Raw genomic sequence first — 48,822 nt, forward strand, 5'->3', positions numbered from 1 at the left:
GCGCCATCGATTTCCACCGCTTCAATGATCTCCGCGTCCAGCCCCATGATGGCCGCAAAATAGACGATCGAACCGTAGCCCGTCGACTGCCATAAAAACGTAATGACGATAATGAACGGCCAAATACTCGGATTCGAATACGTTTTGAGCGGTTCTGAGCCAAGCGATTTCAGCACGCCGTTCAGCAAACCGAAATCATAGCTGAGGATGTTATAAGCGATCAGGCCAACGAGCACGAAGGAAATAAAAAACGGCAGGAACATAAGTGATTGCGCAAGCTTTTTAAACCATTTTTTACGCAGCTCGTTAAGCAGAATGGCGACGCCGATTTGCAGCGTGTTGCCGATGAGGATGAACGCCAGGTTGTAGGCAATCGTGTTAAAGGTCAGCTTCCATAAGGCCCCGGAGGTAACCAAGAAATGGAAGTTGTCAAAGCCGACGAACGGCGAGCCGAAGATTCCCGAGCCGTAGTTGTAATTAATGAAAGCAAGATACAGCCCCGGCATGGGGAGATAGGACATCACGATGAAAAATAAGATCGCTGGCAAGCACATCAGCAGCAAGGTGCGGAATTTCCACATTTTGCGAAATGTCGTGCGCTTATTCGCTAGGACCGGCGCCTGTTCAAGACTTCCGGATGTGACGGCAGTTCTCATGTTTGCATACGCTCCTCTCCATTAACTTGCGGATACCGGGATGAATCGCAGCGGCTCCAGCGACGCCTCCTCGTCCTTACTTACCGCTTCCAGCAGAATGACGAGGCGGCTCGCTTCCGGCTGGTTGTGAAACCATGCGCCAGGCAGGTAGAAGGAATTGTCGCTACCCCCGCGGAAGATCGGGCGGTTCGCGCCGCCTGGCAGCCACAGGCGCCCGACCAGATGACCGTTTAAGAAAACGGTCAGTTTCATGTTGGCGCCGACTGCGTACACGCGCCAGCCAAGTCCATCGTTGTCGTCCTGGAGTTCACCGTACAACCACGCGACGGCTCCCGGCTTCAGCTTCAGCGATTTGTGCGCCTCCGTCGGCTTAGCCGATGCTTGTGAGGCCAGGGCATGCTGGAGCAATCCTTCCTCCTGGCAGCCCGCCAAGCTCCAGGCACGGGCTGCGATGCCTTCGTACAAGGTTATATGCCCGCTTATCTGGCCGTACGTCTTATCCAAAAAGAAAGTGAGCTGCGCGGTTTCTCCTCTTTTTACATAGGGAGTCAAATCAACATAGGGGTTCAGCGGATTCACTTGGCCGAGCGGGTACCCGTTGACATAGACGTAGGCATACGTGAAATTGCCCGGTGCATGCAGCACCCACGAGTCCGCTTCCCCGGACAGCCTAACCTGCTTGCGATAGCAATGATGGGCAGGCTGATCGGCGGACAACCACCCGCCGGCGCTCACCAGCGGCCAAGCTTCGTCATCCAGTTCAGACAGAACATACGCCGCCTTCTCATCCCCGGCTTGCAGCTGCTTAAAGCGCCAGTTCTGCATCAGATTGATCTCATGCGTAACGCCTGTAAGGCCAGTAAGTCCTTTCAAGCTGTTCAAATGCAAAGCCGGCAAGTTCGTGTCATGAAAATTCGTATGCCCCCAAATTTCAACACGCGCTGTCAAATTGTACTCGTCTGCATCAGCATCCTCGAGCGGCAGATAGCAGCTCGCTCCCCCCGGCGCTATTGTACCTACGTAGGTGTCGCCGGCATATAAGGAGATCACATCACTGGCCTGATGCAAAAGGAAGCCTTGGCAGCGATTCGCCGTCAGTCCTGCCCATTGCGCCGTGTACCAGGCAAAACCGCGATATATTCCGTTTTTTTCCAAAAAATCGACTGCATCTCCGATCCGCTTCCCGCCTTTGCCAGCCATCGATAAGAGCGGATCCACATCGCTGAGCGCCCAGGAAATCTCTGGCTCGTGTGGCTCTGCCGCCTGCTGTGCATAAGATTCGATGTGGAGCTGACCGTCCGCATCGATGCTTTCTAACAGCAGCGCTCGATCACGGCTCATCCCGACGATCTCTATAACGTGATCAACGGCTATGTGCAGCCACGCCCTTGCTTCCTGCTCAGCCGCCTGAAACGTCAGCGTCACTTGGCCGCCGGTTCCCTCATGCTCCTGCATGGCACCGGGCTCCAGCCGGACGTCCTGCTCGAAGGACAGGCGGATTTCGCCTTCTCCGGCGGTATGAAAGACGAGCAGGGTCCGGCCATCGAGCTGCTGGACCTGCAGCAGTTCAGCCGTCGCATAATCGAGCATTCCGCCTCCGGGGATGCCCCATGTATGCAGCGGAACTTGCAGCGGGAGAATCGGACAATGTCCGGATACGGCGACAAGTTTGCTGTATGCCGGTATAGGCGCGTCAGCCTCGCTCGCGATATCCGCTTGCGCATCGTTCTCGTCGACATTGGCGAGAAACAGCAGCTCCCCGCCGTGTTTTAACGCCAGCCGATCAGGCCCAGCTCCCGATGCTGTCGGAACCGCTTCTGCCAAGGAGCAGCCATAGGTCTGAATCACCCGCTGCTGCAGCCTGCCCTCATAAGCTTCCTGGCGGATATGCCCCTCAGGCGAGATCATGCCGTGGAAGTCATAATCCGAAGTGAGGAAGGATAGCGGATTGCCCCAGTTGTTGGCAGCGTTCGTGAAACCGAAGTTCGTGCCGGACGCTTGCAAATACGGTCCCAGCAGCTTAGCGCCGGCGGACAGCAATCTGCGCAGCAGAAAATGCGAGCGGTTCGTCTCGGTGACGAGCAGCGGATACCCGCGCTCCGCCAACCTTGCCTGATAAGTACGAACCTTCTCCACAAACACCGGATCACGATCATTCGGATAAAAATTGCACGTCGGCACCACTTGTTCCACGAATCCGGAAGCCTCCAGCAAACCCCCTTGCCCTGCGCAGGCAATCAGCGGTACGGAAATCCCATGCTGAAGCGCCATATCCCGCAATGCCGAGATGTACCCGTGCGGGTCAGCGCAAGGATAGAAGTCCAGCTCATTTTCCAGCTGCACGGCAATGACCGATCCGCCCTGCCCCTCCTCATACTTGCGGATGATCGGCATGATTTGTGCATACCACCTGGCCACATGCTGCAAATAGGCGGGATCATTTTGCCGCAGCTGCACGTGCGCTTGTGCCAGCAAGTAAGCCGGCAGCGCGCCGCCGTCCCATTCCGAGCAGATGTACGGGCCCGGTCTGGCGATGACCCAGAGACCGGCTTCCGCTGCCTCCTGCAAAAACTGACCGACATCCTTCTCTCCCGTGAAATCCCAGACACCTTCCTCGCTCTCATGGTGGTTCCACGGGAAGTACACATCAATCGCGTTGTAGCCGAAGCGTTTTATTTTGTGCAAGCGGTCTTTCCAGGTGCCCCGGGGCAAGCGAAAATAAAATAAAGAAGCGCAAAGGACGATTTCCGATTTTCCATGTATGCGCAATGCTTCAGGCGACAGCCTGATCACCGCGTCTTGACTTGCAGATAATGGCACGAGTGACCCCCCTTAACTTCGTTCTGGTATGATGAAACCCGTTTCATTCGCAGGCGTGTTGCTCTTCCCCTGTTGCTAGTATAAAGCTTAGATAAAGCGCTTACATTCAAGGAAACTCCAAAATATATAACAAAACTTAGAGGTTTCGTGGCTCTCCGCAACACAAAAAAGCTATGAATTGTAGCCCAATTCATAGCTTTTTTCCTTCAATAATTCACAGATTTTGTTATACATTTCACAGAAGTGGGGAATGGGACAGCCTGCCTCAACGACCAAGCGCACTGCGAAAGTCCGTCACCGTTCGTCCCTCCAGCTCTTTGAACACTTTGCAAAAATAAGAGACTTCCTGAAACCCGGTTTTTTCGGCTACTTCATAAACTTTCATGGCGGAATCTTGAAGCAGCAGCTTCGCTCTGCGGATCCGGCAGCGATTGATATATTCGATAATGCGCATGCCTGTCTCTTGCTTAAATAAGTTGGATAAATAATTGCTGCTGAGATGCAGCACTTCCGCCATTCGTGCTACCGTAATATCTTCCGCATAATGTTCATCAATGTATCGCATCGCCGCCTGAATCTCTTTTCGCATGACAGCTTGATCACGCCCCGACTCTAACCCGCTTCGATAGAGGTCAAACAACACTTGTTTCACTTGATCCAACTGCGGCAACCCTTCCATCCACTGTACGAGCTGCTTATGGGCCAACTCCAACTGTGGCGAAGGCGTCTGACGCTCCAGCGCATAGGTCTTGACCAATAGAGCCGCCTCCAACAGCAATGGCTTCAGTTCTGCAAGCGGCGGCCTCCGCCCCATCAAGGCCAGAAAAAACTGCTCTAAGGCAGCCTCCCCTTCGGCCTGTACGCCGCTTTTCATGGCCGCATTTAGCGGGCCGAGCGGGACCGGCTCATTTGCATGTCCGGCCTCACGACGGTTTCTTCCAGAATATGTATATAAGCTTCCCGCTCCTTCATAAACCGACTGCTCCAGAGCTGCTTCCGCCTGTGAATATAGCGAAGACCAGTCCTTCAAGCTGCAGCCGATTGCGCTAATCCCCGCCGTTACCGTGCCTTTCATGCGGGAGACAAGCTGGGAAGCCAGTCTTCGCGTCTCCTCCATGCCCTTCCGCTCACTCTTGTCCGCCGGCAGCGCAGCGATGACGACCGTCCGCTGGTGCCGAATCGGGATAACCATCGTGCGCATCCCATCCGCGACTTCATCAGGCATGTTCTCGAACATTCCCTCGATGAGAATGACGGCCGTCGGGCCGGATAGGATGGGAAAATGAATCGCAGCTGCTTGATGATCCATCTCTTCGGCCGTGCTCATCTCGCCGAGCAGCAGCTTACGCCCCAGCAGCACCTGCATTTCCTGCCAATTGGCCTCCCGGATATGCGCTTGCTTCCGCTGCTGCCGATCCGCCATAATTTTATCTTTCATATGCAGCAAAAGCTCCTGTAAAGCGCCTGGTTCGAGATCATGCTTCAATAAATAATCTTCAGCCCCCAGCTTTAACGCTTCCTTCACAAAGCGGAAGTCATCATAGGAGCTGAGCGCTACGATTTTGATGCCTGCATCCTTTTGCTTAACCTGACGGATGAGTTCAATTCCGTTCATCTCCGGCATGGTGATATCGGTCACAATGAAATCCACTTGCTGCTGCTGCAAAATCTCAAGGGCATGTACGCCATTGAGCGCCTCGCTCACAATCGTGAATCCGTAATCTTCCCAACGAATAATGGAAGAAATCGCATAGCGATAGATGGCATTATCCTCTACGATCATCGCGTTCAACATGCTCATCTCTCCTTTGCCGGTGCATTCTATACGGAATGTGCACAATCGCTTTCGTGCCGGCGCCAAGGGCGCTCTCATAACGCAGCCCGTACTCGGTCCCATAATACAATCGAATGCGTTCATGGACGTTGTGAATGCCGATGCTGGTCACGCCTGGCACGGATTCTTTCCTCACTTCGCGATTTAACAGCTGATCCGCCTGCTGCTGCGTCATCCCTACCCCATTATCCTCGACAGTGAGGAACAGGCTCGTATCCGCCACCCTCGCTGTAACTCGGATGCGTCCGCTGCCCTTGGACATTTCGATGCCGTGCAATATCGCGTTCTCGACCAAAGGCTGCAGGATAAAATAAGGTACTTCGCATTGTCCTAGCTGCTCCTCCACCTCGTACGCCATTTGCAGCGCATCCCCGTACCCGATCTTCTGGATATACAAGTAGTTCTGGAGAAGCGTAATTTCCTGCTCCAGACTGTGGAATTCCCCCACACGGCGAACGGAGGATTTCAACAAGTCGATCACTGAAGTAATCATCCGCTCGATCTCCAGTTGTCCGTACATGCGGGCGTACCATTTGACCGTACCTAACGTGTTATATAAAAAATGCGGATTGATCTGGCTGAGCAGCGCCGTATACTCTGCTTGCTGTTTGGCGATCTGCTCCTTATACACCGTGTTGATGAGCTCATGAATGCGCGCCAGCATGAAATTAAAACGAACGGACAGGATGCCGATCTCATCCCTGCCGAGCGGTACAATGCGGACATCAAAGTTGCCGTCTTCGACTTTGCGCATCGTCTGCTCCAAAATTTTAATATTGCGCGTTGACGAATTGGACAGCTTCACGGCAATCCCCGTTGAAATTAGCACCGCCAAGAATGAAACCACGACGATGACCAGAACCAAAAGACGCGTATCCGATAGCAGCACGGACATCGGAATGAAGATCAACACCCGCCAGCCCAGATTGGCGGTGCGCTCCTGCACGAACAAGTAACTGCCTGACCCGGCATGCACCACCTTGGCCATCGAGGCATCGGCTTCTTGCAGCGTTTCGTTCACATTGTTCCGTATGAGCGAATCCGTATCCGGATCGCCGCCTGCCAGCCATTCGTTAAAAGGATTCAGAATCGCCACATTGTTCGGTTTCATGATCGAGCTGCCGCTCCCCAGCGACAGGAAATATTCCGCATCCATGCTGAAAATAATCGTGCCCAAGCTGCGGTCAATCTGGCTGATATCGGTAAAATCGCGCACCAGCAGCACCTCGTTGCGATTGCGAAAAGATGGCGACCAGCCCATATTCGCCCCATGATCGGCCAAATACTCCGCCCCGCTTCCGGTGATGCCGGCGACATCCTGCACATCCAGCGTATGGTCCAGCCCTTTTTTATTTTCCCACCAGTAGATCTGCCCTTTCTCGGTTCGAATCATAATGGCATTCATGTAAGGATTGCCGTTCCCGTACTGGGCCAGCAAAAACTCCATCCGGCTGCGGTATGCCGGGTAGTTGTCGCTCGTCACCGATTCTCCTTGCTCGGCCACAATTTCCCGAATGCTGCTGTCGCTAAGCACATAGACCGAAGAAGCAAACACTTCTTTCGCTCTGCTCTCAATATTATCCGAGATTTGATGAATCACCTGCATCGAAAGATCTCTTGTGTTGGCTTCGATAAATTTCGTAGAGGCATAGATCGCAGCGCCGCCTATGGCCGTGGAAATAAAGAGAATGAGTATCATATTGGACAAAAAGATTTTCGTGCGAAAACGCAAGTCCTTAATCCGATCGGGATGCCACCATCGTACAGCCACTCGCACACACTCCTTGCCAACGATCATTTGAAAGGTTTGCGAATTCGGTCAAAAGCTTGATCCAGCTCCTGAATGCACAGGTCTGGATTATGGTCATGATCCAGGACAAATTTCGTCAGGGCATTGACGAACGCTTTTTGCAAATCCAGATTGATGAAGTCGGTCGGCAGACTGGACCAATCGTAGGTGAAGCCAGACTGGATATACTTATCGTCAAGCTCCACGTACGTCGGATCAAAATCGGTCGGCAAGCCTTTGATGACGGACAGCGCCTTCTTGTCCTTTTGAAACACATCGCCCATCTCCTTCGATGCGAACAAAGCCAGCGTCTGCAAGGCGGCTTCCTTATGGGGTGACTTGGCGTTAACGACAATGCCCCCTGTCGATTTCAGGCCAAATTTGGCATCCTGCGGATCCTTCGAGTAAGGGAATGCGAACAAGCCGAGGTTACTTTGCGGATTTTTTGACTTCACCCCGTCGACGGTCCATGTGCCGTTAATGATCATGCCTGCCCGGCCATCGGCCAGCAGCACTTGCGCTTGGTTCCAATCTGTATCAAAAGGCTTCGCGTTGACATAGTTCAAGCGCTCGCCGAATCGCTGTAAAATAGATCTAAAATGAATGCTATCGTCGGCAAAAGATGCCCGGCCTGCTTCTACGTCAGAGATCCAGTTGCGCCCGGAGGCGTACTGGTTGGCTAGCAAATCAGCCGCTATGTCCCAGGTGATCGTCCAGCTGTCTTTGTAGCCGGCGGCAATGGGAATGATGCCTGCTTTTTGCAGCGCCTTGCAGTCAGCGATGAATTGCTCCCACGTTACCGGCGGATGGTCGATGCCTGCCTTGGCGAAAGCTTCTTTGTTGTAAATGACGCCCGCGCCATTCACATCAATCGGCAGCGCCCAAATGCGGCCGTCCGCTGATCGCACTCCGCTCATATAGCGCTCATCGATTTGCGCCAGAAAAGGCTGGCCGGTCAGATCCATCGCATACCCGCTGCGGATGAGATCCTGGGCGTATTCCAGGTTATCGATCATATACATGTCCGGCATGTTGTTGGAGACAGCTCTCGTGCGCAGCAAGCTCATGTAATTGCCGCCATCCACGCCCGTCAAATTGAATGTGACCGAAGGATGCGCTTTAGTGAACGATTGCGTGCCCCATTCCAGCCACTTGCGGGCGCCCTCTTCATCGAAATGATGCACCCAGGTGAGCACCTGCGTGTTCGGCTTTGTTTTGGCGATGTACGTCACCGGCTCGGGCTGGCATGCGCTTGCGAGCAGCGCGATCGCTACGCTCGCGAACCCTGCTGTGATCCAGCGTAATCGAAGCTTCATCGCTCCCCCCATTTCGTGACAGCGTTTACATTTAGTATAGCGAACAACCGCTGGAAAGGGAATGCACAAAAAGCCCCCGTGGGGTGCGGGGGCGCTGGCGCACTGCAGGTACGCAAGGCGGGGGCGCGCGAGGCGCCGGAGTGCGAGCGCACTGCAGGCGACGGGGCGCGGTGAAAAGGACTGTGTTGCGCGAGGGTAAGTTTCGGCTATTGGAGGATTCTTTAGGTAGATACCTACTTTTGCGGTTGATGGATAGTCATGTCGGGGAAGCTACTTTGGACATTGCTGGATAGTTGCGGCTGGGGGGAGCTGCTATGGAAGTTGTAGCATAGTTGCGGTGGTAGAGCTAATTTGGACGTTGCTGGTGGTTGTGGCAGGGGGGCTATGAAAGATTATCCTGTAATTTTAGCAAGAACATTCGTGAGCTGCTGCCTAAGCTGGGTCCTCATCCTACAAAAATGACATGATAATATAGCAAATTTCGCCGATCAGGCGACTTTAGCCAATTATCATGCTGAAAATGCAGGATAACTGCTGAATCCAGCTATTTTCACTAAAAATCCTGCCGCTCATCGCGATTCGAGGATTACCTTTTTGTAGATATCACAGAAACACTTCATTTGCTATCTACCCCCGCACACTGGGCCGAGCCCCAAGGGCAAGCGCCCCAAAGGTGCCCCCGCAAGGCGCTTCGCAGTGGGCGCACCTTCCCCAGCTCAACACTGCCTCGCCGCCACTGCGTATCGCGCCATCTCTTTCTCGCCACGCTGTATAGCCGCCCTCGGCGCACACTTGTCTCGCCACGCTGCGAGGCCACCCCCCGGCGCACCATCTCCCGCCGTCTCCACACCTCGCCGCCCCTCCCTGCACTATCGTGCTGTCTCGCTCATTAACCTGTCTATTCCGATCGCACTAATCATCATTCGTTCCTTTTGGTTGCCTAATAGCTGCTGAGACCAATCGACGAAGCCACCGTCACCGATCGTGAGACGTCCACTTGGAAGCTCTACAATTAAATGGAACTGCAGCCCTTTGTAGTAGTCATTATGCGCTCCCGCCTCGATCTGCTCCGTTAGCCCGACATTCGGCAGAGACTCCTGCAAATGCTCGCGCAGACGCTGCACGAGTCCTTCTGAATCCGTATACCCGCCATGGCGGATAAACTTTACCGTCATTCGCGCTTGAAACAGTGCTTGAAAGATCGCTTGATACACCCGCACATGTTCAACCAGCGTTCTTTTCTCAAAGCCGTACGAGCCCGTATCCCGGCCGGACGTAATCATGCAAAACAGCGAAAAATGGGGCAGCATCCCCGGCCCGCTGAACTGCTGAGCGCGCAAATGCCGATGCGTGGTGCACAGCCGGATGCTGTCTTCCCTATGCGGGCGCTGGCCGCATTTGATAAGATCGCAAGCATGCAGCGCCAGGGCGTTGGTGGCATCGGCGACAACTTCCGTCCCCCTGAGAGCGGACAGCACCTTATTCTGATCGACCGTGCCGACCACCGAACAAGAGCCAAGGGGCGCTACAGGCGCCAGCTGCACAGCTTGATAAGAAGAGGCTTCCGCAAGCTGCAGCATCTCAATCTCCAGCTGCTTCAAGGCAATGGGATGGATGGCAGCCGGCTTGACAAAACGATTGCAGGCATAGCTATTCAACAGCTCACCAGAGGTCATCGCCTGGGTCTTATTGCGAAACAACTCCAGCAATAACGTATTCAAATCCGAAGCTGACAGCTTCCGCTCCAATTGGTCCAGCAAATCGGGTGATAATTGCGCTAAAATGCGGTCCACCGCTTTTCTCTCTGTCATGAGAATCCCCCTCCCAGACTGACATTCATTTCCTCTTGAACCTTAGCTTTCAAAACCGGAAACCGGATCGACACGCTCGTCCCGCTGCCCAGCGGGTTATTCTCAATCTCGACGCGATAGCGATGGCCAAAAAATGCTTCGAACCGCTCCCTCACGTTCCGGATGCCATACCCGCCTGTATGCCCTTCCCGTGCCGCATTCCAGTTCGGCTTCAACCCCACACCGTCATCGGTGATGCTGATGACCACCTCACCGCCCGCTTCTCTCGCTTTGACGACGATGCTGCCTGTCAACCGCTCATTAAAGCCATGCATAATCGCATTTTCAATGAAAGGCTGGAGTGTCATTTTCGGTATAAACCAGTCGTTCAAATGCTCAGGCAAATCCATGCTGACCGTCAGCCCTTCCTCCCAACGCAATTGCTGAATTTGAATATAGCACTGCGCGTGAACGAATTCTTCGCGAATCGTAATGAGGCTTTCGCCATTGGACAGCCCGATTCGGAACATTTTGCCCATGAGCTCCAAAATTTGACTCAATTTATCATGTCCGGCCGATAAGGCCATCCAATTCAGCTGATCTAAGGTATTATACAAAAAATGCGGATTAATCATCGCCTGCAGCGCCTTTATCTCCGCTTTTTTCTGTTGTTTGTATTGATTTTCTAACGATGAATATAACGTTTTTATGCGATCCATTAACTTGCGATAGCCGGAAAATAACACGCCGAATTCATTCTGATAATCCTCCGGCAAATTCACTTTATTCATGTTGGCGCTATATCGCCCCATCTCATGAAGCAGCTGGCGGATCGGTGTAATGAACAAGTTGGAGAAATATAAAGTAAACAATAAAGCGATGACGATGGCCGAAGCGCCGACCAGGGATAGCACGACGGAAATATGCACGCTGCCCTGCGTGATTTGTCCCCAAGGCGTCAGCTGAATGAGCGTTGCGCTCGAATTATAATGCGTCGACCAGACCATCAGCGTGTTTTTTTGCGCGCCTCTCAGATCCTCATCGTTCGGGACGCCGACTTTCAAGTAACCGTTCTCTTCTTTAATGCTCGGCAAATAAGATTTGATCTTCGTATACAGCGAAGAATCGCCAATATACGTAATGATTCTGCCCCCGGAATCCAGCAAGATGCGGTTGGAGGCCGGCATTTCTCCACTCATCAGCTTTTGAATAGAAGACGCTTTCATATTGAGCACCAAGAAGCCCTGATACTTCCCGCTGTTCGAATAGATTTTGCGTGCGAAGCTGACCGCATCGATATTCCCTTGAACCGTTTGAATCGTATGTTCACCAATCCACGCAAAATCCGCATTATCCGCAAAACCATACCAGTCTTGTTGTTTCGCTTGATTCAGATCCATGAAGGAAACGAGACCTTGCGCACGCGATGGAATCGTATTGACGGTATAATAATCGATGGATTGAATAATCGGCGTTGAATAGGTAATATTGTTCAAAAATGTTGCCAATTCCTCGCGTCGCTGATAATCCAAATAAGAATCGCCGGTGGGATCCGGATTTTCCGTCGTCACATTATTCCTTGAGGCTGCAAGCGAGATTTGTTCGATCGCCCGCATTTGTATTTCAACTTTGTTATACAGCTCACTCAAATTCCCCTTTTGATAATAGGTGGTCAATCGCACCATTTCTTGCGTCGTCAGCGAATACGTCAACCAAATCACAATCGTCAATAAGACAAGCACGAAGCTGGTTAAACCGCCGAATAATAAATAATCGATCCGATAACGTTTAAACATATTTTTCATACGCGATACCGCCCTTATGCGAGAAGTTCAGCAGGAGTCATACCAAAATATTTTCGAAAGGTTGTGCTGAAATAAGGGATGTTATGGTACCCTACTTTATTCGCGACCTCGTAGATTTTATATTTTCTTTCCAAAATAAGGCTTTTAGCCGCTTCCATCTTCACACTGATAATATAGTTATTAATCGTCTCTCCGGTTGCATTTTTAAAAATTTGGCTCAAGTAGTTACGGGAAATATACACTTTATCTGCAAGCTCTGCGATCGTAATATCTTTCGCATAGTTATCATGAATGTACTGCTTGATGAAATCGATTGCCAGCTTATGTTTGAAACTCTCCTGCCATTGCTGGTTCATGCATACCCGGCGGATGATATCGATTAGCCAGGCTTCATACTGGTCATAGGTATAAATGCTACTCAGCTCATGCTCCATCGTATAGTCCTGAAAAATATCATTTAACCTAATTTCGTCATCCACGAAAGCAAAGCTGAAAATCGCCCAGAACTGCGTGCCGAGCAGGCTGAATTGCGGAGGAATCTCGCTCTCTTTGAGAGCAGCGATGTAATTGCCGATAATCTTCTCAGCATTTCGACCTTGCGTCGTTTTGACGTCGTCGACAATCTGCTGATAAAATTTAATCGGCTTGGGCATGCACTGCTTGGTGTACGTCAGCGACTTGTCCATATGGCCATATTCGAACACTCCAGTCGATTGAAAGACGCGAACTCCCGGCACTAAAGGCTGGAACGCTTCTTCCAAGGAATCGGAGAGGTGCGACCAATCGTTCGTAAATCGGCCGATGCCGATACGGATCGTAATTTCCAGATAGGTTTGCACACAATCGATGATTTTCCTGGCCATAGCTTTTATGGCATGAATATGCTCTTCGTACTGCGCCTGCTTCTCGTAATGAAGGATGAGCGCCGCATGGTACCCGTGCAATTCCACGTAATCGAAAGGCAGGTTCTCCGCCTGGAGAATTTCTTTAATGATATTCTTTATTGCAAAACGGAATAATAAGCGATCCGGCGTGCGGACATCCGATATTCTCGTCGTTCGCAAGATCTCAATGCCGAGCACGATATGGCTCCGATTATCGTCACTCGCGCACAAATTCGTCATCTCATTCCAGTTGCTCGCTGTTCCGGTTACGACCGTTTTCAGCTGCTCTTTGCGCACGAATGGCTCATATTCATCCAATTGGTCACGCAGTTTCTCCTGCTCGATCTTGGAATGATACTCATGTTCAATCTGTGCAATGGTGCGCTGGAGTACTTCCGTCATCGTATTCCTGGAAACCGGCTTCGATAAGTAATCCTCTACATTCAAACGCAACGCTTGACGCGCCACTTCAAAATCAGAAAAACCGCTATGAATCAAAATTTTCCCTTCAAAGTGCTCGTTGCGCAAAGCTTCAATCATTTTGATCCCACTCATCACTGGCATGTAAATGTCCGTAATTACAATATCCGGCTGCTTGTCCCGGATGAGCTCCAATCCGCGCTCTCCATTCAAACTTTCTCCTACCCATTCGGCCCCGATTTCTTCCCATGGAATCACTTGCTTCATCCCTTTGAGCACTTGACGGTCGTCGTCAATGATTGCAATCTTCCACATCTCGTTGCCTCCTAACTGATGGATCGTAATGTAAAAGCACCCCTTAATTATAACATCAGATTAACCTCTTCAGGGTATCTAAGTTAACTAAGGGGTGCCCATGTCAGCTTTAATGCTTAAGCTTTAGAAAAAGATTGCGAGAAATCGCTTGTTGCATCCTCTTTGACGGTTTTGACAAACTTGGAAGTTTGGATCAATTCCTTCAGCTTCAGCTCATACTCGTCCGCATCAAATGGAACATTCACCATTTGTTTGTTGAAGGAGGAAAGCATAATGCCATTGCCGATCGTAAGTCCCTTGATCCCTTCTGTACCTTCGGCAATCAGCTCGCCGCCGCCATTTTGCACCGCTGCAAAAAACTTCTCTGCAACGACTTTATGTCCTGTCGGAACTTTGGTATTAACTGGAATTTCCGTATACCAAGTTTCCACGTTGGCGAATCCTTCTTTTGTTTCGCGCAAATGCTTGAGCATCGATTTCCGGTTCTTATACAGAACCAGCTTATCATTCTCATAGACGAGCTTGCCGTGTTCACCGACAATCTCGAACCGATTCGTTCCCGGAGACTCCGCTGTTGTGACGATAAAATGGCCAATCATGCCGTTGTCATGCTCGAAGTAAGCGGTAACTTCGTCTTCCACTTCGATATTGTGATACTTGCCAATGTTGGCATGACCGCTGATGCGTGCGGGTACTCCGAACAGCCATTGGTACAGGTCGAGATTGTGCGGACATTGATTGGTAAGAATGCCGCCGCCTTCGCCGGCCCAAGTAGCGCGCCAGCCACCGCTGTCATAATAGGCTTGCGATCTGAACCAAGCTGTATTGATCCAAGTCACCCGGGTCAACTGGCCGAGATCTCCGCCGGACACAAGCTCTTTCAGCTTCTTATAAAATGGCAGCGTGCGCTCCTGGAACATCATGCCGAAGATGAGCTCTGGGTACTCGATCTTCGCCTCCTGATAGGCGTCGATCGATTTCTGCGCGTCATTGACGTGGACCGCAAGCGGTTTCTCGCACAGGACATGGATGCCCCGACGGAAAGCTTCGATCGTAATCGGTGTGTGATCGTAATGCGGAACCGCAATGATCACCGCATCAATTCCCGATTGGTCAAACAGTTCGATGTAATCGTAGTAGGCTTTGGTATTATATTGAGCAGCGAATTTATCCGCCTTCTCGCGTACAAGATCGCACACGCCGACCAGTTCCACGTTGCTTAATTCCTGAACATATTTGATGTGCGTGTTCGCCCCGATATTGCCGAGGCCAACGATCGCCACCTTCACTTTATCTGACATACTCATGGTTTCACTCACCTTCCGTTATTAGTTCCAAGCCATGTCTTCGGCTTCTAGCAGTGCCTTGAGCGCTTTCACCGCATGAACGAACTGTCCCGGGCCATCCTGCTCCGGCAAGTACTTCTGCAAATGCGGCTCGATCGAGAGAAATCCGGAGAATTCCGAGTCCTTCAAGTATTGGATGAACGGCCCGAACTCGCCGTCTCCGGCTCCAGCAGGAACGAAAATTTTCCGTTCACTGGAAGCGTCCTTCACATGCACATATTGCAGGAATGAAGCTAATTTCGGAAGCGCATGGGAAATCGGCTTCACGTCGTTCATCACAAAGTTGCCAGGGTCAAAAGCAAGGCGCAGCCGGCTGCTGTCACAAGAAGCAAGTACGTCCAGACAGCGGTCATCGATGTCGCCGTACACTTTGCTCTCATTTTCCAGCAGCAGCGTCACGTTGTAGCTCTCTGCCACTTCGACGAGCTGCTTCATGCGAGAAATGACTTCTTCGCGATATTTACCCGCTTCTTCGCCATCGGGAATGAAATAGGAGAAGATGCGAATGTAAGGTGCGTTCAAAAAGTTGGCGATTTCCCCAGCCCGCTTCACATTCGCCAGCTCTACGGCGAAGTCGTCGCGAATACCGTATTTGCCAATCGGCGAGCCGATCGAGGAGATTTTAAAACCGCGCGCGTCGAGTGCGCTTTTAACTTGCTGCAGCTCCTCATCAGTCAGCTTCAGCACGTTTTTCCCGTTTACACTGCGAAATTCGATATGCGAAATGCCTTCCGATGCCAGGACATCCATCTGCTGCTCTAAATCCGGAGAAATTTCATCTGCAAAGCCGGTAATCGTGATCACAGTCAAGCCCTCCTGCCTGTCGGGTTATTTTTCGTATTCAGCCGCTTTTTTCTTCAGCTCATCAAAACCTTGGTCAATCTTCATCTTGCCGAACATAATCGATTCAGTAATCGCCTTGTAATCTTTGGTATCGAAGTTGTTCCAGCCTTTAGCACCTGGGTTGAACTGCTGTGCGCCTTGGGAAGCCATGCTGATCATATCTGTCGTCAATTTGTCGGCAGCACTGAATTTAGGCTGCAATTGCGCCAAAATTTTGTTGGAAACCGGCACACCGCGTGTTGTACCCGAAATTTCGCCCGCTTCCGGACTGTTAATGAACCAATCGATGAACTTCTTCGCTTCTTCCTTGTTCTGTGAATCTTGGCTGACGCTGAAGAAGAACGTGGCTTTCAACCAGCTGCCGCCCTCTTTATCTTTCGGCATCGCATAGACGCCAATGCTGCCTGGCTTCAAGCTATCCCAAGAAGAAGCTTGCGCTGCGTGAGCCGCTTTGAAAATCACTTTGCCGGTCAGCATCAGATCCTGCTTCGGATCCAAGTCGACGTCGCTGACGGAGACATCAGCCGGAGGAATGATGCCTTCTTGACGGAATTGATCGGCCATTTTTTGCCATTCCAACCAAGTGTCTTTGTCAAAGTTGAACTTACCATCCGGTGTAACCGGGTATCCTTTACCTTTACTTAACTGGTAAGACGTATACATATCACGGTTTCTCGCAAAGTCGCCGATGACATAATGGTCCTTATCCAGCTTGGCTTTGATGTCTTTGGCGAGCTTGAAGAATCCGTCCCACGTGATGCCTTCCTTCGGCAATTGGATACCCAGCTTGTCCAACGAACCTTTGTCATAGATGAGTCCCCATGCATTGCCACCCAGCGGAACCGCTGTTTCCTTGCCTTTATATTTACCAGCTTCAACCAGATTCGGATCGATATCGCTTACATTAATACTGCTGAGATCTGCGAGTTGTCCTCTTGCATTCCAATCGGCAAGCCACGCAGCGTCCATCTGAATAACATCCGGCGCATTCTTTGCTGCTGCTTGTGTCGTCAGCTTATCGATATAGCCGTCAAAGCCTGAGTACTCCGGCTCAAAGGTAATGTTCGGGTGATTTTTCGTATACAGATCGAGGATTTTCAATGTCGCATCATGCCTTGGCTGAGAGCCCCACCACATAATGCGCAGCTTCACCGGTTTCGTGCTTGCAGGCGCCGCACTTGCTGCGCTGTTCGGGCTGCTTTTCTCAGCGGCTTTCGGTGTTGTATCCCCGGAACCGCATCCTACTAACGATAAACCGATTGCTGTTGTCAACATGGCAACTGTCAGTTTTTTTCTCATTGTAGCCATTTGTCATAACCCCTTCGTTAATTAGTAGTGTGAGTATTATTCAATCTTTAATCACTATAACGCTTGCCACCCAGCATGACTATGATAGTACCCTACGATTTGTTTCAAAATTCTCCTGAGAACCATCAGCCTTTGATCCCCGTTGTGGCGATCCCTTCGACGAAATATTTTTGCGCCAACGTAAAAATGATAACGGAAGGTACGACCGAGACGAGACCCATAGCGAGCAATTGCCCCCACTGCTGGGCGGATTGGGAGTCATTAAGCATTCTTAAGGCCAGACCTACCGTATACTTGTCAACGGAGTTGATATATAGCAGGTGACCGAAGAAGTCATCCCAATTCCAAAGGAAACAATAGATGATCACTGTCAGCAAGGCGGGTTTTGTGAGCGGCATGACGATGCGCCAGTAGATCCCGAACCAACTGCAGCCGTCCATCTTCGCTGATTCATCCAGTTCACGTGGAATCCCGCGAATGAATTGCACCAGCAGGAAGACGAAGAAGCTACCGCCTGCGCCTCCGGCGAGGGAATGCGGCACAATAAACGGCAAGTACGTATTCACCCAGCCGAGATGATGGAACAGCGAGTACTGCGGAATGATCGTCACTTGTCCTGGCAGCATCAGCGTCAGCATCAGAATTGAAAACCAGAAGTTGCGCAGCCGGAACTGCAGCCGGGCAAATCCGAAGGCGACCAGACTGCACGAGATGACCGTTGTGAAGAGAAGCCCGACGATCAGCTCGAAGTTATTGATGTAAAAGTCAGTGAACGTATGCCCCGGAATGGCGTTCCAGCCTTTGCTGAAATTGCTCCACATCGGATGCGCCGGGAACAGCCCGGGCAAGCTCAGCTCTTGATTCGATTTCAGAGAAGCGCCGACCCACCAAAGAACCGGATAAATCATCAGTACGCTGAGTACAATCAGAATGGCGTGAATCCCAATGCTTTTACGCTGGAATGTGCTCGGCATCACTTCTCCTCCTTTTCCGACTCGTAGAACACCCAGTATTTGGAAGTGACAAAAATAATCGAAGTGGACGCCGCAATAATGATCAGCATGATCCAGGCAAGGCTGGAGGCATATCCCATTTGCAGCTGACTAAAAGCTCTTTCATATAAGTATAGCGCATACACATAAGTCGAATTCATAGGCCCACCCTGCGTAATGATCATGGCTGGCGTGAACATCTGGAATGCGCCGATGATCCCCATAACGATGTTGAAGTAAATGGTTGGTGAAAGCATGGGCAGCGTAATGTTAAAAAACTGGCGAATCTTCCCTGCGCCGTCTACATTCGACGCTTCATACAAGTCTTGCGGAATCTGCTTAAGTCCGGCCAGGAAGATGACCATCGCCGAACCGAATTGCCACACAACGAGCAGCACCAATGTGCCCAGAGCGGTATTCGGATTGTTGATCCAGCCTGTCCCGTTAATACCGAACAGATCAAGCACTTGGTTGATGTAGCCTTCTTTGCCGAAAATATTTTTCCAAAGCAGCGAGACGGCGATGCTTCCGCCGATGAGGGACGGAAAGTAAATCGCTGTCCGGTATGCGGACATCCCACGAATACTTTTGGCGAGCAGCATGGCGATGAATAGCGCAGCGACCAGCCTTAAGGGCACTGAGCCTAACACATAAAGAAAAGTAACTTTGACGGATTGATAGAATCTGGTATCGACGGTGAAAATTTTCTCGTAATTTCGCAGCCCAACCCAGCTCGCCTCTTCAAGGAGCGAATAGTCAGTAAACGAATAATAAAGCGATTGCACCATCGGATAAAGCGTTAACAACAAGAATCCAATTAACCAAGGCGAAATAAATAAATGACCGGTAATAAAGGCATCCCAGCGCTTAAGCTTAGCCATGCGACGCTTGGATGTAGAGGTTGCAATCGTAGCTTCCATCCTGTTCACCTCGTTGTGTTTTTCATTCATTATAAAAACAAAAGTGAGCCATTACTATAATAGTAGGCTCCAATTTCTTTCAAATTCCTCAGAAAGTCGTGCAGTCCATATGACAAAACATCCGTACCAAACACTGCCTAGCTAAATTGAAAAATATAAAAAACCTCTATACGTTATCCGTCAACGAGCGAACACGAATAGCAGCCAAGCCAGTCCATTAAGCACTCCTACATATCCAAAACCATCAGCATTGGCTTGGCTCCACACTTACCGTGTCCATTGGGTTTACATTTTTTGAAGTTTCAAGAAATGCTTATAGCTGGAATGACCTGCATGCGTTACAATGAGAGGGAAATCCGACTTCAGCACGAGGGAACCAGGTGACACGATGAACGTTGAGAACAAGTTTCTGCGCAACAATATCCGAAATAACCTATGGAACGGGATTGCTTGGTCCATTGGCTTTAACTTCGTCACCCCCTTCATTGGCGTGCTGGCTGCGCAGCTCGGGGCGACCAATCGCGACTATGCGCTGCTGTCTTCCATACCGGCGCTGCTGACCATCCTCATCAATTTGCCGGCGACGATGGTCATCGCCCGATTCCGCCATCAAAAAAGGATCATTGCCGGAACCATTCTGCTTTGCCGCTTTTTCTACTTTCTATTGATTTTTGTCCCGTATATGCAAGTTTCTGCAATGACAGCACTTATCTTACTCGTTGGCTTGTACAACGCCACCAATTCCGTCATCGCCGTGGCTTGGCAAGCTATGATGGGCGAGATCATCCCGACCCGCCACCGGAACCGGGTGTTTGCCCAGCGCAACATTTGGACCGGGATCAGTGGTATGATCGTCGCTTTTATCGCAGGATATGGAATCGACCGACTTCCTTATCCTTACGGCTATCAGATCGCGTTTTCGATCGGTTTTGCTTTCGCTTTGCTTGAAACGTGGTATTTTATGCGACTGCGCATTCCGAGCGAGGAGACAGCGAGCGCCATTGGGAGGCAGAGCGAGGGGGCACTAGATTCGGAGATAGTGGCACAAGAAGCGGTTGAGAGCAGTGGATTTGAAAGCGTCTCCGAGAGCGGCAGTGACGAAGGACAACGAGAACTGTTCCAATACACTAGCGATGAAAATGCTGCTGGCAACTTGTTCGAGAGCCATGTCCGTGAAAGCGTTTTACGCCGTTGGGTCACCCGCTTTAAACTAGACCTCGGCCGCAGCTACTATTTGTTTTGCGTAAGCGCGATTATCTACATATTTGCCTGGCAAGCCGCTTGGCCGATCTATACCAAAGTGAAAGTCGATACGCTCCTGGCGACGAATACGATGATGAGCATCGACACGATTGTTGGCGCCATCGGCTCACTCTTCGGTTTTCAATTGTGGGCGCGGATCGCCGATCACAAAGGCACCGGGTGGACGGTTTTCGCCTCTGCACTCATGCTGGCGCTCACTCCCTATTTTTGGATCTACGCCCCCAATATGACGTGGGTGTATGTGTATGATTTGATCGGAGGCGTTGCCACCGCAGGCTTTCAGCAGTCCGCCTTCAACCGTCTCCTGGAACTTGTTCCCGAGGACGGGCGCCAGCGGGCGATTGCGATCTATACCACGCTTTCGCAGGTATCCGCTATCTTCGCACCTATCATCGGCATGATGATCTACACTGCCGTACCTTATGAGATGTGCATGTTCATCATGGGCACCGTTCGGGTCGTAGGCTCCCTGTGCTTCCTGCTGATTTTATCTTCCATGCTGATGAAAATGTCAAAGCCGAGACGGCGCACGCTGGGCCGCTAGAGCGGGAAGGCCGCTTGAAAGACGCCTCTCGAGTGCGCTGTAGCAGCGCTTGAGAGGCAAAGCCGCTTTGGAGGTGCCGTTCTAGCGCTGGGCCGCCAAGTCCGCTGAGCAACTAACTTTTGCAGCCTCTTTCTGTGGTATGTACAAGAGCAATTGAAACACTGCTAGCCTGTGAACATGTACCTGCAGCGCCGGCTGATTCGTTCTCCATCGTCGACTCGCTCACCGTCTATATGTCAAATAAAAAGGCGACCCTCTACGAAGGTCACCTGCTGCTGCCTTATTTTTCGCCCATCAGTTCCTTCGCTGTCTCCAGCTCCAGGAGGCGAAGCTTTCCGACGCGCCGCCGGAAATGTTCTTCCGTACTGAATTCTGCCTGCACAAAGGCACGTATCAAATCCTCTGCCAGCCACGGACCGATGATTTGTGCGCCGATGCACATGATGTTCACATCATCATGCTCCACGCATTGGTGCGCAGAGTGAATGTCGTGGCAGACCGCGGCGCGAATGCCGGGAATTTTGTTAGCGGCTATAGCCGCTCCAACGCCGGTGCCGCACACCATAATTCCCCGCTGGAAACCGCCCCGCCGGACGGCGTCGCACACTTTTCTCGCAACATCGGGAAAGTCTACCGGCTCTGTCGAGTAACAACCAAAATCGGTGACCTCCACACCCAGATCTTCAAAAACCAGCCGCAAAGCGACTTTCATTTCATACCCGCAGTGATCGCTGCCAATAGCAATTTTCATAGCGCTGCACCTCATCTTTCCCTCATTGTTTCTCTCAATTTAGCGTCGTTCGGCATTATCGATGGCGTTAAAACAACTTGCCACAGCTTGGTACAAGCCGTATCCGTCAAACAGTTATCACTCGTTATTTCCTGGGAAATTACGACAATAACTTTCATATTCCTTCTCATCTTCTCGCCGAAAATGATATTGAAATCTCCCACACGAGCGATCCCCTAGCCATTCAAATCAGCCAACATTAGCAGCATTCCCTCAGCGCAAACGCTTCCATTTGCTGGAGCCAGGAAACCGCTTTCCTCATCCCTAATAAATATGTTCAAACCCCTCCCGCCATTCACAAAAGTCTCGCCTCATCCGGCCAGCCCGAAAAAAAAGCCACCCCGCTCCGAATGAAGGGGATGGCTGAACCTCATTGTACATTTGCTTTTCGCTCAGTAACATAGCTAATGACTAGAAGCACGAAGCCGAGTGCGGTCAGCACTGCTCCGAGCCATGGCAAAGTTCCAAGCCCGATATGGGTAATCGTCCAACCGCCTAGGAAAGCGCCGCCTGCGTTGCCCAAATTCAATGCCGAGTGCGTGGACGTCGCCGCCAGCTCAGGCGCTTCTTTGGCTAAATTCATGATCCGCAGCTGCAAGCCAGGCAAAATGCCAAAAGCCGCCACGCCCCAAATGAAAACGGTAATCACCGCACCTGCCGGGACCTGGTCTGTGACAGCAAATACAGCCAAAATCAAGGCCAGTGCCGCAAAATTGCACAGCAGAGACGGCATTAGCTTCCAATCTGCCAGTTTTCCGCCGAGGATATTCCCAAGTGTAACACCGAAACCGAATAAAATTAAAATCCAGGTCACGCTGCTCTCCGAAAATCCGGTAATCTGGATCAAGATAGGCGCAATATAAGTAAATACGGCAAATAAACTACTGCACCCCAAAGCGCCAATCAGCAATACAAAAAGCAGTTTCGGCTGCGCCAGCGCCCGTACTTGCTGCACCAGACTGGTTGCGTTTTTTTGCTCGATGCGCGGAATTAATAAGATGATGCCTATAAGTGAAAAAATACCCATGATCACGACGGCTCCAAACGATGCGCGCCAGCCTAGGTGCTGGCCGATAAAGGTGCCCAGCGGTACACCGATAATATTGGCGATGGTCAGCCCCGCCATCATGACAGAAACCGCCCCAGCCCGCCGGTCGGGATGCACGAGATTCGCGGCTATCACCGAGCCGACGCCGAAAAACGTGCCGTGCGCCAGCGCCGTTATCAGACGCGCAATCATCACCGTGCTGTAATTAGGCGCGAAGACAGCCAGCAAATTGCCGAGAATAAAAATCAGCATCAGCAGGATAAGCAATCTTTTTTGCGGCAGACGATGCGTCAGCATCGCTAAGATCGGTGCGCCGAATGCGACGCCCAGCGCGTAGCTGGTAATTAATTGTCCGGCTTGAGAAATACTGACATGGAGATCTGTAGCCACATTTGGCAGGATGCCCATAATGACAAATTCGGTCATGCCGATGGCGAAGGCGCCGGCCGTTAGGGAAAACAGGGAAACCGGAAGCCGCTCTTTTGGAACAGCCCCCGCCTGCAAAACTTGCGTAGGATTCATGGTGATTTATTCCAACCTTTCTTTTATCGCCTCTGCGGTAAGCTCATACGACCGAAGCCGCGCCTGATGATCAAATATGGAAGAAGCGATGATCCATTCGTCGGCATTGGTTTGCTCCTGCAGTTGGCTGAGCCGCTCGCGCACGGTTTGCTTGCTGCCGATGATGGAGAAGCTTAGCTGCCTAAGCACGTACGCTTTCTCCTGCTCCGTCCACAGTTCATCCATGTTGTCGACAGGCGGATTCATCATCCCGGTGCGTCCGCGGATAATGTTCAGAAACTGCTGCTGTTGCGACGTCGCCAGCCGCTGCGCCTCGGCATCCGTGTCGGCGGCGATGATGTTGACGCCGATCATCACGTAAGGTGCAGCGAGCGCATCGGACGGGCGGAACTGCCCGCGGTACAGCTGCAGCGCAGGCAATAAATAGTCCGGAGCGAAATGGCTGGCAAAAGCGAACGGCAGCCCGAGCTGGCCGGCCAACTCCGCACTGAAACCGCTCGAGCCGAGCAGCCAGATCGGAATGTTCAATCCTTCGCCGGGAACAGCGCGCACTCCAGGCACGCCGGTACCCAGCTCAGGGCTGAAGTAGCCGCGCAGCTCGCTCAGCAGCTCGGGAAAATCATGGCCGTCCCGGCCCAAGCCGCGGCGCAGCGCCCGAGCGGTCAGCTGGTCGGAGCCCGGCGCGCGCCCCAAGCCGAGATCGATCCGGCCTGGGTACATCGACTCCAGCGTGCCGAACTGTTCGGCAATGACCAGCGGCGCATGGTTCGGCAGCATGATGCCGCCGGATCCGACGCGGATCTTCTTCGTGCCGCCGGCCACATAACCGATCACCACCGAGGTCGCCGAGCTGGCAATCCCGGGCATGTTGTGGTGCTCGGCCAGCCAGAAGCGGTGGTAGCCCCACTGCTCCGCATGCTGCGCCAAATCAAGCGAGCGGTGAAACGACTCCCTCGCCGTTCCGCCCACAATAATTGGCGCCAAATCTAGTATCGAAAGGGGGACTTCAGCGATCCCTTTCGTTGGTTTTTGTTGTTCCATAGCGTCGTTCTCCTCCTATCAAGCAGTTGAGCTGCTTTTTATATCTATCCGTCTATCATAGACTTATTTGCCGCAGTTACAAGTACTTACTTCAAGGTAAGTAGTATCGCCACCGCCAATCACCTACAGTCCGACTTTGCCGAATTGCACGGGAATTTCAAGCACTCACTCCCGCAATCGGACCCCAACACATTTCCGCCGCAAGCAGTCTCCTGCAAGTGGGTTATTTCGGACTATTGCTAGTATTCGCCTCTTCGCCAACCAGCATCAAAAAAAACAGCGGCCTAGCGCTGTGCCGATCCGCACAACGCATGCCGCTGGTTCTATTATTCTTCGAAAATTTTCGTCAGCAGTTCGCCCAGCTCTTTCAGAGCCTGTTCTTCCTGCTCGCCGTCCACTTCCAGCAAAACTTCCTCATTTTGCTGAATGCCCAGCGTCAGCATGCTGAGCGAGCTTTTGCCGTTTACTTTTTTGCCGCCCTTGGTCACATTGACCTTGCACGGAAAAGCGCTGGCTGCTTGAACGAACACCTTGGTCGGGCGCGCGTGGAAGCCGGATGGATTCAGTACTGTAAACGTTTGGGAAATCATATTACTCACTCCTTGTCTTTTCTTTAACGAATGTATGAATGCTCTCTTGGGTGCTCATCGACAAGATTTGATCCGTGTGTGCCGCCCATTCTTCGCGGGACAAGCCTTTTATTAAGGCGCGGGCTGGCAAAATCGAGCTGGCGCTCATGCTAAACTCATGCAGTCCCAGGCCGAGCAAAATCGGAATGGCGGTTTCATCGCCAGCCATTTCGCCGCACATGCCGACCCATTTGCCTTCTTGCTTGGCAGCTTGGATAACCATACGGATCAGGCGCAAAATCGATGGATGGCAAGGCTGATATAAATAAGCCACATTCTCATTCATGCGGTCCGCTGCCATCGTATATTGGATCAAATCATTCGTACCGATGCTGAAGAAGTCGACCTCTTTGGCCAGTGAATCAGCAGCCAGCGCAGCAGCCGGAATTTCGATCATAATGCCGACCTCAATCGTATCGGACACTTGAATGCCTTCTTGAACAAGCCTTTCCTTTTCTTCCTGAAAGAGAGCTTTTGCTTTGCGCAGCTCATCCGCCACGGCAATCATCGGAAACATAATTTTCAAATTGCCATACGCACTTGCACGGAGCAATGCTCGTAGTTGTGTACGGAACAATTCCGGGCGATCCAGACATAAGCGGACAGCACGCAGGCCGAGGAACGGATTGCTTTCCGCCGGGAGCTTCATGTAAGGCAGCTCCTTATCCCCGCCGATGTCGAGCGTACGGATGACGACCGGCTTATTGTTCATGCGCTCCAGCACGTGCTTATACACCTGGAACTGCTCTTCCTCGCTCGGCAGGGCACTGCGGCCCATGTAGAGGAACTCGGTGCGGAACAGCCCGATGCCTTCGGCTCCGTTCGCCAGCACCTTCTGCAAGTCTTCGACACTGCCGATATTGGCCGCCAGCTCGACATGGTGCCCGTCGCGGGATACCGTCGGCTGATCGATCAGCTTGCGCAGCTCGTTTCTGCGGGCGTCATACGCCGCTTTGCTGGCTTGGAACACTCCCAGCTCAGCATTCGACGGGTCGACGAGTACCAGACCTGAGACTGCATCCATGATGACCATCGTTCCCGTTTCAATGTCAGCAGCAGCCGCACCGGCGCCGACAATCGCCGGAATCTCCAGCGAGCGAGCCATAATCGCCGAATGGGAAGTACGGCTGCCGATTTCCGTAACGAAGCCGAGCACATAATCAAGGTTGAGCTGCGCGGTATCCGATGGCGTCAAATCTTCCGCGATCAGGATGCAAGGCTCATTAATGGCCGACACAGCCGCATAGGAGACGCCACGTAGCTTGCTCATCAAGCGGCCGGAGACATCGCGCACGTCAGCGGCGCGCTCGCGCAGCAGCTCATTGTCCATCGAGAGCAGCATGTCGATGAAACCGCCTGCCACTTCATGCAGCGCGTACTCTGCATTCGTGCTCTCATTTTCGATATTTTCAATAATCGCATCGATTAAGTCCGGATCTTCCAGCAACAGCAAATGAGCTTCGAAAATTTCCGCTTTCGCTGCACCCATTTTTTGTTCCGTCATCTCTCTAATCGCGTCCAGCTCTAGCTTCGCCGCTTCAACCGCTTGGCGAAAACGAGCCGTTTCTGCGGCGGCATTCTCTATTTTACCTGGCGTCGGCACGAAGGTATCGTGCTGCAGCCGATAGGCTTTGGCGATGGCGATCCCAGGTGAAGCCGCAATGCCAGTCATACGTTTTGTCATCATTTTAGACATTATCGCTCCTCTCCTTCCCTAAGCTTTACTCGCTTGCTTCAGCAGCTCATATTGCTTCATAACCGCTTCATGGATCGGATGATCCGCGCCGATAGTCGTATATTGGGTAATTGTTTGCGCAAGGCCATGGGCTTGCAAATCCGCTTGAATTTGCACAGCATCCGGGTCATCGCTCACATCGAACAGGAAGGCAGCCGCCATGCCGCCCGCCAAATGAGCAGGGAACATGCCGCGTTCATAAGACTGCATGGCAGGACGAACCAAGCGGTCATTGCTGGACAGCTTGCGGATTGGCGATCTGCCGACGCGCGTCACTTCATCTGTTAAATACGGGTTCACAAATCGGTTTAAAATTTTATGAATATAGTCCGCATGCTGCGACTTGTCGAACCCATACTTTAGATGAAGCAATGCGCCCGTCTCTTCCATCACGCGCTGCACTTCAGCAGCGATGTCCGCATTCGCCATCGCCTGTTGAATCGTCGCAAAGCCCTGAAGATACCCCAGATAAGCTGCGACGCAATGTCCGGTATTCACTGTAAAAAGCTTTCGCTCAATGTAAGGTTCCAGCTCGCGAACATAGTGGATACCTTCAATCCGGTGGAAGCCTGGGATCATTTGCGATTCATCGACGACCCACTCATAGAAAGGCTCCACGATTACCTCAAGCGGATCTTCGTTGTTCTGGATCGGTACGATCCGGTCGACGGCAGCGTTCGGGAAAGCGGCAAACGCCGCTAATTTTCCCTGCTGCTCCAAACTAAGCTGACTCTGCACGTGCTCCTTCAGCTGCGCGCTTCCGCCAATGGCGTTCTCGCAGGCGATGATATGCAGCGGAGCCGCGCCGCGCTCCATGCGCAGCTTCAGTCCTTCAGCAATGCCAGGGGCAATATGCTTCAGAATGTTGACGCCGACAGCGGTCGTCACAAGGTCTGCTTGCGCAACGGCTTCCGCGACATCCGCCAGCACTTTGCCGTTGATCGCCGTTACGTTCGTCACAGTAAAAGTTTCCTGGCCCTCGCTGGCCAGCTTCACGGTATAGGCTTTTTTGTCCTGCAGACGCTCAACCAAAAGATCGTTCACATCGGAGAACACCACTTCGTATCCTGCCTGGGACAAGACTAGGCCGATAAACCCTCTGCCAATATTTCCTGCGCCAAAATGGACCGCTCTCATGATTCCATCCCGCTTTCAAAAATAGTGACCATTTCTTCTGCTGACGAAGCTTTCATGATTTGTTCCATATTCTCATCTTCCGAGCAAATCATCGCCACGTTGGTCAAAATATCCAAGTGGTCGTTGCCCGCGGCTGCGATCCCGATTACGAGCACCGCCTTCTCACCGTCGCCGAAGTCTACGCCTTGGGGAATTTGCACGATCGCAAGTCCTGTCGAATGAATCAACGACTTGGAATCATTCGTGCCGTGCGGAATAGCAAGCCCGTTACCCATATAGGTGGAAAGCGTCGCTTCCCGCTCCAGCATTTTGTCAATATAAGCAGCAGATGCATGACCGGCATCGACCAGCAATTGCCCAGCCATCCGAATCGCCTCGGTTTTGTCTTTCGGTTGTGCGTTCAATTTCACTTTATTTACCGATAAAATACTCATAGCAGGTTCTCCTCTACCGATTTATTTAGGTTTATTTTTTATTCTCTAAAAATTCTTCAAGCTCTTGCGATAAATATTGCTTAATATCCGCTTCCGTTCCGCCTTCAAGCAGCTCAATCATTTCCGGAATGAGCAGATAGGAGCTTATTTCACTCAGCACTTCAAGGCTTTCCTTGGAAAGCTCTTTCGGCCCCAGCATCAGCAAAAGCTGTCGCACCCCGGATGGGGTGATTTGATCCAGCACCAAGTCCTGCTGTAAGCGGAATAGGGTCAATGATGGCCTGCTGACGAGCTCGCTTCGGATATGAAAGAGGGCAAGACTTGTGTCCGGGATCACTTGGCTGCTCTGCCTCTCCCTTTGCAGCAGCAGTGTAACAATCGGTTCGACATCTGCGATCACATGGCTTTGCTGGACATAGCTGCAAATTTCCATCAAGGTCGCTTGCAAGCTGTCGAACGAGTGCTTGATCGGATAAACGTTAAACTGGTCCAGAATCCGTACAATTTCGTCGACATAAGGCCTAACCCGATACGACCGCTCTGCCGCCGCATCACGCGGCAGCTCCTCGCGTTGTGAGCGCGCCGACCTATCCTTTTGGAGCGTTACGTTCTGGATAAAAAGCCGCAGACGCTCCGCCTCTTCCTTCGTCAGCAGCGGACTCAGCTTGATATATTGATCTTCCTCCAGCGGCAAATCCACGGTTGAAATAATCAAATCATACGTCGATTCCGGGATGCGCGCCGCTTCAAACCAGGAAGCGTTGCCGACGATGCTGATTTGCGGCAGCTCTTTCGTCAAGCGCACCGCCAGCATCTTCGAAGTCCCGAGCCCGCTGGTGCAGACGATAATCGCCCGCACATTGCGGCGGAACTGCTTTTGCCTCTCCAGCGAAGCGCCGAAATGCATCACGAGATACCCGACTTCCTCGTCAGGAATAGCCACATCGGTAATGGTTTCATTGACAGCTTCACGAATTCCTTCAAATAAAGCTTCATAATCTTTCTTAATCTGCGCGAGCAGTGGATTCCGAACGGTCGCCCCTGCCCGCAGCCGCTTGAGCGCGGATTCGAGATGGCTAAGCAAGCCGTCCCGCAGCGAGCGGTCGGCCGTGTAGTTCACACCGCTGCGCGCTTCCATATTCCGCACCAGCTTCCAGACAATTTCCATATAATTGAGCTTTTCTTGGGGAAGCAGTTGGTTCGGATGCGAGACATCGCCGGGCTCCAACAGCTGCGCGAGGTAAGCCACCTCTGCAGTGGAGAATTCCATGCCAATCGCGCTGGACAAGCAGCTGATCACATGCGCGAGCAGCTCGCTCTGGCGGATGGATTGCTTCTCCGCTTGCAGTTCGATGGCTCTGCCCTGCTGCACTCTGGAGACGGCGATGGATATATTGATCAGCAAATACGTATAATCGCTTTCTGATAAAGCGTGCAGCCCTTCATCTTCGGCTTGCCACAGCGCTTCTTCCACCTTGGCAAAGTAGGCCTTGCCGATCAGCTCCAGCAGCTTCCTCGTTACCGGCGAATGCACATGCTCCATTTTGCCGAAGAGATCGGATTCGTCCAGATAATTGCGGGCCAAGCGCGAAATCATTTTGCGCATGTTGGCTTCGGAGCCGCTTAGACCGACGCCGTAGCCGCGCCTGCGGATCAAAATCAGATCCGACTTCTGAATCGTGCTCTCCAGTTCATCGAGATCGTTCGTAATCGTCGGAACGGTTACGCTCAGATCGTGGGAGAGTGAAAACAGCTTCACCGGCTCGCTCTCTTGCAGCAACGTGCAAAGAATGAATAATTTGCGGTCCTGAGCGGAATATTCAACGGCCGAAGCGACCAGCAGAGTTTGTTTGAAAGCCTCCAGTTTGTCGGGTGCAGCCTGCAAGAGGATGCCTTTTCCCGATTTTTTTTGCAACGTCAATCCGGATCCTGCGATCGCGGTTTCCAGCTCAGAAAGCTCCCTGTGAACAGTTCTCGTGCTTACGTTAATTTCCGCAGCTATTTCTCCTGCTGTCACCTCATCGCTCCGGTTCAAGAGCAGATCTAGAATTTGACGGTGCCTATGAGAGAGTCTCATGTCCATGCACCTCTGACTTAAATGGACATAACGCCGGCAAGTTTGCCAGCGTTAGTTCAGATATATTAACTTAATCGTTTGACAAGGGCTTCATACTCTGGACTCTTCATGAAATTGTCGATCGAGATATGTTCCGCTTGCGGGGCTTGATTCCGTGCCCGGTCTGTCAAAGACTTGTGCGTCACAACGATATCGGCATCGCCTGGAATCTCGCTGATCGCCGTGTTGATGACCGTAACGCCAACACCGGCTTCTTTCATCTTCTTGCGGAGAATGGATGCGCCCATTGCGCTGGATCCCATACCCGCATCACAGGAGAACACAATTTTGTGCACATCGGATGCAGCTTTCTGACCTTCAACAAGTGCAGTTGCTGTTGCTGTTTCCGCTGCTGCAGTTGCCGTTGTTGCAGTTGCAGTCGCAGCTGCTGCAGTTGCCGCTGCTGCTGGCGTGTTGCCGGCTGCTTTCATTTGTTTCATTTTTGCCGTTGCTTCTTCGATATCTTCCTCTTCATCGGATTGCTTGCTTGTTTTGAGCAGCAGTGCTGCTACAAGGAAGGAAACGACCGCCCCGGAGATGACACCTGTGAAGATGGAAAGCATGCCGCCCTTAGGCGCCATTGCAATGTAAGCAAAAATACTACCAGGTGATGGCGGAGCCACCAGCCCTGCGTGGAACATCGAGAACGTGAATGTACCGGTTACGCCACCCGCCATTACAGCCAGAATCAAACGAGGATTCATCAGAATGTACGGGAAGTAAATTTCGTGAATACCGCCGAAGAAGTGAATGATCGCCGCACCTGGCGCAGACAATTTCGCGGATCCGCGTCCGACAAGCCAGTAAGCGAGCAAAATGCCAAGGCCCGGACCTGGATTCGACTCCAGCATGAACAGAATGGACTTACCGGTTTTGGATGCTTGCTCCAGTGCGATTGGGCTCAGTACGCCGTGGTTGATGGCGTTGTTCAAGAACAAAACTTTACCCGGTTCAATCAAGATGTTCGCCAGCGGCAGCAGACCTGCGTTAACAAGGAATTGAACGCCAGCGGCTAATGCTTTGCTCACGACTTGAACGGCAGGACCGACAACCGTGTAAGCGAGAAGCGCCAGAATGCCGCCGATGATACCGGATGAGAAGTTGTTGACCAGCATCTCAAAACCGGATTTGATTTTGCCTTCGATCGATCTATCGAATTGCTTCAAGACCCAGGCTGCGAACGGACCGACGATCATCGCGCCCATAAACATCGGGATGTCTGTCCCAATGACAACCCCCATCGTCGTCACTGCGCCGATTACACCGCCGCGTGTACCGTGGATCATCGTTCCGCCCGTATACCCGATCAGCAAAGGCAGCAGATACGTGATCATCGGACCTACAAGCTTCGCTAAGTATTCGTTCGGAATCCAGCCCGTCGGGATGAATAATGCGGTGATGAGCCCCCAAGCGATAAAAGCTCCGATATTCGGCATCACCATGCCGCTCAGGAAGCGTCCGAAACGCTGCACCCTGACTCTAGCACCACCAGCGGATGCTTGTTTTGTTGCTACTGTATCCATTAGGATAACCCCCCATGAAGGAATCATGATTTGAATATGTTATTATCGTAAAGCAAAAGCGCTTACACGTTCAATCAAATCAAAATGTCATTCCGTCATGATTCTGTTGACATTATTTTTGTTTGTAGCGGCTGATCTTACTCATAAAATAAAAAAGCCGGAGATAGCTCCGGCTGAAGTCAAATTAGTTGGTTGTTTGGAAAGACTTGATCGTGTCCTTTATTTGTTTTTGCAAGAAGTCCGTTTGGAGTGCTTTCGGATAATTGACCATGAACAGGTAATGGCTATCTCCCTTTTGGAAGATGCACAATGTCGTTACAAAGTTTTTATACGCCCACTCTTTCCAAATCGCTTGAACCCCGTTGACAGATTCCGTCCGGCTGGCAGTCTCTTTGAAATCCGTGCCGCCGTAATCGTTACGTAATTTTTCTTGCAGCTGATCGGCAACTTCTTGGGGCGTTAAGCCAGATTGATCCGCATCATTGACAAGAAGAAGGAAATGCCCCATCCCGAACGCGTACTCCAGATCACCGTTTTTGCTTTTGGAGGCATTCAGCTTCCAATAATCAGGGATCGTAATGGTGTAGTTGTAATTCTTATTTTTTACTTCGCTTGTCTTTGAGCGGTCAAGGTTTTCCGAACTGTCTTTGATCGTCCCGATCGAAGAGGAAGGCTTGCCGATTTTTACGGATTGCAAAGTGGATTGAATGAAGTTATCGGATAGATCATCCTTATTGCTGTAATCGATAACAAGATAATATTTATAAGCGTCTTTGATAATATGCACATTCTCCGTTGCATCCCAAATGCGGTTGTCAAATGTATTCGACGTCCGTGTCACAATCGCTTGGTTCCCATCAACAACGATATTTCGCGCCGAATCCATTTTACTATACGCGGAAGCGTATACCTGCGTATAATTGTTGGCGTCGCGGTCCGACCATTTCTGCAGCGTATCGCTCTCCGATTTGGAAGTCACTTTGTAGCTGATGCTTGTTTTTTTCTTTGGATCTGTAAACTGAATCATTCCGCTGTCGCTGCCGGATTTCGACCACTCGGCTGGGATTTTGAGCGTAATCCCATACGTTTCGTCGGTATATGTGCGTAAACCGCCCTTGACCGTTGAAAGGTCTTTTAACGTTTTATCACTTGAATCAAAAGACAATTGAAAGCTGTTTAAAAGATCCTGATAAGCATTGTGCTTCGCGGTAACTTTGTCATTCTCTTCCTTTTCAATCGTGAAAATAACAATATACACCTTATCACCGCTTTGATAAGCGCGATACTCATAAAGCGCATTATCGTACTTGGATTTAAGCAGCGCGTAAGGGCGCGTACCGCCGGAAACATATTTTTTTTCTAAAATCGATTCATCATCCGTTTGATCCACCAGCAAATCCAGCAAAGCATCCTCGGACATATTCTCGGTCATATCCGACTTCACCGATACGGTAATACGGTACTCGCCATTGGCATCATCGAAGGCTACACGATCCTCTTTAAAGCTCTGATAATCCTTAACCAGACCCGTCGGATATTTCAAGGACCAGCCATAATAGCTATTGCCGATATGCGTCTTGCCTAAATCCGAATCGATGCCTTCCAGAGCCGTGCCCGCTGCGCGCGTGCTGGAAATCGAAATCGTAGAAGTCGCTTCATCGAACTGTACGTTGGCTCCGAATTTCTCCGAAATGAAACGGAGCGGAACCATCGTCGTACCGTTTTTCAACTCAGGCGCAACCTCAATCTGTTCGTCTTTCCCATTGACTGTAGCTGTCGTACTGCCGATTTTCAAAGAAATCGCAGTGCCGTTGTAGGTAAGGCCGACCGTCTGCGTTTCCGAAGCCCAGCTTAAGGCCGCGCCGAACGCCGAAGTAATGACTCGCAATGGAACGAGTGTCACCCCATTGTTCGCATAAGGTGTTTCAACGGTAATCGATTGATCGTTAATAGTAATGTGATCTTCACCAAGCTTCAATTGGATATGAACCGATTGAGCTTGTGTTGACGAATCCGCCAATGCGCTGAGCGGTTGCATCGTGATTAGTACAAATGTTAATAAAATGAGGTAGGTATGGCGTAGTTTAATCATGAGTCACCTTCCGCGTCTATTGGGTTTGAGTAGCATCGAGCAATGTAATCTCTTTTTGGACAATGTCCCCGTTGGATTGCAGGGTCAGCGTAACGTTGTCTCCAGGAACGAATTGTTTCAAAAGCTCATTCAAATCAACGAGCGTTTTCACATTGGAATTGTTGACGGAATACAGGACATCGCCTTCTTGAATGCCGGCAGCAGCAGCGGACGTATTCGGATCCACGCGCGAAACTTTCAGCGGCTCATCCGTTGGCAGCCCGACGACAGCGGCCCAGCTTTCCTCCACCTCCAGGCCAAGCGCTGGACGTTTGACTTTGCCATACTTCAAAAACTGGTTCAATATGTACTGTACCGTGTCTGAAGGAATGGCGAATCCGAGTCCATCGACACCTGTCGCCGACAGCTTCAATGAGTTGATGCCAATCACCTCGCCTTGCAAATTCACCAATGCGCCGCCGCTGTTGCCCGGATTAATGGCCGCATCGGTTTGGAGCAAGCGATATGTGGCGTGCAGGGAACGGTCCGTCCCGCTAATTACGCCATAAGTGACCGAATTGCGAAGGGCAAAAGACATTGGCGTACCGATCGCGACAACAGGCTCACCGACCTCAACATCGCTGCTTGAGGCAAAAGCAGCTGCGGTTAAGTTGGTGGCATTAATGCGCACGAGCGCCAAATCGCTCTCTTCGTCCAAATTTATCGTCGTTCCCGCGTTTTGCTTGCCGTCCGAGGTCACTACGATAATCTGCTTCATGTCTTCGACCACATGCGCATTCGTTATAATGAGCCCGTCGGATTGAACGACAATTCCTGTGCCATGCGCCAGATTGAAGCGGTTATCCGCGGAAGCTTGGTTACTGCTCGTCGGCTTGCCAATAATCCCCACGATGGATGGAGAAACTTTCTTCACCACGTCTGTTACACGAGATCCTGTCGTATAGGTATAATCGTTCAGATCAGCCCGGTACGCTCCGGTGCCTCCTAACGTTTTGACAACATCGGAAGCCTTCACATAAACCTCACCGTCCAGCTCTTTCGTCTGCCAATGAGAGACACTCGCCGTGTCCCCGCCGATCGAGGCTTGGTCTGCGAACACTTGCCCGTTCCCCGCAAAAAGCGCAAATGTCAGTATGGTGGATACTACATAACGAATGTTTAATTTCAAGTAACTCTCTCCCTCTCTAGTTTATGGTAATTATCCCCATCCCTATTATACATAAATATGGTAGAGAAGGTAGAAGGAATATCTTAAAGTGGATGTATATGGAAAAAGAGCTGGCGGGTGGAAACCGCTTAGCTCTTTTGGAGTTGCGCAGGCGTATCATCGCCTTTAATGCGGCATTCCCGCTTTAAAGGTGCCCGCTACTGGGCTGATCAGCGTACCGCCTTCACCCGGTACGCCAAGACAGCCGCAGAGGCGCAGCCGACCAGCAAAATGGCAAACAGGATTCGCAGCCCCATACCGTGATCGGCTGCGGCCTGAACACTGACATTCATCCGCCCGAGCAGCAAGGCGCAGAGGCCGATGCCGGCGATCTGTCCGAGGTAGCGCACCATCGCCAGCAAGCTGCCGGCCAAGCTCGCCTGGCTTCCGGGCACAGCGCCCATGATCTCGGCGTTGTTGGTGGCGTGGAACAGGCCGTTCCCGATGCCGAACACCGCCAGCTGCACCGCGATGATCATCGCGGTTACTTGCGGGGCGCATAGGATGAACAGCATCGAGACGGCGCACAGCGCCGCTCCGCCAATAATCGGCAGCGCACCGCCATATTTGTCGCGGAACCAGCCGGAGAACGGAGCGATAAGGCCCACCAGCAGCGGCTGGATCATGAGAAAGCCGCCAGAAGCGACGACCGTGAGGCTAAGCGGGCCCTGCATATAGAAGGTTAACGCGATCAACGACGCGGTCAGCGCCATATTGATAAAGAACGAGCTGAGATTGCCCGACCAGACCGGCCTTAAGCGGATCAGCGCCCGGTCGAGAATGCCGTTCTGGATACGCCTTTCATACAACCAGAACACGACCAGCAAAGCGAGGCCGCCAAGCATTGCAGCCCAAGTAGCCAGCGGCATACCGGCAGCAGCAGCAGGGTCAGCAGCGCCCCCTGTGTCTCCAGAGTCCCCATAGCCGCCAGACGCGAGCATGAGCAAAACCGTCCCTGCAGCCAAAAGCGCTGAGCCTAGAAGATCCAATGACCCCCGGTGCGCTTGAGCGCTTGACCGAGGAAAATATTTCAAACCGAGGCCGAAAGCAGCAAGCCCGATCGGCACATTAATCCAAAACAGCCATGGCCAGCCTGCCCACTCCAGGACGAAGCCGCCGATCGCCGGCCCCATCAGCGTGCCGAGGGAGATGACAACGGCATTAAGCCCGAGCGCTCTGCCCCGCTCATGGTCGGGAAACGCTTGGCGCACCATCGCTTGGCTGTTCGCCATGATCATCGCCGCCCCCAAGCCCTGCACGCAGCGCGAAATGATCATCATCGCGATCCCGTGCGACAGCGCGACGCACAATGAGCCAAGCGCGAACACGATGAAGCCTGCGCTATAGATGTGGCTGCGCTTCCAGCGGTCGGAGAGCTTTCCCAAAAAAGGCAGCAAAGCTGCCATCGTAAGCAAATAGCTGGAAGCGAGCCATTGGATTTGCGCCAAAGGCTTGGCGAATTCCCCGGCCAAAGTCGGCAGACAGACGTTGACAATGCCGACATCGAGCGTGGACATGAACGTCCCGAGGTTGACGATGAGAAGCACCATCCAGCGATAGTTCACCTTGGGATTCACATGCTGGGTCGTACGCATCACGCTGGTCATGGAGCGACGCTCACCCCGCTCTTGTAAACAGCGGCGATGCGCAGACTTGACTCCGCCTGCTGCACAAGCAGCAGATCCGCCGGAGCTCCGACCGTAAGCCCTGCCCCTACGGGTAGACCCATGCGGAGCGCCGGCCGTACGGAAGCCATGTCCCACGCTTCCCCTAGGCTGCACAGCCCATGGCTCACGAGGTGATGCACGCCGCTGACCAGCATCTTCACCGAGCCGGCCAGCAGGTGCGGCTGATCTGCCATATGCAGTCGCCCTTGCGGTGTCAGCACCACATTGCCGCCGATATGCGACTCATATGTGCCAGCCGGCATGCCGCTGAAGTGGACGGCGTCGCTGACCAGCAGCGCCTGCTCGCCTTTGACCTTCATGGCGACCTTCAAGACGGCATCGGGCAGATGGAAGCCGTCGGCGATGAGACAAGTCCACAGCGAATCTGCGGCAAGCTGCTCCCATAAATAGTTCGGATGCCGCGGAAGCACCGCGTGGGCGCCATTGCCAAAATGCGTGGACATCGCCGCGCCGGCCGCCACAGCACGCCGGATTTGCTCCGGTGAAGCGGCGGTATGTCCGATGGACACGAGCACGCCGGAATCCGTGCACCGGCGGATGAAATCTTCCGCTTCCGGCCATTCCGGAGAAACGGTGACGATCTTAATGCGCCCGCCTGCAGCCTCCTGCCAGCGCTGGAACTTGGAGAAGTCCGGCGCGCACACATGCAGCCGCGAATGAGCGCCCCGCGCACCGTCTTCCGCAGAAATAAACGGTCCCTCCAAATGAATACCGGCCACCGCTCTACCTGTGGCGGGGTCCTCTGCGCATTCCCTCGCAATCGTTCCAACCGCTTCCGTGATCGCTATCTCACTATTGGTAATAACAGTTGGAAAATAACTGGTAACCCCTTCCTTCCATAAGGCCCGCGTTACCGAAGCCGTCGTTTGCGGAGCAATGGGGAGTGTATTAAAGTCCATTCCTGCATAGCCGTTGATCTGCAAATCGACGAACCCCGGCCCCACCCATGGAAGCTGCTCGATCTCCAGCGCATCCGAATGCCCGTCTACTTCAAACTCATCCACACTTGCAATCCGCCCTTCCCGAATGGTGATGCGCACCGGGGCGCCGCTAACGTAATGGCGGCCTTGCACCTGTATTTCGATTTGTTCGATTCCCACGCCGATCAGGCTCCTCTCCAGGTTCTAAAAATAAACCCAGCGCAACATCGCGCTGGGCCGATCATCTTTATTTCTTGGTTGATTGAGCGCGGTCATAGGCTGACTTGTACACGCCGACAACTTTATCAACGCCAACTTTTTTCAACTCGTCCACGTAGTTGTTCCACTCGCCCAAATCACGTTGTCCAGTAATAAACTTGGCAAGCGCTTGGTCGCGCGTTTTTTGCAGCGTCTGTCCAACGGTCGACACGACCTCCAGCTCTTGCTGCGTCATCGCCGGACGAGGCTGCTGCTCACTGTCATAGTTGACCGCTTGCTTGTAAGCATCCTGCAGCTCTGGAGATGACAACGATAAGTGCGCGTCATAGTCGAACCAAGTGTACGTACCGTCTGTGGAAAGCCCGGTCTTCTTGCGCATATCGGACACATCGGCGTAGTTGCCGATGAATTTCTTTTTGCCATTTTCTTCGCTGTAGGTTTCGCCTTGCTTGCCCCAGCTCACCAGATCAAGCCCTTCCTTCGTATAGAAGAAATCCATGTAGTGCATGATGTCCTTAATATTTTTGGAAGTCGAAGTGACCATAATGCCATTTTCCAGGAATTGGGTGTAGGCATTTTTTTGCGGACCTCCCGGCCAGCCTGCCGGCGTCGGCATAAACAGCAAGTTGTACGACGGGTTTTGCTTGCGCATCGGCAAGTTATAGAAATCTACACGGCTAATGTAGTCGGCTGTCACAAACGAACGGTCCGTCGACATCAGATCCTGCCATTGTTTCGTATCGATCGTCAAGAAATCCGGCGGGATCAAGCCCTCTTTATAAAATTTATTCAAATACGTGATCATCTTCTTGAAATTTTCTTCAATCGGTCCATAGCGCCATTCTTTTTTATCAAAGTCAAAGTATACGTCGTTCGTGCCGTCATCACTGCCCGTTCCAAAAGCGGGAGCAAAGTTGCGCAGGTAGATCAGCCCTTGCCGCCAAGCCAGCGGATAGCTGTCCGGATAAACCTGCTTCAACGCTTTCAACGCGGTATACAGCTCATCCCAGTTCGCTGGCGCCTTCAGCCCGTTTTTCTTAAACACATCCTCGCGGTACATCCAGTTCATCCGGTTTGTCTCACCGATCCCGTGGTTGGGGAACACGTACATTTTGCCGTCGGCAGACATGGCATTCTGCGTATCCGTCGGGAATTGCTCCATCCATTTTTTCAAATTCGGCATTTCATTCAAGTAATCAAGAATGTTGACAAGCGCGCCCTGCTGCCCGAACTTATCGGCTGTTTTTTTGCTTTGGGTATAAAGCATATCCGGCATATTGCCTGAAGCGACGGTCAAGTTCAAGGCGTTATCCAGCTGCGCGTCCGGCGGAACCTGAACGTTCAAGGTCACCCCTGTTTTCTCCTTCACGTATTTCCAGACCGGCCAATCTTTGTTGTACGGCCAACTTGCGTTGGAGTAATCAAGAAAGGTGAACGTATGCTCTTTAATTGGAGCTGCGGAAGCTTTATCGGCAGGTGCGGCTGAGCCGCTTGCAGGCGCGGGGCTATTCCCTGATTGGCTGGAGCAGCCTGAAACTACAGCTACGGTGAGCACTGCGGTGAGCGCCCAATTGAAAGTCTTTTTCATAGCGATCAAACTCCCTTTTCACTGGTTTAATGGACTAGCCTTTCACTGATCCGATTAAAGCGCCCTTGACAAAATATTTTTGCAAGAACGGATACACCAAAAGAATAGGTACCGTAGAAACGATGATGGTGGCGTATTTGAGCGGCTCATCGAGCACTTGGTTGTCACCCACGTTGCTGCCGCCGTTCAAGACCATTTGCGATGCCATGACAATGTTGCGCAGCACCACTTGCAGGGGGTACAGCTGGTCATTACGCAAATATAGCAGCGCCGAATAGAAGTTGTTCCAAATACCGACGGCGTAGAAAAGACCGATTGTGGCCAGTGAGGCGGCCGATAGCGGCAGAACGATGCGGGCAAATATGCCAATTTCCGTAAGCCCGTCCAATTTCCCTGATTCTTCAAGTTCCTTGGGGAGTCCTAAAAAGAACGTCCGCATAATAATCAAGTTCCACGTGCTGATTGCAGAAGGGATAATCATGGACCAGAACGAGTCAACAAGTCCCAGACTCTTCACGACCAGGAAGGTGGGAATCATCCCGCCATTGAAAAACATCGTGAACACAATCATCAGCGTCAGCGGTTTGTGGAACATCATCTCTTTTTTCGATAAGGCATAAGCGCCAGCAGCTGTAATGAGCAGGGACAGAGGAGCACCGATCACGACATACAAGATCGTGTTGCGGTACGAAGTCCAAATGCGATCATCATGCAGCACGACGGAATAGGCATTGACATTCAGACCTTTGGGCAGCAAGCTGATTTCGTTCTTGATGACGTACACATCACTGCTGAGCGACACCGAGATCATATACAGGAACGGATAGAGGGTGGCGACAGCGACGCACAGCAGGAATAATCCGATAAGCAGACGGGATAACGACCATTTACGCTTCAACTGGCATCCTCCTTTACCATAAACTCGTTTCGCTGACCTTACGTCCGGCATAGTTAGCCGCAAAAATAAAGATCAAGCTGACAACGCCAGTGAATAAATCAACTGCGGTACCGTAACTGTAATTGCCCAGTGTAAGCCCCATCCGATAGACAAACGTGCTGAAAATATCACCGGCATCATACGTAGCCGGGTTCATCAATAGAAACACTTTCTCGAATCCGATGTCGATAATGTGGCCGATATTCAAAATCAGCATAATGACCATCGCCGGCATAATACCCGGAATTGTCACGTTCCAGAGCTGCTTCCAACGGGTTGCGCCGTCGATCGCTGCCGCCTCATACAGCTGCGGATCAATGGCAGTGAGCGCCGCCAAGAAAATGATCGAGCCCCAGCCAGCATGCTGCCAAATGTCAGCTAGCACATAAATCGGCCGAAACCATTCAGGCTGCACGAGCAGATTCACCGGCTGCCAGCCAAGCAGCTTGACGAAGTGGGCTACGATTCCAGTCGTCGGCGACAAGAACATGACGACCATCCCGATGACGACAACGTTGGAAATAAAATGCGGCACATAGCTGACCGTTTGGACAAAACGTTTGAAGAACAAGTTCTTGACTTCGTTGAGGCAGAGCGCAAGGATGACGGGGACCGGGAAGCCGAATATGACAGTGGATACGCCGAGCAGGAACGTATTGCGGAACAGTTTAAGAAAATCCGGACTTTCGAAAAACATCTTGTAATATTTGAGGCCGACCCATGGACTGGCCCACACGCCTTTGAACAAGTTGTAATCCTTGAACGAAATGACCAAGCCGAACATCGGCAAATATTTGAACAGCACGTAATAGATGAAGCATGGCAGGAATAAAATCAGCAAATATTTGCTGCGATTCAGGCGCTTCAAGAAGAGCGAACGCTTATTGGTCGGCGCGCTTATTGGCAGCGCATCAGTTTTTACTTCAATGGCAGCATTAACCGGTTCCATGCGCATCCCCTCTTTCTTCTGGCACCTCCCCATAGGAGTCCGTATCGACATACAACGTACAGGATGGATGACTGCGCAGAATAGTGGCAGGGCACGCCGTCGACACGCCGTCGCTTAGTGTCCTGCGCACCGCTTCATGCTTAGTTGGTCCCGGCACCATGCAGAACAGGTGCTTGCCGGAGAGCAGCGCCGGAATTGTCAGGGTTAGCGCATGCGTTGGAACGTCCTTGAACCGGGGAAAACAGCCGTCATGCACTTGCTGTCTGCGGCAGGCGTCATCGAGCTCTACCGGTTTCACCCAAGCCTGGTCTTGAAAATCGGCAACAGGCGGATCATTAAACGCGATGTGCCCGTTCTCGCCGATGCCGAGGCATACGATATCGATCGGTTTGGCCCGCAGCAGCGCCTCATAGCGAGCGCATTCGGCGGCAATGTCGTTCGTGCTGTCGATCCGATGAACGGCGGCGAACGGCACCTGGCTGAACAACCGCTCCGTCAGGAAGCTGCCGAACGATTGGGGTGCGTCTGCCGCAAGCCCGATGTATTCATCCATGTGAAGGGCGGTAATGCGCTGCCAGTCGATCCCTTCCTCGCGAATCAGCGTCTCGAGGAATTCGTTCTGCGAAGGCGCCGCAGCGAACACCATCACGAGTGCCTCTTGTTCGCCCTGCAGCTTCCTGATGGCCGCCGCCGCTTGCGCAGCAGCTGCTGCGCCCAGCGACCGGCGGTCAGAATACACTTGCACGTTCAATAGTTCCACAGTTTGCGTTAAAATCGGTTGCGTTTGCAGCTTCATTGTCTTTTCCCCTTCCTCGGTTCAAATCCTTTAGGCTAAGCGCCAACTTCCGCAAGCAAATCCAGCAAGCTGCGCACGCACTGCTCGGAAGCTTCTTTACCGCCGTCCGAGAACGAAGCTCCCATCGGGCGTTTCAATTGCTCTTCGGTCAATACGCTATGCAGCCGATAATGCGTCTCTACGACGAGGTAACCGTCATAACCGGTACGCAGCAGCCGGCGGAAAAGCCCTCTGTAATCGACGAGCCCGCTACCGATCGCCACCGCCTCAATACCGGAGTCCGTCTTGACGGCGTCTTTCAAATGAATATGGCGAATCCGCTCCTGCAGGTAATCATAACCATCCGGATAGGGAGTCTCGCCATCAGGGTCCCACAGATCGTTGCCGGGATCGTAGAGCGCCTTCACCGCAGGCGACGCGACCTCGTCAATGAGGCGCGCGACTTTGCGGGCGTTGCTGGCGTAGACGCTCGGATCGAACTCCAGCACGAACGTCAGCCCCGCCTGTTCGAAGATCGGCGCGATCCGCTGAAGCTGCCGGACAATGCCCGGCAGCTCTGCCTCAAACGGCGCCCGCGCCCAGAAGCTGAACCCGCGAATCAGCTTTGTATTCAAGCGCTGTGCTATGGCGATATATCGCTGGGCCAGCGCGATATGGCTCTCCAGCTCGGCTTCCTGATCGAGTTCGCATTTGAAGATCGGCGCGGACAAGCCGCATAATTCAAGTCCGCTGTCTGCGATCAGCGAGCGGATCTCCTCGATCTCCGCATCTTCCATTTGATGGAGCAGTTTATTATTTACAGAGCGAAGCTCCAGTGCTTGCAGCCCGAACTGCTGGGCAAAAGCGATGGCCTCGCGCAAATCTTGCGACACCTCATCGGTGATTATCCCTAAGCGAAACCGGCTCATAGCTGCACCGGCAATCCCGTTTCCCGGCTCTCATTGGCAGCCTCCAGGAAGCGAATGATTTCCAGCGTCTCGCCTGCGTCAATGTCAGGTACGCCCGTTGTAAACATCCGCATCACTTGTTCCAGCAGGCTGGCATAATACGGTTTGGCCACAGATGCCGTGTTGACGAACTGCGTGCTTTTCTCGCGATGGACGAGTCCCCCGAACGTCTTATTCCCCCGGCGGTTGCCGCGAATCGTGCCGACACGGCCATCCGCCCATACCCCGACGACTTGATCGTGATCGGCGTTCGTCGTCGTCTGCACATATTGGCAGCCCGTGCCCATCGTGCGGAACAGCATTTCCGCCGTATGGATGCCGTACCAATAAAAGCCCGGCTGGGTCGGCTGAATCTCAAGCGGCCCATAGTAGTCAGCGCCGATGACAGCGCCGTGATCTTTATCCTGCAGAGCTGCAGTCAGCGCATCCGCATAGCGCAGCGCCGAGCAGCTCATCATCGGGAAGCCGTACTCCCGGCTCAGCGCTGCCATGGCTCGAGCGTCCTCGGAGCACACCGCAAACGGCTTGTCGACAAACACCGGCTTGCGCAAAGAGGCGATTGCTTGCAGCTGCTGCAAATGCACACGGCCATCCACCGACAGCAGCAGCACCGCATCGCTGCGCTCGGCCACTTCAGCCGGGGCGTCCACGATGCTCACGCCATAATTGTCTTCCAGGTCCTGGCGAAAGCCAGGCAGTCGCGACCAACTGAGCTCAAAATCCGGCGAGCCTCCAGGATAGGCAGCGACAATGCGCCCTCCCGGCACGTGATATTGCTGTGTAGGGTCATTTAACAGCTTTGCAAAAGCTGAAACATGCGAAGTATCCAGCCCAATTATGCCAATTTTTAACGTAGGTTCCACCACGAGCACATCCTTCCGTTAATTCAAATGTATTTCTTTGCCTGTCCGCGCCGATTCGTAAATCGCCAGAATCAGGTCGACCGATTTTCTTGCTTCTTCACCGTTCACCAACGGCTCCCTGTTTTCCTTCACGGCTTTCAAAATGTCATCTACAAAAATGTAATGACCGTCCGATGACATGTCCTCAGGCTTCGTTCCACTCATCGTCGATAGGGCACCTACCTCTGGCGCCCCTTCATCGGAACCTAGCATTTTCCATTGTTTGATGCCGCTGTCCGCCACAATGATGGTGCCCTTCTCGCCGTGCAGCTCGAAACGCGTCTCCTGATTCGGGTACACCGAGGTTGTGCCCTGAATCACGCCGTAGGCGCCGTTCTTGTACTTCAGCACTGCGACAGCCGTATCCTCGACTTCGATGTCGCGCAGCAGCGGGGCCGCATAAGCGAACACCGAAGCGACGCCGCCCATCAAATATTGGATCACATCAACGCCGTGAACGCCTTGATTCATGAGCGCCCCGCCGCCGTCCCACTGCCAAGTACCGCGCCAGCCGGCGCTCTTGTAATATTCCGGGCTGCGGTAATATTTCAGATAAGCATCGCCAAGCACCAGCTTGCCGAGCTTATTGTCGCCGATGGCTTGGCGTGCAGCTATAACCGACGGCATGACGCGCCGCTGAAAGACGCAGCCGAGCTTTACGTTATTGGCGCGGACGGCAGCGATCATCTGTGACATTTTGTCGGAAGTAATATCCAGCGGTTTCTCGCAAAGAATATGCTTGCCCGCCTGCGCTGCGGCGATCGTCACTTCGGCGTGCATGCCGCTCGGCACACAGACGGACACGACATCGACATCATCGCGCTTTAGCATTTCCTTGTAATCGGCGTATACGTGCGGAATCCCATATTCATCTGCCATAGATTGCGCTTTATCCTGGATGACGTCCGAGATCGCAACAAGCTCTGCTTCTGGATGATGAGCGATGGCTCTGGCGTGAAAAGGCGAGATGACGCCTGCGCCAACGATGGCAAAACGGATTTTTGACATTTGATCACCTCATAGCGTTATTGGTTTACACAGTCTGTTCCTTCCCGGTTAAATGGGAGGTGTAAATTCCTTCCAGGACTTCGTTGATCGTCCGCGCATAAGCCCCGGAACACTCCAAAGGCCTCGCCCCTTCGATCGCATCGGCGAGATCCTCCAGCTGCAGCACGTACGGATCCGCAGCCTGTGGGAGCGGCACCTGGCGGTAACTGCCGTTATCGCTGATCCAGAGCCCCTTCCCTGTCATGAGCTTCAGCATGCCGTCCGTAAAGATCAGGTGCGTCTCGTTCACAGGCACGCCCTTATAGCCGGATTGCACGATCGTCGCCGGAATGCCGGCTTCTGTCGTGGCGTAAATGCTACCGCTTCCTTCGACATCTCCCCGGTCCGCGTAATAGGTCAGCTGGGCCCGGACCGAACGGATGCGGCTGTCCAGCAGCCACTGGATTTTGTCCACAGAATGCGCGCCCAGATTCGTGATGATGCCGCCGCCGGCCTTCGCTTTGGACAGAAACCAATCCGGCCGCGACTCCACAAAATAATGCTGATGCCGCACATCACTAATCATGACCAGCTTGCCCAGGTCACCGCGATGCAAAATTTCCTTCGCCATCCGGTTCTCCGCAAAATAATGCTGCGTTAACCCGATCATCAGCTGTACCTCTTGCTTCGCTGCCGCTGCAATCATCTCGTCGCATTCGGCGACGGTGAGCGCCATCGGCTTTTCCATCAACATGTGGCAGCCCGCTTCTGCGCAATCCAGCGCAGCCTGCTTATGAAGAAAGTGTGGCAGGGCCACGATCGCCACATCCGCTTGTTCCCACTGCAGCATCGTTCTGTAATCGGTATACGCTTTCAATCCATATCGCTCCGCTACCTCATGCGCTCTGTCTTGCTGCACATCAGCGACAGCGACGGCTTGCAGGCGGTTTATTTGTGCAATGGCCTGCAAATGGGCATCCACGATTTTGCCTGCCCCTATGACGACTACCCGCAGCATCGTTCGTTCTCCCCCCTATTTGGTTAGCGTTGGTTGCCATGCCCTGATTGTATGCGGATCAGCGCTCGCTGCCTATCCCCGCTATTTCATCTGGCTACCCTTATTTCGAAAATCCATAAAACAGTGAAGAATCCGAAAAAAAGATGATTGCCAGCTGGAAGCCACTGCATTTCCAAAGCCGGCGATCTCAGTTATAATTTATTTGTAAACACGGATCGGCTAATTGAAGGAAGGAGGCGACCTCGTTCATGATGCTCTCTAATTTCAAGCTCCGAGTAACTGCGAATTCCTTGTTCATCCGGTTGTTCGCCAGCTTTCTTATCGTTGTCGTTATCCTCGTTTCCTTTAATTTCTTCTCCTTGACCTTCTCCAAGAACAAAGTCCGGGACGAAGTCATTAACTACAACACCTTAAATTTGAGATCGACAACGGACAATTATGAGAAAGAATTCGAGCTGATCAAGAACCAACTGCTCAATTTTTATTTCAATGAGAACGTGCAGCTCTTGTATTTCGGCGGGAGCTCCATCAACTATGACATTGCTGCCAAGACCATGCAGGACATCCGCCAAATCACAGTAAACCCCCTGCTTTTTTTGGATAACTTAATCCTTTATTACAAAAAGCCCTCGCTTGTGCTGGACAAAAACTCTATGACCACAGACAGCACGTTTTTCAAAAAATTTTACTCTAGCAAAGACTATCCGCTTGCCTTCTGGCAGTCACAATTCCAAAATCAGACGAATTTTCGCGTTTATGCACCATCCGATTTTTACGATATTCCATTCGCTAATGATTACAATTCTTTAGGTCAAGCTTTTCCAGTCGTTGTTAAAAACAGTTGGTCCCAGGATTTTTATATGGCTGCTTTTCTCGATATGCGTAAAATGTTTCAAGCATACCACTTGTCGATCAATGACAATTTCTTCATTCTGGACGCGGACGGCAAGCAATTGTTCACCTCCTCTACGGACGCCAATCTCGGCGCGCCCCCGGCCTACGACTCAGCTAAAGCGTATACTAAGAAAGATAATTACTATTACTTTTACCGCAAAGGGTCTGTTTCCGGGCTGATTTATGTGAACGTCGTACCCGACGCCTTCATTGCCTCTCAAGTCAAATTGAATGTCTCACTCGTTTCGCTGCTCATTATTTCCTTGGGCATCAGTATCGTCGCCTCTCTGCTCTTCAGCTTCGGCTTCCATCAACCGATTCGGCGCATGGTCGCTTCCTTTAAGCAAGCCAATTCGTCGGTTCCGATTCACAGCGGCATTCGCGAGTTCAACCAGCTCGGCAGCCAGATCAACCGCATCCACGAGGATTTGAACCGTAAAAATTCGCAGCTGCAAAGCTTCGCCTATATAAGCAGTGTCAAAAAAATACGCAGCAATCTGGAGATGGATTTCGTCGACAGGCCTTATGTGATCGTTCTTTTTGAATTAACGTACATGAAACGCGGTGAAGACTATAAGCGAATTGAGCAAAATTGGTCCTATTATATGAGGCAATTCATTGAGCTCGAATTCAAAAAACATTATCCTGAATCCCTGACATTTCAGATTGAATCCAGCCGAATTCTCAGCGTCTCCTTCATGGAGGAAAGCGATCATTCCGCTTTGAAGCAATTGTTATGTCAAATGAAGCACATTTTCGACTTTGATAAGGAAGAGGTCTACGTCACGATGGTGATCAGCCCCTTCTACACGAGTGCAGCGCAAATGACTGAAGCTTACGACGAAGCGCTCAAACTAAGCAAAAAGCGCCGTCTCAATAACGAGACGCAAATTATCGATTGCATGGATGCGCCGGAGCCAGGGCCGGTATCGATCTTCCTCCCGCCGCAGCAGGAACAGGAGTTCACTGTCAATTTGCAGGCCGGTAATGAAGTCGAGACGCTCCAGATCGTGAACCGCTTCCTCGCCCAGCTGCACAAAAAAGCGGCGACTTCGCTGCAGTTCTACCATTTCGCCGATGAAATCATTCATAAGACGCTGAAAATATTAACGGCCATCCAGGCGGATTTCAGCCATTTGGGGGAGCAGACCGCACTTCGCGAGCAGATCTTCGACTGTCACACGTATGAACAGCTCGCCGCCTACCTGGAGAAGTTTCTGACCGCAGCGGTGGAGCTGATTCATCAGAAAAAGGATGAGCGCGATCCGATCACGGACTTTGTTTTCAATCATTTGGAAAATAATTACAGCGGCGATATTACTTTGGAACTCGTTGCCGATAAGCTCAATATTTCGAGCGGCTATTTATCGACGTATTTCAAAGATAAGACCGGCGTCAACTTCATCGACTACTTGAACGATCTGCGGATCCGCAAAGCCAAAGAGATGCTGCTCGAACCAGGCTCGCTGATCCAGGACGTCGCCCGCAAGGCGGGGTACCAAAACATGAACTCATTCAATCGCATGTTCAAAAAGTTTTCCGGCATTACGCCGAGCGAGTTCCGGAAGCAGGCGCTGCCTTAGGCGGCGAGGCTTGGGTGTCTTAGTCACTGCAGAGCGGAAAATCTGCTCTGCAAGCCGCTTGGGCGGGCGGCTCCTCCGCTGTAGTCCGGAAAATCCGGACTACAGCATGCTCGTCTCGACGGCCAGCGCTCTCTAGTCCGGTTTTGCCCAGCTGCAGCAGGCCCTGGCGGGGCTGCGCCGCGAATCCGCGCCGCTAAGCCGGCAAAATCGGACTGCAGCGCGGTTTGGTCGCGCCTCCTCCGCTGTAGTCCGGAAAAACCGGACTACAGCATGCT

The 48,822-nt window shown here is 52.1% G+C and carries 37 protein-coding genes (1 of these 37 running past the window's edge); 2 read left to right on the top strand and 35 right to left on the bottom strand.

The window, feature by feature from the left end:
• The 14 genes from O9139_RS32960 to O9139_RS33025 all read right to left on the bottom strand — a co-directional run.
• A protein-coding gene (locus O9139_RS32960; RefSeq protein ID WP_377523835.1) for an ABC transporter permease crosses the window boundary here: on the bottom strand, nucleotides 1-656 show its 5' portion. The gene continues 316 nt to the left of window position 1, outside the view; 656 of the gene's 972 nt are visible here — the first part of the coding sequence; its start codon is at nucleotides 654-656; its stop codon lies beyond the left edge, outside the window.
• A gap of 21 nt (nucleotides 657-677) precedes the next feature.
• A complete protein-coding gene (locus O9139_RS32965) occupies nucleotides 678-3,476 on the bottom strand; it encodes a beta-galactosidase (RefSeq protein WP_270885978.1) in 2,799 nt (932 codons plus the stop codon).
• Nucleotides 3,477-3,741: 265 nt separating this feature from the next.
• Nucleotides 3,742-5,271, bottom strand: coding sequence for a response regulator transcription factor (locus O9139_RS32970; protein WP_270885979.1), 1,530 nt, complete (start codon nucleotides 5,269-5,271; stop codon nucleotides 3,742-3,744).
• Nucleotides 5,243-7,081, bottom strand: coding sequence for a sensor histidine kinase (locus O9139_RS32975; RefSeq protein WP_270885980.1), 1,839 nt, complete (start codon nucleotides 7,079-7,081; stop codon nucleotides 5,243-5,245). The genes O9139_RS32970 and O9139_RS32975 overlap by 29 nt, the downstream gene beginning before the upstream one ends.
• Nucleotides 7,082-7,104: 23 nt before the next feature.
• Entirely contained in the window at nucleotides 7,105-8,415 is a 1,311-nt protein-coding gene (locus O9139_RS32980) for an ABC transporter substrate-binding protein (protein WP_270885981.1), read from the bottom strand.
• A 616-nt stretch (nucleotides 8,416-9,031) separates the two neighbouring features.
• Nucleotides 9,032-9,265 carry a hypothetical protein gene (locus O9139_RS32985; RefSeq protein ID WP_270885982.1) on the bottom strand — a complete coding sequence of 78 codons (234 nt, stop codon included), beginning with the start codon at nucleotides 9,263-9,265 and terminating at the stop codon, nucleotides 9,032-9,034.
• Between the two features lie 19 nt (nucleotides 9,266-9,284).
• Nucleotides 9,285-10,226 (bottom strand): hypothetical protein, encoded by a 942-nt coding sequence (locus O9139_RS32990; protein ID WP_270885983.1) that lies wholly within the window; start codon nucleotides 10,224-10,226, stop codon nucleotides 9,285-9,287.
• On the bottom strand, nucleotides 10,223-12,010 hold the full coding sequence (locus O9139_RS32995) for a cache domain-containing sensor histidine kinase (RefSeq protein WP_270885984.1): 1,788 nt from the start codon (nucleotides 12,008-12,010) through the stop codon (nucleotides 10,223-10,225). Before O9139_RS32995 ends, O9139_RS32990 begins: the two co-directional genes overlap by 4 nt.
• A gap of 14 nt (nucleotides 12,011-12,024) precedes the next feature.
• Nucleotides 12,025-13,629: a response regulator gene (locus O9139_RS33000; protein WP_270885985.1), complete on the bottom strand. Its 1,605-nt coding sequence runs from the start codon at nucleotides 13,627-13,629 to the stop codon at nucleotides 12,025-12,027.
• A gap of 116 nt (nucleotides 13,630-13,745) precedes the next feature.
• Nucleotides 13,746-14,936, bottom strand: a complete 1,191-nt coding sequence (locus O9139_RS33005) for a Gfo/Idh/MocA family protein (RefSeq protein ID WP_270885986.1) — start codon at nucleotides 14,934-14,936, stop codon at nucleotides 13,746-13,748.
• A 21-nt stretch (nucleotides 14,937-14,957) separates the two neighbouring features.
• The gene (locus O9139_RS33010; RefSeq protein WP_270885987.1) at nucleotides 14,958-15,779 is read right to left on the bottom strand and encodes a sugar phosphate isomerase/epimerase family protein; all 822 of its coding nucleotides are present in this window, start codon (nucleotides 15,777-15,779) and stop codon (nucleotides 14,958-14,960) included.
• A 24-nt stretch (nucleotides 15,780-15,803) separates the two neighbouring features.
• Complete coding sequence (locus O9139_RS33015; RefSeq protein ID WP_270885988.1) at nucleotides 15,804-17,126, bottom strand: ABC transporter substrate-binding protein; 1,323 nt, start codon at nucleotides 17,124-17,126, stop codon at nucleotides 15,804-15,806.
• Nucleotides 17,127-17,251: 125 nt separating this feature from the next.
• Entirely contained in the window at nucleotides 17,252-18,100 is an 849-nt protein-coding gene (locus O9139_RS33020; RefSeq protein WP_270885989.1) for a carbohydrate ABC transporter permease, read from the bottom strand.
• Nucleotides 18,100-19,038 carry a carbohydrate ABC transporter permease gene (locus tag O9139_RS33025; protein ID WP_270885990.1) on the bottom strand — a complete coding sequence of 313 codons (939 nt, stop codon included), beginning with the start codon at nucleotides 19,036-19,038 and terminating at the stop codon, nucleotides 18,100-18,102. Before O9139_RS33025 ends, O9139_RS33020 begins: the two co-directional genes overlap by 1 nt.
• A gap of 388 nt (nucleotides 19,039-19,426) precedes the next feature.
• Here O9139_RS33025 and O9139_RS33030 point away from each other — a divergent pair, with 388 nt between their 5' ends.
• On the top strand, nucleotides 19,427-20,845 hold the full coding sequence (locus tag O9139_RS33030) for an MFS transporter (protein WP_270885991.1): 1,419 nt from the start codon (nucleotides 19,427-19,429) through the stop codon (nucleotides 20,843-20,845).
• Between the two features lie 280 nt (nucleotides 20,846-21,125).
• Here the strand turns inward: O9139_RS33030 and O9139_RS33035 are convergent, their stop codons facing one another.
• The 21 genes from O9139_RS33035 to O9139_RS33135 all read right to left on the bottom strand — a co-directional run bounded on the left by O9139_RS33035 (nucleotide 21,126) and on the right by O9139_RS33135 (nucleotide 46,070).
• The gene (locus tag O9139_RS33035; protein WP_270885992.1) at nucleotides 21,126-21,596 is read right to left on the bottom strand and encodes an RpiB/LacA/LacB family sugar-phosphate isomerase; all 471 of its coding nucleotides are present in this window, start codon (nucleotides 21,594-21,596) and stop codon (nucleotides 21,126-21,128) included.
• Nucleotides 21,597-22,005: 409 nt separating this feature from the next.
• On the bottom strand, nucleotides 22,006-23,205 hold the full coding sequence (locus tag O9139_RS33040) for an MFS transporter (RefSeq protein ID WP_270885993.1): 1,200 nt from the start codon (nucleotides 23,203-23,205) through the stop codon (nucleotides 22,006-22,008).
• Between the two features lie 6 nt (nucleotides 23,206-23,211).
• Nucleotides 23,212-24,246 carry an LLM class flavin-dependent oxidoreductase gene (locus O9139_RS33045; RefSeq protein WP_270885994.1) on the bottom strand — a complete coding sequence of 345 codons (1,035 nt, stop codon included), beginning with the start codon at nucleotides 24,244-24,246 and terminating at the stop codon, nucleotides 23,212-23,214.
• 326 nt (nucleotides 24,247-24,572) lie between these two features.
• Nucleotides 24,573-24,836 (bottom strand): HPr family phosphocarrier protein, encoded by a 264-nt coding sequence (locus tag O9139_RS33050; protein ID WP_270885995.1) that lies wholly within the window; start codon nucleotides 24,834-24,836, stop codon nucleotides 24,573-24,575.
• A gap of 1 nt (nucleotide 24,837) precedes the next feature.
• Entirely contained in the window at nucleotides 24,838-26,559 is a 1,722-nt protein-coding gene (gene ptsP, locus O9139_RS33055) for a phosphoenolpyruvate--protein phosphotransferase (RefSeq protein WP_270886028.1), read from the bottom strand.
• A 30-nt stretch (nucleotides 26,560-26,589) separates the two neighbouring features.
• On the bottom strand, nucleotides 26,590-27,747 hold the full coding sequence (locus O9139_RS33060; RefSeq protein WP_270885996.1) for a mannitol-1-phosphate 5-dehydrogenase: 1,158 nt from the start codon (nucleotides 27,745-27,747) through the stop codon (nucleotides 26,590-26,592).
• Nucleotides 27,744-28,181 carry a PTS sugar transporter subunit IIA gene (locus O9139_RS33065; protein ID WP_270885997.1) on the bottom strand — a complete coding sequence of 146 codons (438 nt, stop codon included), beginning with the start codon at nucleotides 28,179-28,181 and terminating at the stop codon, nucleotides 27,744-27,746. The genes O9139_RS33060 and O9139_RS33065 overlap by 4 nt, the downstream gene beginning before the upstream one ends.
• A gap of 31 nt (nucleotides 28,182-28,212) precedes the next feature.
• The gene (locus O9139_RS33070; protein WP_270885998.1) at nucleotides 28,213-30,258 is read right to left on the bottom strand and encodes a BglG family transcription antiterminator; all 2,046 of its coding nucleotides are present in this window, start codon (nucleotides 30,256-30,258) and stop codon (nucleotides 28,213-28,215) included.
• A 65-nt stretch (nucleotides 30,259-30,323) separates the two neighbouring features.
• Nucleotides 30,324-31,820, bottom strand: a complete 1,497-nt coding sequence (locus O9139_RS33075; protein ID WP_270885999.1) for a PTS mannitol transporter subunit IICB — start codon at nucleotides 31,818-31,820, stop codon at nucleotides 30,324-30,326.
• 184 nt (nucleotides 31,821-32,004) lie between these two features.
• Entirely contained in the window at nucleotides 32,005-33,912 is a 1,908-nt protein-coding gene (locus O9139_RS33080) for a copper amine oxidase N-terminal domain-containing protein (RefSeq protein WP_270886000.1), read from the bottom strand.
• 16 nt (nucleotides 33,913-33,928) lie between these two features.
• Nucleotides 33,929-35,080, bottom strand: coding sequence for a S1C family serine protease (locus tag O9139_RS33085; RefSeq protein ID WP_270886001.1), 1,152 nt, complete (start codon nucleotides 35,078-35,080; stop codon nucleotides 33,929-33,931).
• Between the two features lie 209 nt (nucleotides 35,081-35,289).
• Nucleotides 35,290-36,726, bottom strand: a complete 1,437-nt coding sequence (locus O9139_RS33090; protein WP_270886002.1) for an MFS transporter — start codon at nucleotides 36,724-36,726, stop codon at nucleotides 35,290-35,292.
• A complete protein-coding gene (locus O9139_RS33095; RefSeq protein ID WP_270886003.1) occupies nucleotides 36,723-37,907 on the bottom strand; it encodes an N-acetylglucosamine-6-phosphate deacetylase in 1,185 nt (394 codons plus the stop codon). Before O9139_RS33095 ends, O9139_RS33090 begins: the two co-directional genes overlap by 4 nt.
• Nucleotides 37,908-37,974: 67 nt before the next feature.
• Nucleotides 37,975-39,534: an extracellular solute-binding protein gene (locus tag O9139_RS33100; RefSeq protein ID WP_270886004.1), complete on the bottom strand. Its 1,560-nt coding sequence runs from the start codon at nucleotides 39,532-39,534 to the stop codon at nucleotides 37,975-37,977.
• A 34-nt stretch (nucleotides 39,535-39,568) separates the two neighbouring features.
• Nucleotides 39,569-40,432 carry a carbohydrate ABC transporter permease gene (locus O9139_RS33105; RefSeq protein WP_270886005.1) on the bottom strand — a complete coding sequence of 288 codons (864 nt, stop codon included), beginning with the start codon at nucleotides 40,430-40,432 and terminating at the stop codon, nucleotides 39,569-39,571.
• 13 nt (nucleotides 40,433-40,445) lie between these two features.
• Nucleotides 40,446-41,420 (bottom strand): ABC transporter permease, encoded by a 975-nt coding sequence (locus tag O9139_RS33110; RefSeq protein WP_270886006.1) that lies wholly within the window; start codon nucleotides 41,418-41,420, stop codon nucleotides 40,446-40,448.
• Complete coding sequence (locus tag O9139_RS33115; RefSeq protein ID WP_270886007.1) at nucleotides 41,407-42,216, bottom strand: glucosamine-6-phosphate deaminase; 810 nt, start codon at nucleotides 42,214-42,216, stop codon at nucleotides 41,407-41,409. Before O9139_RS33115 ends, O9139_RS33110 begins: the two co-directional genes overlap by 14 nt.
• Nucleotides 42,217-42,251: 35 nt before the next feature.
• Nucleotides 42,252-43,124 carry a sugar phosphate isomerase/epimerase family protein gene (locus O9139_RS33120; protein WP_270886008.1) on the bottom strand — a complete coding sequence of 291 codons (873 nt, stop codon included), beginning with the start codon at nucleotides 43,122-43,124 and terminating at the stop codon, nucleotides 42,252-42,254.
• Entirely contained in the window at nucleotides 43,121-44,026 is a 906-nt protein-coding gene (locus O9139_RS33125; protein WP_333743161.1) for a Gfo/Idh/MocA family protein, read from the bottom strand. Before O9139_RS33125 ends, O9139_RS33120 begins: the two co-directional genes overlap by 4 nt.
• Before the next feature lie 18 nt (nucleotides 44,027-44,044).
• Nucleotides 44,045-45,073: a Gfo/Idh/MocA family protein gene (locus O9139_RS33130; RefSeq protein WP_270886010.1), complete on the bottom strand. Its 1,029-nt coding sequence runs from the start codon at nucleotides 45,071-45,073 to the stop codon at nucleotides 44,045-44,047.
• A 25-nt stretch (nucleotides 45,074-45,098) separates the two neighbouring features.
• Nucleotides 45,099-46,070: a Gfo/Idh/MocA family protein gene (locus tag O9139_RS33135; RefSeq protein ID WP_270886011.1), complete on the bottom strand. Its 972-nt coding sequence runs from the start codon at nucleotides 46,068-46,070 to the stop codon at nucleotides 45,099-45,101.
• Nucleotides 46,071-46,318: 248 nt separating this feature from the next.
• On the opposite strand from O9139_RS33135, the gene O9139_RS33140 reads away from it, so the two are divergent.
• Nucleotides 46,319-48,547: an AraC family transcriptional regulator gene (locus O9139_RS33140; RefSeq protein WP_270886012.1), complete on the top strand. Its 2,229-nt coding sequence runs from the start codon at nucleotides 46,319-46,321 to the stop codon at nucleotides 48,545-48,547.
• Nucleotides 48,548-48,822 lie beyond the last annotated feature (275 nt).

The organism is Paenibacillus aestuarii, from assembly GCF_027789125.1.
GTDB classification, from domain to species: domain Bacteria; phylum Bacillota; class Bacilli; order Paenibacillales; family NBRC-103111; genus Paenibacillus_E; species Paenibacillus_E aestuarii.

What these genes read in the sequence shown, in the direction of transcription:
- O9139_RS33045 (WP_270885994.1), bottom strand. Translation starts at nt 24,246, where the DNA reads ATGGAACAACAAAAACCAACGAAAGGGATCGCTGAAGTCCCCCTTTCG.
- O9139_RS33020 (WP_270885989.1), bottom strand. Translation starts at nt 18,100, where the DNA reads ATGCCGAGCACATTCCAGCGTAAAAGCATTGGGATTCACGCCATTCTG.
- O9139_RS32995 (WP_270885984.1), bottom strand. Translation starts at nt 12,010, where the DNA reads ATGAAAAATATGTTTAAACGTTATCGGATCGATTATTTATTATTCGGC.
- O9139_RS33060 (WP_270885996.1), bottom strand. Translation starts at nt 27,747, where the DNA reads ATGAGAGCGGTCCATTTTGGCGCAGGAAATATTGGCAGAGGGTTTATC.
- O9139_RS33080 (WP_270886000.1), bottom strand. Translation starts at nt 33,912, where the DNA reads ATGATTAAACTACGCCATACCTACCTCATTTTATTAACATTTGTACTA.
- ptsP (WP_270886028.1), bottom strand. Translation starts at nt 26,559, where the DNA reads ATGACAAAACGTATGACTGGCATTGCGGCTTCACCTGGGATCGCCATC.
- O9139_RS33005 (WP_270885986.1), bottom strand. Translation starts at nt 14,936, where the DNA reads ATGAGTATGTCAGATAAAGTGAAGGTGGCGATCGTTGGCCTCGGCAAT.
- O9139_RS32980 (WP_270885981.1), bottom strand. Translation starts at nt 8,415, where the DNA reads ATGAAGCTTCGATTACGCTGGATCACAGCAGGGTTCGCGAGCGTAGCG.
- O9139_RS33000 (WP_270885985.1), bottom strand. Translation starts at nt 13,629, where the DNA reads ATGTGGAAGATTGCAATCATTGACGACGACCGTCAAGTGCTCAAAGGG.
- O9139_RS33070 (WP_270885998.1), bottom strand. Translation starts at nt 30,258, where the DNA reads ATGAGACTCTCTCATAGGCACCGTCAAATTCTAGATCTGCTCTTGAAC.
- O9139_RS32990 (WP_270885983.1), bottom strand. Translation starts at nt 10,226, where the DNA reads ATGACAGAGAGAAAAGCGGTGGACCGCATTTTAGCGCAATTATCACCC.
- O9139_RS33050 (WP_270885995.1), bottom strand. Translation starts at nt 24,836, where the DNA reads ATGATTTCCCAAACGTTTACAGTACTGAATCCATCCGGCTTCCACGCG.
- O9139_RS32970 (WP_270885979.1), bottom strand. Translation starts at nt 5,271, where the DNA reads ATGTTGAACGCGATGATCGTAGAGGATAATGCCATCTATCGCTATGCG.
- O9139_RS33135 (WP_270886011.1), bottom strand. Translation starts at nt 46,070, where the DNA reads ATGCTGCGGGTAGTCGTCATAGGGGCAGGCAAAATCGTGGATGCCCAT.
- O9139_RS33015 (WP_270885988.1), bottom strand. Translation starts at nt 17,126, where the DNA reads ATGGCTACAATGAGAAAAAAACTGACAGTTGCCATGTTGACAACAGCA.
- O9139_RS33115 (WP_270886007.1), bottom strand. Translation starts at nt 42,216, where the DNA reads ATGAAGCTGCAAACGCAACCGATTTTAACGCAAACTGTGGAACTATTG.
- O9139_RS33030 (WP_270885991.1), top strand. Translation starts at nt 19,427, where the DNA reads ATGAACGTTGAGAACAAGTTTCTGCGCAACAATATCCGAAATAACCTA.
- O9139_RS33130 (WP_270886010.1), bottom strand. Translation starts at nt 45,073, where the DNA reads ATGTCAAAAATCCGTTTTGCCATCGTTGGCGCAGGCGTCATCTCGCCT.
- O9139_RS33140 (WP_270886012.1), top strand. Translation starts at nt 46,319, where the DNA reads ATGATGCTCTCTAATTTCAAGCTCCGAGTAACTGCGAATTCCTTGTTC.
- O9139_RS33100 (WP_270886004.1), bottom strand. Translation starts at nt 39,534, where the DNA reads ATGAAAAAGACTTTCAATTGGGCGCTCACCGCAGTGCTCACCGTAGCT.
- O9139_RS33110 (WP_270886006.1), bottom strand. Translation starts at nt 41,420, where the DNA reads ATGGAACCGGTTAATGCTGCCATTGAAGTAAAAACTGATGCGCTGCCA.
- O9139_RS33075 (WP_270885999.1), bottom strand. Translation starts at nt 31,820, where the DNA reads ATGGATACAGTAGCAACAAAACAAGCATCCGCTGGTGGTGCTAGAGTC.
- O9139_RS33090 (WP_270886002.1), bottom strand. Translation starts at nt 36,726, where the DNA reads ATGACCAGCGTGATGCGTACGACCCAGCATGTGAATCCCAAGGTGAAC.
- O9139_RS33035 (WP_270885992.1), bottom strand. Translation starts at nt 21,596, where the DNA reads ATGAAAATTGCTATTGGCAGCGATCACTGCGGGTATGAAATGAAAGTC.
- O9139_RS33065 (WP_270885997.1), bottom strand. Translation starts at nt 28,181, where the DNA reads ATGAGTATTTTATCGGTAAATAAAGTGAAATTGAACGCACAACCGAAA.
- O9139_RS33120 (WP_270886008.1), bottom strand. Translation starts at nt 43,124, where the DNA reads ATGAGCCGGTTTCGCTTAGGGATAATCACCGATGAGGTGTCGCAAGAT.
- O9139_RS33040 (WP_270885993.1), bottom strand. Translation starts at nt 23,205, where the DNA reads ATGAATCCTACGCAAGTTTTGCAGGCGGGGGCTGTTCCAAAAGAGCGG.
- O9139_RS33025 (WP_270885990.1), bottom strand. Translation starts at nt 19,038, where the DNA reads ATGGAAGCTACGATTGCAACCTCTACATCCAAGCGTCGCATGGCTAAG.